The sequence below is a fragment of the Paraburkholderia sp. RL17-368-BIF-A genome, assembly GCF_046054045.1.
Taxonomy (GTDB): domain Bacteria; phylum Pseudomonadota; class Gammaproteobacteria; order Burkholderiales; family Burkholderiaceae; genus Paraburkholderia; species Paraburkholderia graminis.
Genome location: NZ_JARESN010000001.1, coordinates 344156 through 401826, shown reverse-complemented (window position 1 = coordinate 401826; position 57671 = coordinate 344156). Strand labels below are relative to the sequence as shown.

The 57671-nt window shown below is 62.6% G+C and carries 48 protein-coding genes, 4 tRNA genes and 1 pseudogene (2 of these 53 running past the window's edge); 30 read left to right on the top strand and 23 right to left on the bottom strand.

Annotated features, from left to right (window positions below):
- From P0D87_RS01765 to P0D87_RS01735, 7 genes are all read left to right on the top strand, one after another.
- Positions 1 to 734 carry the 3' portion of an IclR family transcriptional regulator gene (locus tag P0D87_RS01765; protein WP_006051016.1) on the top strand. 52 nt of this gene lie to the left of the window's left edge, so 734 of the gene's 786 nt are visible here — the last part of the coding sequence; its start codon lies beyond the left edge, outside the window; its stop codon occupies positions 732 to 734.
- 394 nt (positions 735 to 1128) lie between these two features.
- Positions 1129 to 3294, top strand: coding sequence for a two-partner secretion domain-containing protein (locus P0D87_RS01760; protein ID WP_053857972.1), 2166 nt, complete (start codon positions 1129 to 1131; stop codon positions 3292 to 3294).
- Between the two features lie 44 nt (positions 3295 to 3338).
- Positions 3339 to 5192 (top strand): ShlB/FhaC/HecB family hemolysin secretion/activation protein, encoded by a 1854-nt coding sequence (locus tag P0D87_RS01755; RefSeq protein WP_321175798.1) that lies wholly within the window; start codon positions 3339 to 3341, stop codon positions 5190 to 5192.
- Positions 5193 to 5202: 10 nt separating this feature from the next.
- Entirely contained in the window at positions 5203 to 6117 is a 915-nt protein-coding gene (locus P0D87_RS01750; protein WP_053857973.1) for a peptidylprolyl isomerase, read from the top strand.
- A gap of 125 nt (positions 6118 to 6242) precedes the next feature.
- Entirely contained in the window at positions 6243 to 17915 is an 11673-nt protein-coding gene (locus tag P0D87_RS01745; RefSeq protein ID WP_082366971.1) for a two-partner secretion domain-containing protein, read from the top strand.
- A 6-nt stretch (positions 17916 to 17921) separates the two neighbouring features.
- Positions 17922 to 18251 (top strand): colicin immunity protein, encoded by a 330-nt coding sequence (locus tag P0D87_RS01740; RefSeq protein ID WP_053857974.1) that lies wholly within the window; start codon positions 17922 to 17924, stop codon positions 18249 to 18251.
- A gap of 121 nt (positions 18252 to 18372) precedes the next feature.
- The gene (locus P0D87_RS01735; RefSeq protein ID WP_207909686.1) at positions 18373 to 18813 is read left to right on the top strand and encodes a hypothetical protein; all 441 of its coding nucleotides are present in this window, start codon (positions 18373 to 18375) and stop codon (positions 18811 to 18813) included.
- 477 nt (positions 18814 to 19290) lie between these two features.
- On the opposite strand, the pseudogene P0D87_RS01730 reads toward P0D87_RS01735, so the two are convergent.
- From P0D87_RS01730 to P0D87_RS01715, 4 genes and pseudogenes are all read right to left on the bottom strand, one after another.
- Positions 19291 to 19617: pseudogene (locus P0D87_RS01730) on the bottom strand (transposase); the annotation flags it as partial.
- 330 nt (positions 19618 to 19947) lie between these two features.
- Positions 19948 to 21180, bottom strand: coding sequence for a tyrosine-type recombinase/integrase (locus P0D87_RS01725; RefSeq protein WP_053857976.1), 1233 nt, complete (start codon positions 21178 to 21180; stop codon positions 19948 to 19950).
- A 153-nt stretch (positions 21181 to 21333) separates the two neighbouring features.
- Positions 21334 to 21420 (bottom strand) — tRNA-Leu (locus P0D87_RS01720).
- 152 nt (positions 21421 to 21572) lie between these two features.
- Positions 21573 to 21659 (bottom strand) — tRNA-Leu (locus tag P0D87_RS01715).
- A gap of 317 nt (positions 21660 to 21976) precedes the next feature.
- On the opposite strand from P0D87_RS01715, the gene rnr reads away from it, so the two are divergent.
- From rnr to P0D87_RS01690, 5 genes are all read left to right on the top strand, one after another.
- The gene (gene rnr / locus P0D87_RS01710) at positions 21977 to 24472 is read left to right on the top strand and encodes a ribonuclease R (RefSeq protein WP_006048760.1); all 2496 of its coding nucleotides are present in this window, start codon (positions 21977 to 21979) and stop codon (positions 24470 to 24472) included.
- Between the two features lie 243 nt (positions 24473 to 24715).
- Positions 24716 to 25459 (top strand): 23S rRNA (guanosine(2251)-2'-O)-methyltransferase RlmB, encoded by a 744-nt coding sequence (rlmB, locus tag P0D87_RS01705; protein ID WP_006048761.1) that lies wholly within the window; start codon positions 24716 to 24718, stop codon positions 25457 to 25459.
- A 64-nt stretch (positions 25460 to 25523) separates the two neighbouring features.
- Positions 25524 to 26219, top strand: a complete 696-nt coding sequence (gene rpiA / locus P0D87_RS01700) for a ribose-5-phosphate isomerase RpiA (RefSeq protein ID WP_053857977.1) — start codon at positions 25524 to 25526, stop codon at positions 26217 to 26219.
- A gap of 318 nt (positions 26220 to 26537) precedes the next feature.
- A complete protein-coding gene (locus tag P0D87_RS01695) occupies positions 26538 to 27752 on the top strand; it encodes a glycosyltransferase family 4 protein (protein WP_053857978.1) in 1215 nt (404 codons plus the stop codon).
- Positions 27753 to 28052: 300 nt separating this feature from the next.
- Positions 28053 to 28475 (top strand): helix-turn-helix domain-containing protein, encoded by a 423-nt coding sequence (locus P0D87_RS01690; RefSeq protein ID WP_006048764.1) that lies wholly within the window; start codon positions 28053 to 28055, stop codon positions 28473 to 28475.
- An 84-nt stretch (positions 28476 to 28559) separates the two neighbouring features.
- Here P0D87_RS01690 and P0D87_RS01685 read toward each other — a convergent pair whose 3' ends face one another.
- From P0D87_RS01685 to P0D87_RS01670, 4 genes are all read right to left on the bottom strand, one after another.
- The gene (locus P0D87_RS01685) at positions 28560 to 29519 is read right to left on the bottom strand and encodes a glycosyltransferase family 2 protein (RefSeq protein WP_006048765.1); all 960 of its coding nucleotides are present in this window, start codon (positions 29517 to 29519) and stop codon (positions 28560 to 28562) included.
- Between the two features lie 2 nt (positions 29520 to 29521).
- Positions 29522 to 30916: an undecaprenyl-phosphate glucose phosphotransferase gene (locus P0D87_RS01680; RefSeq protein WP_053857979.1), complete on the bottom strand. Its 1395-nt coding sequence runs from the start codon at positions 30914 to 30916 to the stop codon at positions 29522 to 29524.
- 35 nt (positions 30917 to 30951) lie between these two features.
- Positions 30952 to 31686: a Crp/Fnr family transcriptional regulator gene (locus tag P0D87_RS01675; RefSeq protein ID WP_006048767.1), complete on the bottom strand. Its 735-nt coding sequence runs from the start codon at positions 31684 to 31686 to the stop codon at positions 30952 to 30954.
- An 866-nt stretch (positions 31687 to 32552) separates the two neighbouring features.
- Positions 32553 to 32969, bottom strand: a complete 417-nt coding sequence (locus P0D87_RS01670) for a hypothetical protein (RefSeq protein ID WP_149029172.1) — start codon at positions 32967 to 32969, stop codon at positions 32553 to 32555.
- Between the two features lie 261 nt (positions 32970 to 33230).
- Between P0D87_RS01670 and P0D87_RS01665 the strand changes: the two genes are divergently transcribed.
- The 4 genes from P0D87_RS01665 to P0D87_RS01650 all read left to right on the top strand — a co-directional run bounded on the left by P0D87_RS01665 (position 33231) and on the right by P0D87_RS01650 (position 37025).
- Positions 33231 to 33764 carry a GNAT family N-acetyltransferase gene (locus tag P0D87_RS01665; RefSeq protein WP_006048768.1) on the top strand — a complete coding sequence of 178 codons (534 nt, stop codon included), beginning with the start codon at positions 33231 to 33233 and terminating at the stop codon, positions 33762 to 33764.
- A gap of 57 nt (positions 33765 to 33821) precedes the next feature.
- Complete coding sequence (locus tag P0D87_RS01660) at positions 33822 to 34691, top strand: class I SAM-dependent methyltransferase (RefSeq protein WP_053857981.1); 870 nt, start codon at positions 33822 to 33824, stop codon at positions 34689 to 34691.
- 384 nt (positions 34692 to 35075) lie between these two features.
- Positions 35076 to 35804 (top strand): FadR/GntR family transcriptional regulator, encoded by a 729-nt coding sequence (locus P0D87_RS01655; RefSeq protein ID WP_053857982.1) that lies wholly within the window; start codon positions 35076 to 35078, stop codon positions 35802 to 35804.
- A 162-nt stretch (positions 35805 to 35966) separates the two neighbouring features.
- Positions 35967 to 37025, top strand: coding sequence for a Gfo/Idh/MocA family protein (locus P0D87_RS01650; protein ID WP_053857983.1), 1059 nt, complete (start codon positions 35967 to 35969; stop codon positions 37023 to 37025).
- A 97-nt stretch (positions 37026 to 37122) separates the two neighbouring features.
- Here P0D87_RS01650 and P0D87_RS01645 read toward each other — a convergent pair whose 3' ends face one another.
- The 7 genes from P0D87_RS01645 to P0D87_RS01615 all read right to left on the bottom strand — a co-directional run bounded on the left by P0D87_RS01645 (position 37123) and on the right by P0D87_RS01615 (position 42640).
- Positions 37123 to 37782, bottom strand: a complete 660-nt coding sequence (locus P0D87_RS01645) for an amino acid ABC transporter permease (protein ID WP_006048772.1) — start codon at positions 37780 to 37782, stop codon at positions 37123 to 37125.
- A 125-nt stretch (positions 37783 to 37907) separates the two neighbouring features.
- A complete protein-coding gene (locus tag P0D87_RS01640) occupies positions 37908 to 38702 on the bottom strand; it encodes a cystine ABC transporter substrate-binding protein (RefSeq protein WP_053857984.1) in 795 nt (264 codons plus the stop codon).
- Between the two features lie 149 nt (positions 38703 to 38851).
- Positions 38852 to 39874 (bottom strand): quinone-dependent dihydroorotate dehydrogenase, encoded by a 1023-nt coding sequence (locus tag P0D87_RS01635; RefSeq protein WP_029971336.1) that lies wholly within the window; start codon positions 39872 to 39874, stop codon positions 38852 to 38854.
- Between the two features lie 156 nt (positions 39875 to 40030).
- On the bottom strand, positions 40031 to 40852 hold the full coding sequence (locus P0D87_RS01630) for an arginyltransferase (RefSeq protein ID WP_053859017.1): 822 nt from the start codon (positions 40850 to 40852) through the stop codon (positions 40031 to 40033).
- Between the two features lie 141 nt (positions 40853 to 40993).
- Positions 40994 to 41731 (bottom strand): leucyl/phenylalanyl-tRNA--protein transferase, encoded by a 738-nt coding sequence (aat, locus tag P0D87_RS01625; protein WP_006048776.1) that lies wholly within the window; start codon positions 41729 to 41731, stop codon positions 40994 to 40996.
- A gap of 9 nt (positions 41732 to 41740) precedes the next feature.
- The gene (locus tag P0D87_RS01620) at positions 41741 to 42286 is read right to left on the bottom strand and encodes an NUDIX hydrolase (RefSeq protein WP_006048777.1); all 546 of its coding nucleotides are present in this window, start codon (positions 42284 to 42286) and stop codon (positions 41741 to 41743) included.
- A 277-nt stretch (positions 42287 to 42563) separates the two neighbouring features.
- Positions 42564 to 42640 (bottom strand) — tRNA-Met (locus tag P0D87_RS01615).
- A gap of 372 nt (positions 42641 to 43012) precedes the next feature.
- Between P0D87_RS01615 and P0D87_RS01610 the strand changes: the two genes are divergently transcribed.
- Together P0D87_RS01610 and P0D87_RS01605 are read left to right on the top strand one after the other, a co-directional pair.
- Positions 43013 to 43510 (top strand): heme-degrading domain-containing protein, encoded by a 498-nt coding sequence (locus tag P0D87_RS01610; RefSeq protein ID WP_053857985.1) that lies wholly within the window; start codon positions 43013 to 43015, stop codon positions 43508 to 43510.
- 12 nt (positions 43511 to 43522) lie between these two features.
- Entirely contained in the window at positions 43523 to 43855 is a 333-nt protein-coding gene (locus P0D87_RS01605) for an SMR family transporter (protein ID WP_370882129.1), read from the top strand.
- A gap of 84 nt (positions 43856 to 43939) precedes the next feature.
- Here P0D87_RS01605 and P0D87_RS01600 read toward each other — a convergent pair whose 3' ends face one another.
- Positions 43940 to 44320, bottom strand: coding sequence for a hypothetical protein (locus tag P0D87_RS01600; RefSeq protein WP_053857986.1), 381 nt, complete (start codon positions 44318 to 44320; stop codon positions 43940 to 43942).
- A 45-nt stretch (positions 44321 to 44365) separates the two neighbouring features.
- The gene (locus P0D87_RS01595; protein WP_053857987.1) at positions 44366 to 44557 is read right to left on the bottom strand and encodes a hypothetical protein; all 192 of its coding nucleotides are present in this window, start codon (positions 44555 to 44557) and stop codon (positions 44366 to 44368) included.
- Positions 44558 to 44775: 218 nt separating this feature from the next.
- On the opposite strand from P0D87_RS01595, the gene P0D87_RS01590 reads away from it, so the two are divergent.
- From P0D87_RS01590 to P0D87_RS01580, 3 genes are all read left to right on the top strand, one after another.
- Positions 44776 to 45042 carry a hypothetical protein gene (locus P0D87_RS01590; RefSeq protein WP_006048782.1) on the top strand — a complete coding sequence of 89 codons (267 nt, stop codon included), beginning with the start codon at positions 44776 to 44778 and terminating at the stop codon, positions 45040 to 45042.
- A 305-nt stretch (positions 45043 to 45347) separates the two neighbouring features.
- On the top strand, positions 45348 to 45632 hold the full coding sequence (locus P0D87_RS01585) for a DUF1488 family protein (protein ID WP_029971341.1): 285 nt from the start codon (positions 45348 to 45350) through the stop codon (positions 45630 to 45632).
- 214 nt (positions 45633 to 45846) lie between these two features.
- Positions 45847 to 46983: an enoyl-CoA hydratase/isomerase family protein gene (locus tag P0D87_RS01580; protein ID WP_053857988.1), complete on the top strand. Its 1137-nt coding sequence runs from the start codon at positions 45847 to 45849 to the stop codon at positions 46981 to 46983.
- A 64-nt stretch (positions 46984 to 47047) separates the two neighbouring features.
- Here P0D87_RS01580 and P0D87_RS01575 read toward each other — a convergent pair whose 3' ends face one another.
- Positions 47048 to 47473, bottom strand: a complete 426-nt coding sequence (locus tag P0D87_RS01575; RefSeq protein ID WP_029971343.1) for a hypothetical protein — start codon at positions 47471 to 47473, stop codon at positions 47048 to 47050.
- A 372-nt stretch (positions 47474 to 47845) separates the two neighbouring features.
- On the opposite strand from P0D87_RS01575, the gene ssuD reads away from it, so the two are divergent.
- The 4 genes from ssuD to P0D87_RS01555 are packed head-to-tail and all read left to right on the top strand — an operon-like array spanning position 47846 to position 51241.
- The gene (ssuD, locus tag P0D87_RS01570; protein ID WP_006048786.1) at positions 47846 to 49006 is read left to right on the top strand and encodes an FMNH2-dependent alkanesulfonate monooxygenase; all 1161 of its coding nucleotides are present in this window, start codon (positions 47846 to 47848) and stop codon (positions 49004 to 49006) included.
- Positions 49007 to 49056: 50 nt separating this feature from the next.
- A complete protein-coding gene (ssuC, locus tag P0D87_RS01565) occupies positions 49057 to 49923 on the top strand; it encodes an aliphatic sulfonate ABC transporter permease SsuC (RefSeq protein WP_053857989.1) in 867 nt (288 codons plus the stop codon).
- Entirely contained in the window at positions 49920 to 50978 is a 1059-nt protein-coding gene (locus P0D87_RS01560) for an ATP-binding cassette domain-containing protein (protein WP_053857990.1), read from the top strand. The genes ssuC and P0D87_RS01560 overlap by 4 nt, the downstream gene beginning before the upstream one ends.
- A gap of 47 nt (positions 50979 to 51025) precedes the next feature.
- Entirely contained in the window at positions 51026 to 51241 is a 216-nt protein-coding gene (locus tag P0D87_RS01555) for a TOBE domain-containing protein (RefSeq protein ID WP_006048789.1), read from the top strand.
- A gap of 8 nt (positions 51242 to 51249) precedes the next feature.
- Here P0D87_RS01555 and P0D87_RS01550 read toward each other — a convergent pair whose 3' ends face one another.
- Positions 51250 to 51546: a hypothetical protein gene (locus P0D87_RS01550; protein ID WP_029971346.1), complete on the bottom strand. Its 297-nt coding sequence runs from the start codon at positions 51544 to 51546 to the stop codon at positions 51250 to 51252.
- 175 nt (positions 51547 to 51721) lie between these two features.
- On the opposite strand from P0D87_RS01550, the gene P0D87_RS01545 reads away from it, so the two are divergent.
- From P0D87_RS01545 to P0D87_RS01535, 3 genes are all read left to right on the top strand, one after another.
- Complete coding sequence (locus P0D87_RS01545) at positions 51722 to 51919, top strand: hypothetical protein (protein ID WP_029971347.1); 198 nt, start codon at positions 51722 to 51724, stop codon at positions 51917 to 51919.
- Positions 51920 to 52069: 150 nt separating this feature from the next.
- A complete protein-coding gene (locus tag P0D87_RS01540) occupies positions 52070 to 52312 on the top strand; it encodes a DUF6566 family protein (protein ID WP_053857991.1) in 243 nt (80 codons plus the stop codon).
- Between the two features lie 117 nt (positions 52313 to 52429).
- Positions 52430 to 52804 carry a glyoxalase superfamily protein gene (locus P0D87_RS01535; RefSeq protein WP_029971349.1) on the top strand — a complete coding sequence of 125 codons (375 nt, stop codon included), beginning with the start codon at positions 52430 to 52432 and terminating at the stop codon, positions 52802 to 52804.
- A gap of 122 nt (positions 52805 to 52926) precedes the next feature.
- Here the strand turns inward: P0D87_RS01535 and P0D87_RS01530 are convergent, their stop codons facing one another.
- Positions 52927 to 53193, bottom strand: coding sequence for a hypothetical protein (locus P0D87_RS01530; RefSeq protein WP_029971350.1), 267 nt, complete (start codon positions 53191 to 53193; stop codon positions 52927 to 52929).
- Positions 53194 to 53526: 333 nt separating this feature from the next.
- On the opposite strand from P0D87_RS01530, the gene dusA reads away from it, so the two are divergent.
- Together dusA and P0D87_RS01520 are read left to right on the top strand one after the other, a co-directional pair.
- Positions 53527 to 54528 carry a tRNA dihydrouridine(20/20a) synthase DusA gene (dusA, locus tag P0D87_RS01525; RefSeq protein ID WP_053857992.1) on the top strand — a complete coding sequence of 334 codons (1002 nt, stop codon included), beginning with the start codon at positions 53527 to 53529 and terminating at the stop codon, positions 54526 to 54528.
- Positions 54529 to 54627: 99 nt separating this feature from the next.
- Positions 54628 to 54703, top strand: a tRNA-His gene (locus P0D87_RS01520).
- 407 nt (positions 54704 to 55110) lie between these two features.
- Here P0D87_RS01520 and P0D87_RS01515 read toward each other — a convergent pair.
- The 3 genes from P0D87_RS01515 to P0D87_RS01505 all read right to left on the bottom strand — a co-directional run.
- Positions 55111 to 56184, bottom strand: a complete 1074-nt coding sequence (locus tag P0D87_RS01515; RefSeq protein WP_053857993.1) for an acyltransferase family protein — start codon at positions 56182 to 56184, stop codon at positions 55111 to 55113.
- 15 nt (positions 56185 to 56199) lie between these two features.
- The gene (locus P0D87_RS01510; protein ID WP_258196111.1) at positions 56200 to 56976 is read right to left on the bottom strand and encodes an SGNH/GDSL hydrolase family protein; all 777 of its coding nucleotides are present in this window, start codon (positions 56974 to 56976) and stop codon (positions 56200 to 56202) included.
- A 313-nt stretch (positions 56977 to 57289) separates the two neighbouring features.
- Positions 57290 to 57671 carry the end of an acyltransferase family protein gene (locus tag P0D87_RS01505; protein ID WP_035570657.1) on the bottom strand. Its footprint extends 857 nt past the window's final position, so the window shows 382 of its 1239 coding nt (coding positions 858-1239); its start codon lies beyond the right edge, outside the window; it ends in the stop codon at positions 57290 to 57292.

The window sequence follows — 57671 nt, the reverse complement described above, 5'->3', positions numbered from 1 at the left end:
AGGGCGCAGGCCTCGTGGCGATTGCCGACGCCTTGTCCCTGCCGCGCAGCACGTGCCACCGTCTGCTCACGGACCTCGTCGAAGGCGGGTATGTGCGGCAGCTCGTCGATCACAGCCGCTATATCCTGACCATGCGGATGACGTCGAACGGACTCGAGTTTCTGAGCCTCACCGGCATTGCCGATATCGCCCAGCCGATTATCGAGCGCGTCGCCGCAAAGACCGGCGAACTGGCGCGGCTGTCGCTCGTCGACGGCGACGCCATTATCTGGGTCGGCAAGGCGGACGGGCAGCGTGTCGGCTTTCGCTACGATCCCGACATGGGCCACGCGGCGCGGCTGTCATGCACGTCGACCGGTCACGCGTGGCTCATGACGATGACCGACGAGCAGGCGGTGGCACTGGTTATCAAGCAGGGCTTCGGTCAGCCGAACGAGTTCGGGCCGAATGCGCCGACCACGATCAAGGCACTGCTCGGTTTCCTGCACGCTGCGCGAGTGCGCGGCTACGCGATGATCGACGAGGTGTTTGCGCCGCGCATGTCGGCGGTGGCGGTGCCCGTGGTGAGCGGCTCGCGCTGCGTGGGCGTGATCAGTCTGGCGGGGCCGCGGGTGCGGCTGACCGCCGAGAAGATTCACGAGTACTCGGTGCCGCTGCGCGAGGCTGCGAACGAACTTGCGCAGTTGAGTAACATGGCCGGGTTTCCTGGTCGGCCGCCGCTTGGGAAGGGGTGAGGAGGGGCGGAGTTGCGCCCTTGGGCCGTCAGAGCCGAGATACTTTCGCGACTCACCGAAGCTGGAATGTCGTGATCGGGTGGCGGCTGAATATCGGCTATGAGAAGCAGGTTGTTTACCGTGCTGGTGCTGCGCGATTCGTTTAATCCAGCCGTCCGAACTGCGGCGCTCTGAATGACGATCCAGTTGTGAGCGTATGCGAGTCAGATAATCTTAAATGGCTCGCAAATCCAAAGTCTTCATGCTGTTGATGTAATGAAAAAGTAAGAAAAATATCCCAGAAACTTACTAAAGTTTTCTCCGCTCGGGCCGACATTCGTAGTGCGAGCGCATGGGTCAACAGAACCCGCGCTCAGACAAAAAACAAACGAGAGAGTCAGTCCGACGGGGTTTCATGGAAGGCCGGTATTATCAACGACTCCCGCAATGTGGGAGCCGGCGCGCGATTGCTCGCGTCGCCTGTTTTATTACCTTGCTGATTGCTGCTGCGCCAATGTCGGCCAGTGCGGCAGGCATTGTCATTGACGGCGCGACTGCAACCACGGTTTCTACTGCCACAAATGGCCACCAAACCGTTAATATCGCCCCAGCATTCGCCGGTGTTTCCAGTAACACCTATACGAGTTTCAATGTCGATGCGGCAGGCGCTTCGCTGAACAACGTCGGTATTAATGCCCGAACGATTGTCAATCAGGTCACCAGCACTAATCCCAGCATTATCAGTGGCCGTATCGACGTACTCGGCTCTCGCGCCAATGTGATATTGGCCAATCCGAACGGCATTACGGTGAATGGCGGATCGTTCGTCAATACCGGCCGCGTGGCGTTGACAACCGGGCATGTCAGCTTCAAGGACACAGTGCCGGTAGCCGGACTTCCCGAACGTGACATCGTGCTCGACACGAGCACAGGCACCATCGTCGTCGGCCCACAAGGATTGACGGGCGCACTGATCGGTCTCGACCTGATCGCGAAGAACCTGCTGATCAACGGCCCTCTGACTAACACATTCACGTCGCAAACCGCCGCGATACGCGCGATCGCGGGCAACAGCAACGTCACGCTGAACACAGCAGTCTCGCCGACGGACAACGGCAACGACTGGCTGACACTGAGCCCCTCGACAACGCTCGCCACCGCAAACTCATTCGCCATCGACATCACCGCAGCAGGCAGCCTGACAAGCGGCCGCGTGCAGTTGATCGTCACCGACAAGGGCCCCGGTGTGCGCAGCGCGGGGCCGATGAACGCAACGCTTGGCGACTTCACGCTGTCCTCCAACGGTTCGGTGCAGTTCTCCAACACCACGCTTACTGCGCAGAACAATCTCGACTTGCAGGTGCAGGACAGCATCGCACTGACCGACACGAAGCTCACCACGAACAACGGCTCGGCTACCGTCGCCGCAATCGGCGCGGTTACGGTGACGGGCAGCAGTCTGCTCGTCGCAACGGGCATCAATATCAGCGGTGCGGGCATCGCGCTGACGCAGGACGCCACGGCGCAGTCGGTGGTGGCCTCGGCCAACAGCGGCGTAGTGCTGACGAGCATCGGCGACATCACCAACTTCGGCTCGCTCGTCCAGGGCCAGCAAAGCAACGCACTCGACACCACATCGCTCGGCGCAGTGACGTTGAACGCGACAGGCAACGTGCTGAACCACTCCACCGCGGATAGCGCGCTCGCGGTTCTTTTCGGCGTCGCGGGCGACGTATCGATTACCGCCGGCGGTTCGGTGACCAACCAGAACGCGCGCATGCTGTCGAACAAGGCGCTGACGATCACTGCCGGCGGCGATGTGAACAACATCGTCGATCATTCGGCGGGGACGAACGGCGGAGCACCGGTCGGCTATTCGGATCGTAGCTGGCGACTCGTCTTCGTCGAGCATCGCGAAAGCGGTTTCAACGTGGATTACGGCGCCATCGCCGATCCGTCGAAGCTCTCCTACATCACGGCCGACGACGGCAAGCTCTCTATCTCCGGCGCAAACGTGGCGAACGTGGGCGGGTCGATTCTCGCCAACGGCGGCTCGATTGCGATCACTGCGCGCAATCAGTTGCTGACGCAAGGTGTGTTCACGGGCCAGGCTTCGTATCGGCAGACGTGCTTCTTTTTCTGCAGTTCGTCTTCATCGAGCAACGTGCAGGCGTTTGGCGGCGTGATCGAAGCGTCGCAGGACATCACGCTGAAAGCCGGCGCGCAGATTACCAACACGGGCGGCACGGTGCTCGCGCTCAACGCGCTGAAACTGGACGCGCCGAAGACGCTCGCTCAGGCCGTGCTCGGTTACAGCGCAATCAACCGCGCGCACGACCTGAAGGCGTGGTTCGGCAATTCGTGGTCGGCGATTTTCGCGGCGGATACCGGCGGCGTTTTCACCGGCGATACAGGCCAGGTAGAGCTGACGGGCGAAGCCGACATCGACGGCGGGGCGTTCAATGCGCCTGGCGGTATCAAGGCCGCAGGCGGTGTGAACACGATTCGCGCGCCGTACCGCGCGCCGGTGACGATCGGCAATCACAATCACCTCGGGCTCGTGTCATGGTTCGGGCTTTGAAGCTCGTCGTGAGGCGGGTCGCGAAGCGGGCCATGAAGCGAGCCATGAAGCGCGCTGGAAAGCACGCGACCAGGCATCGCATGCAGTGCCTGGCCCGCTGCACGCTCGCGGTACTTGCCGGCACCGCATCAGCCAGAGCTTTCGCGCAAACGCTGCCGCCGGGCTTGCCGAACATCCCGGCACTCGGGGGCGCTCCCGGCGCTTCATTCGGCGTGCCGATGCGCGCGGAACAGGACCCGGCGCAACGGCTGCTTCAGGAGCAGCGCGACCGTCAGCGGCGCGACGAAATCCAGCAGGCGCCCGCGCAGATCGAGGTGCCGCAGCCGACCGTGGTCAATCTCCCCGAAGGTGCGGATGTCGACACGCTGCCGGACGTGGCGCCGTTGTTCAAAATCGATCACATCGAACTCATCGGCGACACGGTGCTCGGGCAGCGCGAACTCGACACGATCGCCGCGCCGTTCATCGGCAAAGAGCTTGGCCGCAACCGCATCAACCTGCTGCTGCGCCGTGTCACCGAAGCGTTCATCGCGCGCGGCTACATCACGACGCGCGCCTATCTCGGCGCGCAGAACCTCGCGTCGGGCACGCTGAAGATCAATATCGTCGACGGCAAGGTTTCGGCGTTCACGCTCAATGGCCACCCGCTGCGTCCGCGCGATCGCGACGAGCCCTGGTACCGAACACACGGCGGCGGCCTCATCACCGACGCAGGCACTGCGTGGGCGTTCGGCGACAGCGTAGGCGACGTGCTGCGCCTGCCCGATCTCGAGCAGGGAGTGGACCAGATCAACCGGTTGCGCCGCAACCAGGCTGAGATCCAGATCATGCCCGGCGAGACACCTGGCGATTCGGTGGTGGCGATCACGAATCACTATGGCGACCGCGTCTTCTACGACCTCGGCATCGACAACTATGGCAGCTCGCAAACCGGCACGCTGCGCTATCGCGCCGGTGTGCAGGCGAACAACCTGATCGGCTTGCAGGAGCTGCTGTCGTTCAACTTCGTCGGCACGCAGGACAGCAATGCGGTCGTGTTTTCCGCTGCCGCGCCATACGGCTATCAGACGTTCAGCTATACGACATCGCTCTCGGAATATCAGCAGGCCATCGGCGATATCGCTTTGCTGCAGGGCCGCACCTTCAGCCAGATTCTGGGCTGGAACGACGTGCTGAGCCGTTCGCGCGCCGGACGCACCAGCGTCGACGTCACGCTCACGAAGATGCGCACCGAGCGCACGCTGAACGGCATCGAGCTGACGCCGCAGGACCTTACCGTATTGCGTGTCGGCCTCAACGGTTTGCGTCGCTTTGTCGCGAACGATCAGGGCGCGGCCGCGACATGGGACGTCGGCGTGTCGCGAGGCTTGCCGTGGCTTTCCGCGAGCCACGACAGTCCCGGCATCGACGAGGTCGAGGCTCACAGTCAGTTCACGCGGCTCGACGCGACCGCCACGCTGCAGGTTGCGCTCGGCACGCTCGCGGGCACGCAATGGACGTATCGGGGAACCTTGCGCGGCCAGTACAGCCGCGTTGCGCTGTTCGGCAACGAGCAGATCTTCCTCGGCGGCATGGACTCCGTGCGCGGCTTCACCGAAGGCGGCATTGCCGGCGACAGCGGCTTTTATCTGCGCAACGAGGCCGCCTGGCAGAACGTGCCCGCCTGGCACGATGCGCGTGTCGAACCGTATGTGTTTCTCGACGGCGGCAAATCGCATCTCGTCGCGCAGGGTGGCTGGCCGACGCTGATCGGCACGGGCGTCGGCGCACGCGCGCAATGGCGCTACAAAACCCAAACCGTCACCAGCGAGGTGCTGCTCGGGCAGGCCTTGCTTCAACCGGCCGCACTCGGCAAGAAGGCTACCGTGCTGCTCGCCACGCTCAACTGGTCACTCTGAAGAGGTTCAAATGAAACATCGCCCGATCGCTGTCACGCTTCGCCACGCCGCGCTGCTCGTCATGCTTGCCACAGCGGGGCTGGCGGGCGGCATGTCGCTCGCGCATGCGGCCAACAAGCCTTCGTCAAAGCCGTCGGCGGAAAAGAGCGTGGAAGCGGCAACGGGTCCGCTACCCGCGAATGCCGTCGCGCGCGTGAACAATGTTGTGATTACACAGGCTCAACTCGACGACGCTGTGCGCGCGTCGAATGCACCGGACACGCCGGTGCTGCGCACGTCGATAAAAAACCAGCTGATCGCACGCGAACTGTTCCGCCAGGCCGCGGAGAAACAGCACTACGAATCGCGTCCGCAGGTGGTGGCCGCAGTGGAACAGGCGAAGACCGTCGCGATGGCCGCCGCGTATCTGCGCGACCAGGTGAAGCCCGCGCCGGTGACCGACGCAGACGTCAAAGCGAAGTACGACGCGATCGTCGCGACGCTCGGCGAGTTCGAATACAAGCCGAGCGCAATCGCCGCGAAAGATGCGGACACCGCGCAAACGGTGCTCACGCAATTGAAGAAGGGTACTGATTTCGCGCAACTCGCGAAGCAGTACAGCCAGGGTCCAGGCGCCGCGCAAGGCGGCGCGCTGAACTGGATTTCGTTCAAGACGCCGATTCAGCCGGGCAACACGCAGAACTGGCCGCAGCCGCTCGCCGAAGCACTGGTGAAGCTGCCGCAAGGCGGTGTATCGAGCGCGCCGGTGCAGGTCGGCGACGCGTTCTGGATTCTGCGCGTCGACGAAAAGCGCGCGACGCAGATTCCGCAATACGACCAGATCAAGGACGCGCTGCGCAAGCAGCTCGAACAGGTCGCGCTGCAAAAAGCGACCGCGCAGGTGGTTGTGGATCTGATGAAGAACGCACGCATTCAGCAGCAGTAAAAGCCTTGCTTTCCAAAGGTGGCAGCGGACGGGGGTTCGACCGCTGCCACGCCGTTCCGGGCTTGAACGCCCGGGCCGGAGAAGAAGTGCCTGAAGTGCCAAAACCAGAAAAAGACGAGAGCATCATGAACGCGTCAACGCGCCACGCTTTACGACAACTCGAACAGAACCGTCAGATCCATGACGAGCGGCACGAACGCGGCATGCAAACCGCGCGCGAACGCTGGTCAATGCCGACGCCTGCGCGCGTGCATCACCTCTGGCAGCGCGCCGTCTCGGCGCTCGTCGCGTTGACGCTTTTCGCGGGACCTCTGTCGATCACATTCGAGCAAAGCCGCGACGCGGCGGGCGTGCTTGCTGCGGGCAGTCAGCGTCTCGATGACGAAGCGTGGCAGCAGATCCAGGACCTCGCCGGCTTGCGCGTTCACTTCATGATGCGAGAGGCGCAGGCCGCGCCTATCGTCGACCCGACTGCACCCATTTCGTTCCAGCCGAAGATCACGCAGACGACGGGTGCGAACGGCGGTGTGCCTGTGGTCAACATCACCGCGCCGAACGCGGCCGGCATTTCGCTGAATCAGTATCAGAGCTTCAACATCGATCCGGTCGGGCTGATCCTGAACAACAGCCTGATGTCCGGTACATCGCTCACCGGCGGCGACGTGCGCGCCAATCCGAATCTGTCTGGCCGCACGGCAAGCGTGATCGTCAACCAGGTCACGTCGACGGGCGCGGCATTCGCGAGCCTGCTCAACGGTCCGCTCGAAGTGTTCGGCGCGCCGGCCACGGTCATCATCGCGAATCCGAATGGCATCACGACGAACGGTACGGGCTTCACGAATACGATCGGCGTCACGTTATCGACCGGCACGCCGCAATTCCTGAGCGATCTCAAAGGCACCGTCACCGACTTCAGCAACGCACAGGCAATCGGCTATAGCGTCACCGGCGGTCATATCCAGATCGAAGGCAACGCGGGCGTGAACGGTCCCGGCGCGGGCATCGAAGGCACGGTCGGCACGATCGATCTGATCGGCGAAACCATCGGCATCAATGCGCCGCTGTATGCGGGCCAGCGTATCAATGCGATCGCGGGCCGCCAGTTCGTGCTGCCCACGGCCGTGACGGGCAGCGGCACCACGTATGCGACGTCGGCCAATGGCGCGAACAACACGGCGAGCGCGATCAACAGCGCAAATGGCCGCGCCAACAACGGCCTTGCAATCGACGCCACCGCCTTTGGCGCGATGACCGCGGGCCAGATCCAGGTGATCGGCACAGCGGCCGGCATGGGCGTGCGCACCGATGCGCAAATGGCGGCGAATACCGGCGACCTGCTGCTGTCGTCGAACGGCGACCTGACAGTGAACGGCTCGGCCGCTCAGCAGCAGGCGACGTTGCAGGCAAGCGGCAATCTGTCGATGACCGGCGCTCACGTGGGCGTCGTCGGTTACACGATCAATGCAAACGGCGACGTGACGTCGAGCGGCACGATTCAGACCGGCGGCAAGCTTGCCGTGACCGCGGGCGGCAACGTGAATGTCGCGAACGCGCAGTCGAACGGCGACACGACGGTCAGGGGCGGCGCGAACGTCACGCTCGGCGACGTGCAAACAGGTGGCGGACTTTCAGTCGCCGCCCAAGATAACGACGGAGCGGGCGACGTCAACCTGAACGGCACGTCGGTCGTGAGCGGCGCGACCAGCCTGCAGGCCGCGCGCGACATCAACGTCAACGGGCAAACCAACGGCAGCACGCTGCAAGCGACTGCACAACGCGACGTCAATGTGAACGCGGCGTTGCAGACATCGGGCGATCTTGCGCTGAACGCCACGCAGGGCAGCGTGAACGCGGGCGGCACGGTAAAGAGCGGCAACAATCTTGCGCTGGCCTCCGGCAAGAATACGAACGTGACCGGGCAGGCCACTGCGCAGAATGCAGTCACTGTCGCAGCGGGCCAGGATCTCGCTGTAAGCGGATCGCTCGCGAGCGGCACGACGCTCGCGGCGAACGTTGCGCGCGACGTGTCCGTGGCAGGGTCACTCCTCGTCGGCACCAATGCGCAGATGAACGCAGGCCGCAATGTCGATGTGCCCGGCGTCGTCATCGTGCAGCAGAACGGCGTGGTCAACGCGCAGAACAATCTGACGGGCAGCGGGTCGGTTGCGTTTGGGCAGAACGGCGCGCTGACGACGGGTCAGGACGTGGCGTTCACCGGCAAGCTGCTGGCTAACGGTCTGAACGTGACGGCGGGCAATAACGCGAGCGTCGCCGATGTGCAGGCAGGCGGTGCGTTCAGCATCGCGGCCAACGGTTCCGGCACCAACGCGGCCGGCGGCGGTGACGTGAGCTTCAATGGCAATGCGGCGGTGGTTGGCGCGACTAACGTGCAGGCCGCGCGCGATGTCGTCGTGAACGGCACGCTCGCGGGCGGATCGCAGGTTGCGCTAACGGCGCAGCGCAACGTGACGGTGGCAACCAGCGGCACAGTGCAGGCGGTCGGCGATCTGTCAGTCGCTGCGGTGAACGGCAGCGTGAATTCGAGCGGTACGCTGAACGGCGCGGCGAACCTGTCGGCCAGCGGCGCGCAGGACGTCGCGTTGACCGGCGCGACGAGCGTGACCGGCGATACGACGCTCACGGCCGGCCACGACGTTGTGATCGGCGGCACATTCGCGGGCCAGGGCGCGGCGACGCTCAATGCCGGCCACGACGTGATTGCGGGCGGCAGCAGCGGCTTCGCGAAGGACACGAGCGTCACGGCGGCGAACGATCTTTCGGTGACGGGCGCACTGCAAAGCGCCGCGGTTTCGCTGACGGCGGGCCGTTCGGTGACGCTGAACAATGTGCAGGCCAACAACGCGCTGCAGGTGACGGCGACGGGCGGCACGCTTGCGGTGAACGGGCTCGTGGCTTCGCTCTCCACTGCGTCGTTGAGTTCGGGTGGCGACACGTCGATTAACGGCGCGTTGCAGAGCGCCAATGCGTTGAGCGTGACGAGCGGCGGAAATACGTCGATTGCGGGCAGCGTTGCGTCGAACGGGAATGTCACGCTGACAAATGCGAACGGTTCGCTGGTCAGTACGGGCAATATTCAGTCGGGCGACAACCTGCTGATCGACGCGGCTAAGTCGGTCGATCTCGGCACGCAGGGCACGTCCGCACTTGGGGACCTCGCAGTCAACGCCGGCCAGAATCTGACGATGAATGGTTCTGTCGTCGCGCAGGGCAACGGCACGCTGACCGCGGGCGGTGCAATCGCCGGCGCTGCGGCCAGCGCCTTCGGTCTCGCGGCGAACGTCGCTTCCGGCGGCGATACGAACCTTACCGGCTCGCTGCGCGGAGGCTCCGTTCAAACCACTGCGGGCGGCTCCGCATCGCTGCATGACGTGCAGGCGGCGTCGAGCCTTTCGCTTGCGGCGACTCAGGATCTGAACATTACCGGCGCTGTGACGGGTGGCGCGGCGGTTGCGCTTAGCGCCGGCCAGAACATCGGCATCAGCGGTTCGATTCAGTCGGCTAACGACACCACGCTGACTGCGCAGAACGGCAACGTCAGTTCGACGGGCACCATCGCCAGCAATGGTGCCTTCAACGCGCAGTCAGGCTCGGATATCAATCTCGGCGGCACGACGACCGCCGCGCTCGACACCACGCTCAGCGCAACGCGCGACGTCAACGTGACGGGCATGCTGGCCGGGCAAGGGCAGGGCAGCGTGACAGCGGGCCGTGACATCGGCGGCGCGGGCACGATGACCTTCGCGCAGGCGGCTACGCTCAGTGCTGGTCGCGATGTTTTGCAAGGCGGGCTGATCCAGGGCCGGTCCGTGCAGGTCAACGCTGCGGGCAATGTCGGCGTGAACAACGTCGAGTCGGCGAGCACCGTTGCGTTGAATGCCAATGGCACCAACACGGCTAACGGTCCGGGCAATGTGGCGGTGACCGGTTCTGTCGCCGCGGCGGGCGCGGTGACGGCGACGGCGCGCAATGACGTATCCGTCGCATCGACCGGGAAGATCGCAAGCGGCACGACAGTCGCGATCGATGCGCAGCACGACATCAACATCGGTGGCGCCGTCGAGTCGGTTGCCGATGCGGCGCTCACTGCGCAGCAAGGCAGCCTGAATGCGACCGGCGGCATCAACAGCGGCGGCAAGCTCAACATCGCGACGGGGCTCGACCTTTCGCTTGGAGCGAGCACGAGTGCGGTTGGCGATGCGACGTTGAACGCAGGCCGCGACGCGCTGCTGAATGGCCTGCTGATAGGCGAGGCGAACGGCTCTGTGACGGCGGGCCGCGATATAGGCGGCGCGGGTACGCAGGCCTTCACGCAAGCTGCGACTTACACGGCGCAGCGCGATATTGCGTTGACCGGCGGGGTTCAGGCCAATGTCATCACGGCAACGGGCGGCAACAACGCCGCGCTTCACGACGTGAACTCGGCGAGCACGCTGACGCTGGCCGCGAACGGCAACGCCGGCGGTGGCGATGCGGCGATCACGGGCACGGTCACGGCGCCAGGCGTGGTGACGGTGAGCGGCGCACGCGATGTGCTGGTCAGCGGATCGATGACCACCGGCGACGCGCTCACACTCACAGCGCTTCGCAATGTATCGGCGAGCGGCACGCTGCAAACCACAGCCGGCGATCTGAGCGCCACGGCGGCGACCGGCAGTATCGCGCTGGCCGGAAGCACGACGACATCCGGCGCGTTGAATCTGAGTTCGGCGCTTGACACGCAACTCGGTGGCCAGATCAACGCGGCGAAGGATGTCACTGTGCAGGCGGGCCGCGACATTACGTTGAGTGGCGCACTTGCCGGGCAGCTTGGCGGCACGCTGAACGCATCGAACGATATTGCCGGAGCGGGCACGGCTGCGTTCGCTCAGGCTGCGACGCTCAACGCTTCGCATGACCTGGCATTGACTGGCGCATTGCAGGGCGCAAACGTCACGGTGACGGGCGGCAACAATGCCGGACTCGGAAGCGTGCAGGCAGTGACCGGCAATGTGGACGTGACGGCCAACGGCAATGCAGGTGGTGGCGATGTGACGATCGGCGGTGCAGCGACCGCGCTCGGCGCGCTGGCTGTGCAGGCGGCGCGCGATGTCAGTGTGAGCGGCGCGATCAACACCGGCGGTACGACGACAATCGACGCAACTCACAACATCGCGCTTGCCGATGTGAATTCGGCTGGCGACCTTGCGCTCACCGCGACGAACGGCAACGCGAGCGCGGCGAACCTCACCACGCAAGGCAACCTGACCGGACGCTCCGGGCAGACGCTGAGTATCTCGGGCGCGACGACCGTGGGCGGCAATGCGCAGTTCGCGTCGGGTGGCGACATGACGCTGACGGGCGGCATCGGTGCGCAGAACGCGGGCACGTTGACGGCAGGCGGTTCGATCAGCGCAGCATCGGTCGCATTCGGTCAGCAGGCCACGTTGAATGCGGGCGGCAGCATCGGCGTGACTGGTGCTGTGGCGACCAATGGCGCGTTGAATGCGACCGCAGGCAACGATCTGTCGATGGGTTCCGCGCAGGCGGGCGGCGCGCTTCTATTGCAGGCGCAAGGCCATAACGGTGCCGGCGACGTGAAGGTGAACGGCGCACTGGCGTCCGGTGACGCCATGGCGGTCAATGCCGTGCGCGATGCAACGATCGGCGGCAATGCAAGCAGTAGCGGCGCGCTCGCCGTGAGCGCGGGGCGCAATGTCACCGCGAGCGGAACCGTCGGTGCAAACGGCGATGTGACGTTGACGGCGACGGGCGGCAACCTGGCGGTCGGCGGTGCGGTCACGAGTCAGGGCAACTTCAACGCGACTTCCGGCGGCGCGCTTGCGTTGAACGGCGAACTCGTCAACGGTAATACGACATTGAGCGCGGGCGGCACCGCGACGCTGAGCGGCGCGTTCCTCGGCCTCGGTCTCGCGGCGATCAACGCGGGCGGCTCGGTGAACGGCGGTGGCTCACTGACGTTCGGCAAGGACATCACTGTGAGCGCGGGTGGTGGCGTGGCGCTCGGCGCGATCCAGGGCGCAGGTCAGTTCTCGGCGACCTCGGTCGGCGATATGTCGCTCGGTGCGACGACGGCCGTGGGCAATGTGAGTGCGAAGTCGACGGACGGCAGCGTGAGTGTCGGCGGCGATCTGCAGTCAGGCGGCAATGTAACGATCCTGGCTTCGAAGAGTGCGACGGTGGTGGGCGCTGTGTCGTCGATGGGCACTGTGAACGTCACCGGCACGCAAGGCAATGTGAGCGTCGCCGGTGTGTCGTCCAACGGCGATACGACGATGAGCGCCGGACAGACGCTCACCCTGAGCGGCACCAGCACCGTGGCAGGACAGTTCACGCTGAGCGGCGGCAACGTCACGTTGAGCGGCTCGCAAGGCGGCTCCAAGAATGTCAGCGTGACCGCGCAAGGGACGCTCGATGCGAGCCGCGCGTCGATGGTGTCGACGCAGAACATGCAGTTCAGCGGCACGAACGTGACGCTGGGCACGACGATTGTCGGCGGCGCGCTGACGGCCACAGCGTCGAACCAGTTGTCGCTCGTGGGAGCTGCTGTGGATGCGGTCGGCGCAGCGACGCTGACGGCGGGCAACGGCTTCTATAACGCGAGCCAGGTGCTCGCGGGTGGCGCGCTGTATGTGTCGGCACCGAATGTGACGAATGCGGCGAATGCGTCGCTGGCGTCGACCGCCACGACCACGGTCAACGCGACGAATTTCACCAACGCGGGGCTCGTGAACGGCTCGACCACCAATGTGACGGTGGCGGGCGGGCTGAACAACAGCGGCGGCTCGTTGATGGCGGTCAATAGCCTCAACATCAACACGGGGACGCTCAACAACCAGAACGGGATTATTTTTGCGGGCAATCCGAGCACGCCGAATGGACCCACGACCGGCGACGTGTCACTGACGATTAATGGCGGTGACGGTTCGTTCTATAACGGCGGTGGCCAGTTGCTCGCGCAGCGCAATATGGGCGTGAGCGCGGTGAATATGGCGTTCGATCCGTCGCAAGGGACCATCAGCCAGGGCGGGCAGCTTTCGATTACCGCGGCGTCGATCAGTAATAGCGGTACGTGGAATTACGGTGGCCAGGGTGTGACGCTGACAGGCGTCTACGGCATCAATAACTACGGGACGATGACGGGGACCGCGCCGCTGACGCTTTCTACCAATGGCACGTTTACGAATTTTGGGCCGGTGAGCGGTGGCAACGTTACGTTCAATGGGACGTTGAGTAATGTTGCTGGGGCGGTGATGCATGCGGCAGATTCGCTGACGCTCAACGGCAACGTGACCAACCGGGGGACAATTGAAAGTGCAGGAAACCTGGCGTTCAACGGGGGTGGCAACTACGACAATCAGTACGGATTGACCCAGGCTAACGGCAACATCACACTGAACACCGGCGGAACGGTGTACAACACGGTCGGGACGATTACAGCGGGCGGCAATATCGGCATTACCGCCGGCGCCGTGATCAACGATGCTCTCCAGGGACCGACTCAAACGTATACGCAGCAGGTCAGCGCTTCTGCGGACCCTGATCTTCTAAACGGCATCGTAGTGGGTACGGTAACGGGTTGGGGCTGCACGCTCAGTCAAGGCGACTGCTATCTGGGTTCGCATACGGCGTCGGCCACAATCGCTACGCTCAAGCCAGATCTCACGAATGGATATGTCGACGTGCGCAGCGGCGGCAGCACGTGCTATGGGGATGACAGCGCGTGTCAATACGTAGAGGTCGGGAACAGCCTCGCAGGAGACCATCAGTATGTTTCCTTGCCCGGTATCGATAGGACTGTCACTGCCCCGGGGGCAGTATCTCCCGGTGTGATAGCGGCGGGTGGAAGTGTCAATATTTCCGCGGGCACGCTGTCGAATGCGGGCAGCACGATTTCGGCAGGGCTTGATGTTAACCTCAACCTGCAATCGCTCAACAATGCGCCTGTCGGCAATGCAACGGCGACGATCGTCGATACCGTCAATAAGGCGCAGCTTGATGCCTTCATGGCGCAAATGTATGCGATCGGACTCGTCGGCATTTACGGCACGGTTCATGTCGCCATATCCGGCACGGTGGTTCCTGAGTCCACCGTGACGTTCGATTCCTCAGCGAGCGTGCCTCCGAGTTCGGTCAGTACGAACACGGCGTTTGGCTCGCAAGGCCAGATTGTCGCTGGCCGAAACATGACTTTGTCGGGCGGGAATCTGGTCAACGGCGGCTTGCTCTATGCCGGCAATAATTTCAACGCCAGCGCGGCGCAGTCCTTTTCCAACCAGGGACAATATAATTCGGTCACGACGACGCAGCCTGGCAGTTCCATGCGCGGGGGCAACCCGAGCTCGACGACATTCTCGTATGCGCAGCAAAGCGCCACAGTGTTTGCGGGCAACGACCTGGTTATCGCCGCGGGCCAGATCAGCAATACGTATGGCAGCCTGCTGGCGGGCCACAACATCGTCATTGGCGGCGTGGGAACCACAGCGACTTCCACGACGCCGGCGCAAAGCCTGAATAATACGTCGGGCAACATTGTCGCCGGCAATAACATCGCACTGAACGTAGCGGGCGCCATCACCAATACGCTACCGCCGCCTGTGACCCTCCACGAGAACTACGGCGCGACGGAGCAGTACAACGGCTGCATGACAGCCGGTGGATACAAGGAAAGCTACTGCGAAGCTTATGTCGACCAGCAATCGGGCAACTCGTCGGTGATCAGTGCGGGCAACAACCTGCAGATCAACGCGGGTAGTTTGACTAATATCGGCAGCCTGATCGCAGCAGGTACCAGCGCTACCATCAATGTTGCTGGCCCAGTCGTGAATGAGGCTCAGACGCTAAATGCATACTGGCATTCGCACTGGGTGCAGGAGACAGGAGACTTCAGCTCCGATAAGCGTCACGACGTATGGGCCTGCGGGTCAGTTGCCGAATGTACGGCGCTGTATGGGAGCGCCTATACGAGTGCTGGTGGCACGATCGATCCGCCGACTCCGGTGGGCAACATCGCCGCGACGATCCAGGCGCCGAATCTGTCCATCACGTCGACTGGAGAGATTCAAAACGTTGGCAACGTGATCGGCACGTATGTTTCTTTGACAGGGCAAAAGCTGATCAACGGCATCACCACGGCGAATACCTATACGCCGCGAGTGAATGCTCCGTCGCAAGTCATATCGTTAAGCCTCGTGAATCTTCCCGGGTTGAATCTGTCGACGCCGCGCTCGGTAGGCGGAGCCTTGCCCACGCCCGTGACGGGTAAGGCGTCGTATCTTTCCGGATCGCTGGCTGGTTCGATGCTCGGTGCCCTCGGCCCACAAACGTTGCTGGACAATCTGCCGGCTAGCTTGCAGCCATCCTCGACGCTGTTTTACTACAGTCCACAGGCGGAAGACCTGACACTGCAACAGGCGGCGCTACAGCAGACCGGCCAGGCCAGTTTTGTGAACGGCCTTTCTTACGACAGCAAGACCGGTATGTCGGTCACCGAACAGGAAAAGGCGATCCTGTATCAGAACGCCATCGACTACGCGAAGCAGAACAATCTTCAGCTCGGCAATGCGTTGTCGCAAGCGCAGATCAATGCGCTTTCCGAACCGATGTTGTGGTATGTCCAGCAGTCTGTGCCCGATCCAAGTTGCCTCTCGACCGGCGTGGTCGCTTGCCCGACTGTTAGCGCGCTCATGCCCCAGGTCTACCTGCCGCCGAACTGGAGTGCGATGTCTGCCGGCGGCAACATCACCGGCCAGAACGTCTCACTTGATTTCAATCAGGGTGGGCAGGGAAGCATTCTCAACACAGGCAACATTGCTGCGTCGAATACGCTGACGGTCAATACCGGCACGCTGACCAACCAGGCGAATCAGGTAAACGTAGGGGATGTCTGGCAGTACATCGCAGCCACCGGCTACCTGAAGACGAGCGGTACTGAGGTCCAGCCTGGCGGGTTCATGAGCGCGGCTGACATGAATCTGAACGTGCAGACGCTCAACCAGATTGGTGGAGCATTGCAACTGCTGGGTAGCGACACAACGGTCGATCAGGCCGGTACTGAGCAGTTGCTAGCCAGTCTGCAGCAACAGCTCGGGACCAACTTTACGCAGACGACGGTTACCGACCACCTCGATACGAGCTTTACCGCAATTGGCGGGTTTGGAGCGGCGGATATCGTCGGAATGGCCTTCGCTGTCGTCGTGTCGATCATGACGGCCGGCGCTGCGAGTGCGGCCATCGGGGCGACCCTTGGCACGACGGCCGGTAGCACGTTTGCAGCAGGCACGGCGGCAACCACTGCAACGGCGACCTCGGCGGCTACAGTAGCGACGACAGCAGGGCTGGGCAACATGGCGCTGTCGGCGGCTTTTGCCGGGTTCACGTCGAGCATCGCCTCGCAACTGACGATGACCGGAAGTCTGGATTGGGGCAGCGCATTCGAAGCGGCTGGCGTTGCAGGTATCACGGCGGGGCTGACGAATGGCATTACTTACAATTCGGACACCGGATTCGATTTCACGACGGCACCCTTAACTGTCGGAGGTCCGACTAGCTCCCTTGCCAGCCTCGCCGGTGTTAATCCGTCGATTGGCACCACTGTGAATCAGGCGACTGCATCAACCGCCTCTACCTTGGAAACCCGAGCTCTGGCAATGCTGGCCGAGGCCGGGATTTCGGCTGGCGTAGGTACAGCGATTGAGGGAGGCAGCCTGCTTGGCGCATTCCAGAACGCGCTGATTCAGGAAACGGCGGCATCTGGCGCGTATGCCATCGGCGATGGCACAGCCCCTCTTTCGATCGAAAACATACTGGGACATGCGGTGCTGGGGTGCGCTGCCAGCTCGCTAAGTGGCACCGGATGCACGGGCGGAGCTATTGGAGCGGCCACAAGTGCGATGTTGTCGCCGCTTGCAATCATCGCGATGGATCCGACCGGGGCACCGCTTACTGAGGGCCAGGCCGCAGTCGTGACGGCTCTGTCCGTCTTGACGGGTGGCGTCGCCGCAGGCCTTGCAGGCGGCGATGCGCAAGCCGGAGCAACTTGGGCCGAAAACGAAGCGACTAACAACTCCGAGAAACATACCGCTGACATCCTCAAGGCTTGTCTGCAGAGTTCTTTTTGTAGCGCAATGTTGCCCGCGCCGGCGAAGATCGCTGCAATCGGTTATGTCGCGAGTGCAATGGGCAGTTCAAAGGACGATTCCGGGAACAACCTGCCGCAGTTGCCAGATCACCCAGGCAACAACGATGACGACCTAAGCGGTGGCTCGCAGGGACAACACGCCAGCGGCTTTACCCTGGCCGGAACGCCTATTCCGGTCTGCGTACCATACGGTGGCTGTACGTTTGTAATCGTGCCGGTACCCACGCCGTTTTCCTTGCCCAGCATTGGCGCCATCTTTTCTACCGGTAATGGAAGCGATAGTGGGAACAGCGGCGATTCAACCAAAAGTGCGAACAATGACACCACGAAAGGAGGCGTGAATAGCGCCACAAACAAAGGCGGGATTATTATCGACGGAAAGATTGGCGGCCAACTTGGAGCTCGCGGATGGACGCAGCAAGAAGTTCAAGCGGTCGTCGATGAGGGACCTGTCGGAACGACGATGGATAATCGATCCGCGGGGAAGACTCCAGACGGGTTGCCGAGAAATGATTCCGCATCCGTGTATGGCTCGAAGAGCGGTTACGTGGTGGTCAACGACCGGACCGGCGAAGTTGTTCAGGTGAGCGGCAAGAACGATCCCGGCTGGATTCCCGACAGTCGAATTAAATGGAAGTGAGTCGAGATGAAAATTGATCTTCAACGACGCTACGATTCTTCGGACGACTTCTTCTCAATAGGTGGGAGCATTGTGATGAAGTTGTCCGCCGATGCGGCAATTGCGGTTTGTGAGCGGGCGGGGCAACACGGTTTGATTATCGCTAGGATCGAGGGAGGAATTTGGCATTTCCCCGGTTTCGAAGCGAGGCTTGATTGCATTTGGGATGGCGTCGATCCGCCCGTTGATGATGGTGTCGCGGAACAAAACAATCTAGCCGCGGCCGAGTTCATTCGCTCAGAGAGCGAAGTTCACGATGTCTTTGTTGTAACGGCCCCGCAGATGACAGGCTGGTGAACTGGACGAAGAGCATCCTAACCAACGTCGGCGCAGGTGATTTGTTGTCACAAACAATAGCCTGCCTAACAATGCATCCTAGCTGTCTCACATCTTCCGTGACGACGCCGGGATCAGACCGATGCTCCTGAAAATCGGCAAGCGTTGGTTAATCTGGTCAACAATGCCGGCAATAGCTTCGGTACCGACCAGTTTGGTAATCAATGGTTTGCTCATACGCAGCCAAACGGAACTCAGCTTTGGGGAAGTGTCCGAAACGGGGTTATCAAAATGGCGGATTGAATACGACGCCCCGGAGCTTCAGCCCAGCTACCGGATTGTCGAAAGGGAAATAGCAATGAACGCTGAAAATTTGACACCTGAACTCGCGTATCTAGCGATGTATGAGTTCCTAGCGGAGCTGTACCAGCGAACGAAGTCGGACGAGTTAGGTTCGTTGTTGGGCAGCATGAGTTATCTAGCCGATGGCGAAACAGCTGATCCCGCAGTCTGGACGGATTGGATGCGCTGCGTGACCAAAGTCTTGGTTGGAGAAGGCGATGCAAAACTCAAATTGCGATGAGTTGCTGCCACAAACAGAAAAGCATCCTTGCTACTTCCCTGCACGCGTCCTCGTTGGAGTGCATTTGCTTCGAAGTATGCATCGCGCTCTGAATTTAATCGGTGGCCGCGTCGGGGTTGTGCCCCGGTGCGCGGCGGTGGCGATGCCGCGCAAATGCGCGAATCGCCGTGGGACGCCGGGCCGTCACCGGCCGGGGTAATCGCGAATGTTCGTGGTAGGGATGCGGACTGGATCTTGGACTTCTTGGGGGTAGCTCATGTATTCATACGAAGACCTCATCCGCGCGGTCAAGCCGTACATCAAACTGGGGCAGCTAGTAGCGGCGGCCATCCGATAGCTTGGTTACTCAACCAAGAATGCTCCTAAAGGCTGGCAGCGGGAACTCGAACGGCGTCTTGATCTACCTGCAAGCTAGCTGCCGAACTCGATCGAAGCTAACGTCAAGAGTGGTGTATGGGCGGCTTAATAGCGTCCGACTCAAGCGGCGAGTTTCTGCAGAACCGGCTGGTCGCCTTCCACCGGTTCGCCGTCCCTAAAGGCGATGCGCTCTAGTAACAGCTTGATCCGTTCGGGGTCGTTGATGCGGCGCTAGGTTTTCTCAGCTTCCATGACTAGCTTGAATGCCAAGCCGAGGAACGTAGGTCGGGACAGGCAGGTGCGCGTACGAGTCGTCCGGTGTCGCACGATTGCGAACGTCGACTCAACCGCATTCGCCATGCGCAAATGCTGCCAGTGTTCGGCCGGAAAGTCGTAAAAGGCCAACAGGCTCTCCCGGTCCTTCTTCAGCGTTTCGGTCGCCTTTGGACATATCGCACGAGCTTCGCGCTTTGGAGGTGTGCGAAGGGAGCACGTGATCTTGAACATCGCGGCATCTGTTGGCTTTAAGCGGCTGCGTCGGAAGGAGCCTGGCGGTATTTGTGACGGTATTACCTTTGTGCAATGTCTTTCGGTACTCTTTCTCCGCGGGAGTTGTGAGGGAAAGGGGCGCTGTCCTCCATTGCAATCGACCGGAAGCCGAGAAGTGCTGGTGGGATTTGTCGGCATCGTTGTCGGTATCGCTGTCGTGTCAAACTGCGGAAGTGCCGTCTACGCAAGGCTCCAGCCCAATGATTGACAATCGAGTGGGTATGGTGCTCAGGGCCGCCTGCTTGATCCTGCGACCGTCGTTGAGGTACTTAGCCGATCAATATAGTCGGCCCACTCCTGCATGACCCTGCGACGGTCATCGTCGAACGTTGTTCTATCGTAGGCCTTTTGCACATCGCCACGCTTGGCATGTGCCAGTTGCGCTTCCAGTACATCGATATCCATACCGAGTCGTTCTCGTCCGACCGTGCGAAGCATGCCCCGGAAACCATGCGTCGCGTGTTTTCCTTGAAATCCCATCTCCCGTAGTGCTTTGCTCAATGCGTCTCGATGCAAATGAGGAGTCTTCTGGCGGGCAGGGGACGGAAAGACATAGTGCCCCTTGCCGGTAAGTGACTGCAACTCTTTCAGGACCGCGATCGCCTGTTTTGGCAATGGCACGATGTGATCGTGCCGCATTTTCATCCGCTCGGCTGCAACATGCCATTCAGCTGTCTCGAGGTTCACCTCGGTCCACGGCACCGCTGCAACCACGCCGGGGCGAAGGCCGGTCAGCATGGTGAGCTTGAGGGCGGCGCGGGTAATGGGTGACTTGTAGGCATCGATAGCAAGAACGAGCGGCGCTATGTCCGCAGGCTTGGTGATCGCTGGTATATGGCCTTTCCTGTGGCGAGGAACAACGCCGCGCAGTGTCAAGGCGGCGCCATCTTCCCGCAGTCCGTTCTGGACCGCGTACGTCACGATGCCACCGACATACTGCCGTGCCTTGGTCGCGAGGTTAGGCGCATGAGAGGCAATCGCTTCGAGTACGGGCTTGACCTCTGGCGTGGCAAGCGTCGAAATGGGCTTGTTGCGAAGTGCGGGAGTCAGGTATTCGCGCACGACAAACTCTGCCTTCCGGTAGGTTTCGTCCGCCCATTCCTTACGTTTGAAGTCGAGCCAGCGCTGGGCCACGAGATGGAAGGCGCCTTCGGCCATGCGTTTGCGGGCGATGGACTCGGCCTGGCGATATGCAACCGGATCGATGCCTTCGCGTACGAGATTGCGTGCGGTAGTGGCCGACCGTCGTGCATCAGTGAGCGTGATATCGGGGTAGGGGCCGAGGCTGTGGAAGTTTTCCCTGCCCGTGCTCGGTCGTCGATAGCGGAACAGCCAGGTTTTGGTGCCGTTGGGCTGGACCCTCAGCGCGAGTCCGTTTCCATCCGCGAGTAGGTAGGAACGGGCGCCCGCTTTGGCGGCACGGAACACTAACTCTGACTTCGGTTTGACGCGTTTGGGCATGGGTTTGCCCCCCAATCTGGTATACGCAACAGTATACGCAAAAATCGTCGATGTCAGTGAAACGCAAGGGATCTTTGGAGAACAAAAAAACCCCGTAAGACGTTGATCTTACGGGGTTTCTCGGACTACTGCGGCTCACGCCGGAACAACTGTTGGTGCCCAGGAGAGGACTCGAACCTCCACGGTGTTGCCACCGCTAGGACCTGAACCTAGTGCGTCTACCAATTCCGCCACCTGGGCACGTCTTGAAGCTAGACCGCTATTTTAGCGGGATGATGCAGCGTGTCAATCCCCGCCGCCAACCCACGCCTTGAACCGAAACAAACAACATTACCGCTCTACATAAAAATTGAAGCCGCCCGATGAACCGAGGCGGCTTCAATTTTGAATCCTGGTGCCCAAGAGAGGACTCGAACCTCCACAGTGTTGCCACCGCTAGGACCTGAACCTAGTGCGTCTACCAATTTCGCCACCTGGGCAGGTGATGAACAGCAAAGACCGACATTATAGCGACAGCATCGAGGCTGTCAAGCGTTTCTCAAAAGCTGCTTAAACACGCCGCAAACGACCCCGCGCGGGCTTGCCGGCGACGCTTCCTGGCGACTATTGACGGCCCGCGTGGCGTGCGAGACGGGTGTTAGAATGCCTCGCAGTAGTTCGTTGGCACGGTACACAAGCCCGTCGGACTCAGCCTTGAACAAGCCGGACCCGAGAGAGTCTTTTAGTGCAGCAGCAAGTGCCATTCAGGCGCCACGCAAACGCTTCTTAAGCCGAGCCAGATCGCCGACCGACGTCCATGCAACGAGAAAAAATCATCGACAAGCCCTTGAGCAAATTTCCGTATCCGATTCCGAGCCGCGAGGAAATCCTCGGCGTCCTGCGTACGAGCGAAACGCCGCTCGCCGCCAACGAGATCGCCGAAGCCCTGTCCATCAAGCGCCAGGAGCGCGAAGGATTTTTCAAGCGCCTCGGCGCCATGGAGCGCGACGGCCAGATCCGGCTCGATCAGCGCAATCTCTATCAGCTGACTCATCCGTCGAACTTCGTCGCAGGCCGCGTTCAGGGTCATCGCGACGGTTACGGCTTCCTGATTCGCGACGACGGTCAGGACGATCTGTTCCTGCCCACCGCCGAAATGCAGAAGGTCATGCACAACGACCGCGTGCTTGCACGCATCGTCGGCTATGACCGGCGCGGCCGGCCGGAAGGGCACATCGTCGAGGTCACGGACCGCGCGAACAAGCGCGTGATCGGGCGTCTGCTGAACGAGAACGGCGCGCTGATCGTCGCGCCCGAAGACAAGCGCATCGGCCACGACATCCTCATCACGCAGAACACCAAGAAGGCCAAGGTCGGCCAGGTGGTGGTGGTCGAGCTGACCGATTTTCCGAGCCGTCATTCGCAGCCGCTGGGCCGCGTCGCGGAAGTGCTGGGCGATATCGACGACCCCGGCATGGAAATCGAAATCGCGGTGCGCAAATACGGCGTGCCGCATGAGTTCAGCCCCGACGCGCTTGCCGAAGCCGCGAAACTTCCCGACGAAGTTCGTCCCACTGACGTGCGTCATCGCATCGATCTGCGCGACGTGCCGCTCGTCACGATCGACGGCGAAGACGCGCGCGATTTCGACGACGCCGTGTATTGCGAGCCGATCAAGGTCGGCCGCGGCGACGGCTTCCGTCTGATCGTCGCGATTGCCGACGTCTCGCACTACGTGCATCCGAAGAGCGCGATCGACGCCGACGCGATCGAGCGCAGCACGTCGGTCTATTTCCCGCGCCGCGTGATTCCGATGCTGCCGGAGAAACTGTCGAACGGTTTGTGCTCGCTCAATCCGAACGTCGACCGTTGCGTGCTCGTGTGCGACATGATCGTCACCGCGCGCGGCGAAGTTAAGGCGTATCAGTTCTATCCTGGTGTGATGCATTCGGCTGCGCGTCTGACGTACACGGAAGTCGCGGCGGTGCTGAAAAACACCAAGGGTCCGGAAGCCGCGCGCCGCGCCGCGCTGCTGCCGCAATTGCAGAACCTCTACGGCGTGTACAAGGCGCTGTTCGCCGCGCGGCAGAAGCGCGGCGCGATCGACTTCGATACGACCGAGACGTACATCGTCTGCAACGCGCAGGGCAAGATTGAGCAGATCGTGCCGCGCACCCGCAACGAGGCGCACAAGCTGATCGAGGAATGCATGCTGGCCGCGAACGTGTGCGCCGCCGACCTCCTCAAGCGCAACAAGCATCCGGGCCTGTTCCGCGTGCATGCCGGCCCGACCGCGGAGAAGCTCGAGAATCTGCGCACGTTCCTGCGCGGCATGGGTCTCACGCTCGGCGGCAACGACAAGCCGCACGCCAGCGACTACGCCGCGCTGATGGCGCAAATCCGCGACCGGCCCGACGCGCAGATGCTGCAAACCATGCTGCTGCGCTCGATGCAGCAGGCGGTTTATAGCCCGGACAACATCGGCCACTTCGGTCTCGCGTATGAGGCGTATGCGCACTTCACGAGTCCGATCCGCCGTTATCCCGACCTGCTCACGCACCGCGCCATCTACGCGATTCTGCAAGGCCGCAAGTATCAGCCGGAGCCGCCGGCAGGCGTCGTGTTGAACACGGCGCTGTCGCCGCGCGCTCGCGCCATGCAGCAGGCCGACGACGAAAAAACCGGCCGCACGCGCGGCACCAACGTCGCGATCTGGGAAGAGCTCGGCCTGCATTGCTCGGCTAACGAGCGCCGCGCCGACGAAGCATCGCGCGACGTCGAAGCCTGGCTCAAGTGCTACTTCATGCGCGACAAGCTCGGCGAGGAATATGGCGGCATGGTCAACGGCGTCACGTCATTCGGCATCTTCGTGCAGCTCGATTCGCTCTTTATCGAAGGCCTCGTGCACGTCACCGAACTCGGCTCGGACTACTTCCAGTACGACGAAATCAAGAACGAACTGCGCGGCGAACGCACGGGCATTCGCTACCGGCTCTCGGATCGCGTGCGCGTGCAGGTGAGCCGCGTGGATCTGGACGCGCGCAAGATCGACTTCCGCCTCGTGCGCGATACGCCGATCAAGCCGCATCCGGCTCGCAGCGTGTCGGCAGACAAATCGTCCGCGGACAACGGCGGCCCGCGCGTGCGCGAGTTGTCGTCGCCCGAAGGCGGCGCGGCAGCGCCGGGCGCGCGCCGCAAGCGGGCCGCGCCGGTGCAAAGCGCGGCCGTCAAGGAAGCGCGCGGCGCCGCGAAGAAGCAGGGCGGCGCGTCGGCCAAGGCGGCGTCCAGGCAGACCGCGCGCAAGAAGCGCTAACGCCCCGCGTCGGCGCTCGAACCGCGCGCAGCGGGTACGTGAAGACGTGCCGGTTGCGCGCGGTGTTCGTTTAGTCCGCGCTTGATTCGAGTTTGATCGGCGCTTGATCGGCGCTTCATACTGCCTCGGCACGCTTCATCAGGCAGTCATTGAGTAACGCGCCGGCCCGATCGCGGACAGGCACACGTATTCATCACAGCAGCGCGGCGTTTCCGCTGCGCTCAATCAAAGGTTGTATCAGTCATGGCACGTCACAAGGTTCTATACGGTTTTCATGCAGTCACCGCGCGCATCCGGCACGACGCGTCGACCGTCGAAGATGTTTATTACGACGCCACGCGCAAGGACCGCCGCATGACGGAGTTTCTGCACACGGCGAAGGAAGCGGGCGTGCGCCTGATCGCCGCCGACGAAACGCGTCTGTGGGGGCTCGCGCACACCGAGCGTCACCAGGGCGTGGTCGCGCGCGCGGGCGACATGCCGCTCGCGCAGAATCTCGCGGAACTGCTCGACGGCATCAACGGCTCGCCGCTGCTTCTGGTGCTCGACGGCGTGACCGATCCGCACAATCTCGGCGCCTGTCTGCGTGTCGCCGATGCCGCCGGCGCACACGCGGTGATCGCGCCGCGCGACCGCGCGGTCGGCCTGAACGCGACCGCCGCGAAAGTCGCGAGCGGCGCGGCCGACACCGTGCCGTACATCACCGTGACGAACCTCGCGCGCGCGCTGCGCGAACTGAAGGAGGCCGGCGTGTGGATCGTCGGCACGGCGGGCGAGGCCAAGAAGAGCCTCTACGAGACGGAACTCGACGGCCCCGTTGCGATCGTGATGGGCGCCGAAGGCGAGGGCATGCGCCGCCTCACGCACGACACCTGCGACATCGTCATGCAGATTCCGATGGCGGGCACGGTCGAGAGCCTGAACGTCTCCGTAGCTTCCGGCGTGTGCCTGTTCGAGGCCGTCAGGCAGCGGGCGGTGAAGAAGTAATTTCGCCCGGTTTCCAGTGCTTACTCCGGTAAACTAGCGTCTTTTACAGCTCGCCCGCATTCTCATGACTCAAGACGAACTCAAGCAACTGGTCGGTCAGGCCGCCGCCGACTATGTCCACGCGAACGTGCCGGAAGGTTCGGTGATCGGCGTCGGCACCGGCTCCACCGCGAACTGTTTCATCGACGCGCTGGCCGCCAACAAGGCGCGCTATCGCGGCGCGGTGTCGAGTTCGCTCGCCACCACCGCGCGCCTGCAATCGCACGGCTTCAAGATGCTCGATCTGAACGAGATCGACTCGCTGCCGGTTTATGTCGACGGCGCCGACGAGATCGATCACAGCGGTGCGATGATCAAGGGCGGCGGCGGTGCGCTCACGCGCGAGAAAATCGTCGCGTCGGTGTCGGACGTATTCGTCTGTATCGCGGACGCCAGCAAGCTCGTCGACACGCTCGGCAACTTCCCGCTGCCGATCGAAGTCGTGCCGATGGCGCGCACCGCGATCGGCCGCCGTGTGACCGCGCTCGGCGGTGTGCCGGTCGTGCGTGTCACGAAAGAGGGCACGCCGTTCATCACCGATAACGGCAACGAAATCATCGACGTCAAAGGTCTGCGCATTAGCGATCCGCGCACGCTCGAGACGCATATCAATGCGTGGCCGGGCGTCGTGACAGTGGGACTTTTCGCGGGCCGTGGCGCGAACCTGTGCCTGCTCGGCACGGACACCGGCGTACAGACCATCGAGTACCGCAAGGTCTGAGCAATAACCCAGGCGCCCCGCATCGCGCGGGCACCTGCGGCCCTTCCTTTTCCGCTCACTCAAATCACGCTTCAGCGGCCCGTCCGGGCATTAGCTCGCCGGCAGGCCGCTGCATTGCCGTGCTGAGCGAAACATCGAACGCGTGGCGCATAGGAAAGCGAATTAATTTGTTCCGTGCATTCGCAAGAAGCGAATGGCGGCGAATGAATTATTCCCGTGCTGTCGTGCGTCGAATGTGGTCACGCGCACGCACAGTAAAGCACGCGCCACCTACACTCGTCGCTATGCCCAGGAGGCGTTAACGAGGATAGGGAGATCATGAGAGTTGCGATCGTGCACGACTGGCTGGTCGCACCGGGCGGCGCCGAGAAGGTACTCGAGCAGATTATCGAATGCTTTCCCGACGCGGATCTTTTCAGCCTCGTGGATTTTCTCGAAGACCGTCGACCGTTGCACGGCAAACCCGTCACCACTTCCTTCATTCAACGCCTGCCGTTCGCGCGCCGTCGCTATGACGCCTATCTGCCGTTGATGCCGCTCGCGGTGCAGCAGTTCGATCTCGCGGACTACGATCTGATCATCACGAGTTCGCATACGGTCGCAAAAGGCGTGCTCGTCGGCCCCGATCAAACGCACATAAGTTATGTGCATTCTCCGATGCGCCAGGCGTGGGACCAACAGCATGAGTATCTGCGCGAAGCCCGTCTGACGCGCGGGCCGAAGTCCTGGCTCATGCGTGCGCTGCTGCATTATCTGCGCGGCTGGGATTCGCATTCGGCGAATGGCGTCGACCGCCTGATCGCGAATTCGCAATTCGTCGCGCGGCGCATGATGAAAACCTATCGGCGCGACGCCGCCGTGATTCCGCCTCCGGTCAATGTCGACGAATTCGAATTGTGCACGCATAAAGAAGAGTTCTATCTGACAGCCTCGCGAATGGTGCCGTACAAGCGCATCGATCTGATTGTCGAGACGTTCAGCGCGACGCCGCATCGCAAGCTGATCGTGATCGGCGATGGACCGGAGATGGCTGCGATTCGCGCGAAGGCCGGGCCGAATGTGACGATACTCGGCTATCAGCCGATCGGCGTGCTCAAGAGCTACTTGCAGCGTGCGCGAGCTTTCGTATTCGCCGCCGAAGAGGATTTCGGCATCGTCACGCTCGAAGCGCAGGCGTGCGGCACGCCGGTGATCGCATTCGGCAAGGGCGGGTCGCTCGAGACCGTGGTGCCCGTCGGCGACGCGCATCCCACCGGCATTTATTTCGGATCACAAACTGTTGTGTCGATGCTCGACGCAATCGACCGGTTCGAACGGCAGCATGAACAGATCACGCCGGCCGCGTGCCGCGCGAACGCCGAGCGGTTTTCGGCGGCCGTGTTTCGTCGCGCGTTCATGGCCGAGGTCACGCGCACGATCGCTTCCGAGCATTTACGCGGCGAGTCCGCAACCGTGCAGCGGATCGACGCTGAGCGCCTCGCCGAACCGGCCGGATGGCCGGTCGAGCCGGCGGCGCAGAGCAGTTGCGGATGATTAGCCGAGGCGTTCGCCGGCTTCGCGGCTCGGCGATCCTCTCGTGTTTCAGCAGGGCAGCACCATCAACAAGCCGTTCGGGCGATGCCACCGGAGCGGCTATCGGGGGCAGGCGGCAGCGTGGATCATAAGCCGCCTCAATACGCGATATTCGACGCAGGCGACGAATCGTAACCGCCGTGGTAACGCAAACAATCACGGATCGTCGCTGCGATTTACTAAAACAGGCAGTCGTTAATCCGTACGTCACGCGATGACGCATGCGATGCGCGACCTTTGGACGAGGAAGACTCTACACTCATGAATGCCGATCGCCTTCCGGGCTCTTTTCCCGACATCGCTCGAAGCTGGGCCGCGCTACAGGCCCAATTGCCCATTACTCCCATTCGCAACGAACAAGACTATCAGACGATGGTCGAACTCTCCAGTGCCCTTGCCGATCATCTGAACGGCAAGGAGAACGAGCCGCTCACCGATCTTCACGCGATCGTGTCGGACCTGGTTCGCAGCTGGAAGGCGCAGAACGTGACGCTGCCCAAAGCGGAGCCGCGCGAGGTGTTGCGGCATTTGCTCGAAACGCACGGGCTGCGGCAAAAAGATCTGATGGGCATCGCATCGCCGACGGTGGTGAGCGATATCCTCGCGGGCCGCCGGGCGATCAGCAAGAAGGTCGCGAAGGCGCTGGCGCAGCGCTTTCAGACGGACGTCAGCGCGTTTTTGTAGTGGCGTAAAAAAGGCTGCGCCTTCATGCGGCGCAGCCCTTGACCGGCTATCTATTGCAACGCAAATTACTTCGGCTTGCGGGCGTTAGCGCGCCGCTTCCTGCCACGCTCCGCGCATTGCGCGTAAGCCCACTCGCCATTTGCGAAACGCAAGCGCCATTCCGCCGCGCTCGAACGCCAACGACAACGACAACGCGCGCAGGAACCCCGGGTCCGCGCGATCGCCGATCAGCGTCGAGTAAACGACGAACGCCCATCGGCCTGGCGGCGTCAGGTGTTCGCACATGATGAGTCGAAGATTGAACGACGCGTTATAGAACGCCGTATCGTTGAAGACGAAGCGCGGGTCCTCGTCGCGGCGTTGAGCGGGAAAGTGCTCGACGAGCAGCGCAGGATCGTAGACAAGCGTCCAGCCGCGGCGGCGCACGTCGAGGCTGAAGGCCATTTCGCAATGAACCTGCGCGCCGCTGCCGAGCAGCCGCGCGTCGAAACGCAGCGCGCCGATCGCCTCGCGGCGAAACGCCATGTTCACTCCGTTGAGTACGTGCACCTCACGTGCCTCGCCATGACCGATGTGATGGTTGCCGATCGTGCGGCCATACCATCGCACGATGCCGACGCACGGTTTCCGCCCCTGCGGAATACCGTTGCGTTCATGCACGATGTCGCGGCCGCCGAGACCGCCGAGGCATGCATCGCCCCCAAATGCGCGGGCGATTCGCGCGACCCAGTCAGGATGCGGAGCGGCGTCGTCGTCGGTGAAGCAGAGCACGTCGCCGCATGCGCTGTCGATGCCGAGGTTGTAAGCGGCCACGACGCCCGGCTTATGCACGAGCACGACGCAGCGGCGCGGATCGGGCCGCGTGGTTTCGCGTGTACGCAGCCAGTCGAGCGTCGCGTGATCGTCGTGACGCGCGACCACGATTACCTCGTCGGCGCGGCGCTCCTGTGCGTCGAGTGCCGCGAGGCACCGCGCGAGATCGGCGGTGCGCCGGTACGTCGGGACGATCACGGAGACTTTCAGGAGCGGCGTCCGTAGCGGCATGATCAGAACGCGTTGCGGCTGATAAAGCCCTTGAAAATCGTGATGAAGACGATCTTCATGTCGAACCAGAACGACCAGTTGTGGATATAGAAGAGGTCGAACTTCACGCGCGCTTCCATCTTCTCGACTTTGGCGGTCGCGCCGCGATAGCCGTTCACCTGAGCCCATCCGGTGATGCCGGGTTTGATGCGGTAGCGGTGCATGTAGCCGTACACCTGATCCTTGTAGAGATCGTCGTGTTCGAGCGCATGCGGACGCGGGCCCACCACCGACATCTGTCCGAGCAGCACATTGAGAAACTGCGGCAGCTCGTCGAGGCTCGTGCGGCGCATGAACGCGCCGAGCTTCGTCACGCGCGCGTCGTGACGCGTGGCCTGCGTGACCTGACCCTGCGCTTCATGATGCACGGTCATCGAACGGAATTTGTAGATCGAGAACGGCTCGCCGTCGGCGCCCTTGCGCGTCTGGCGAAAGAACACGGGCCCCGGCGACGTGAGCTTGATCGCCGTCGCGAGCACGATGAACACCGGCGCGAGCGCGACGAGCGCACCTGCGGCGAAGAGCCGGTCGAAGATCAGCTTCGGCCACATCTGCGGCGGCGAGAGCGACGGCGCGCCGAGACTGAGCGTGGGCAAACCGACCACATCGACGAGCGAGTGGTTGAAAAGCGAGAGGCTGCGTACGTCAGGAATAAAACGCAGGTTCACGAAGTCATGCCTGAACATGCGCTGAAAGCGATAGATCGTGCGTTCTTCAGAGAGCGGCAACGCGAGCCAGACTTCGTTCACACGCTCGTCGCGCACTTTGGCGGCGAATGCAGTCAGGTCGGTCAGCACCGGCAGGCGATTAAGCCGCGCGCCATAGGCTACCCGTTCAACGCTGCTGTCCACGCTCGTGTCGAACACGCAGACCGGTTTGAAGCCCGCTTGCGGCGCATGTTCGAGATGCGCGAGCAGCGTGCGCGCAAAGCCGGGCGCGCCGACAATCGCGACCGTGCGGAAATTCATGCCGCGCCGGCGAACGCTGCGCAACGCCACATGCACCGCACACTTCGTCGCGACGATCAACGCGCCGGAGATCAGCGTCGAATACACGAACCACAGCCGCGACACCGCATCCATGCGATGCAGCGTGAAGGCGAGCAGCAACGCGGCCGCGACGACCGCGAGCCACGCCGCGGCCACGCGTGCGAGCATCGCCGTCAACGGCTTGCCGCGCCACGTTTCATACACGCCGAAGCCGGGAAACAGCAACAGCACCAGCACGCAGTTGAAGGCGATCAGCAGGCGTTCGGTGTCCGGCAAAGCGGCGAGCGTGGCAAAGCGCATCCAGTGGGCGAGCAGGCCTCCCGCAATCACGAGGAATGCGTCGAGGCATCGCGCAGTATTCCTGAACATTATCGACTCTGCGAGGACGGCAATCGCGCCGCGTGTTATTCGACGGTTTCGGCCTGGCGCAGGCGCGGCAGCAGGCGATCGAATTCGCGCTTGACGAGGCCGTAGCATTCGCACGCGCGCGCTTCGAGCCCCTTGCGGTCGAGCACCTTGATGTGTCCGCGGCTGTGGTGAATCAGGCCTTCGTCGTGCAGCTTGCCGGCTGCCTCGGTGATGCCCTCGCGGCGCACGCCGAGCATGTCGGCGATCAATTGCTGCGTCACCGTCAGATCGTTCGACGCGACACGGTCGACTTCGATCAGAAGCCACCGGCACAGTTGCTTGTTCAGTGCGTGATGGCGGTTGCATGCGGCGGTCTGCGCGACTTGCGTGAGAAGCGCGTGCATGTAGAGCAGCATCAGACGGCGCAGAAAATCGGAGCGGGCGAATTGCTGCTTGAGGGCCTGAGCGCTCATGCGATACGCGAAGCCCGCACATTGCACCTGCACGCGGTTCGGCATGGTTTCGCCGCCCGTGAGCACGGGCACGCCGGTCATGCCTTCGCGTCCGACCGCGGCGATTTCGACGGAGCTGCCGTCTTCCATCGTCGACAGCATCGAAATGATCGCGGTCGTCGGGAAGTACACGTGATGAATGCGTTGGCCGGAATCGCAGAGCAACTGTTCCGTGCGCAGATGAACCAGTTCGAGGTGCGGAGCAAGCGCTTGCCATTCGTGAGACGGCAATGCGCCAAGCAAATGGTTACCGTGCAGATCTGATTGAAGTGTCAACATGATCGGTCCTCGCGTGAAGCCGCGGGTCTCGCGTCTTCCTGTTTTTGATCCGATTCCTGCACCCTTTGATAACGCGCGCTCTGCATTGCAGTCAGCGCAGGGTGAACAGAGTCGGCCCCGTATTGGTTGGTGCGCCGCCGCCGTTGTGGTCGTCCTCACGGCGCCGCGGTGTTGCGTCCTTGTATTAGCGAGGACTGTGCCAACCATAGGGGAAAGCGTGACTGGTGCGGCGCAGCGACGACGGGCGGGCGAAATAAACCCCCGGTGCGCGCCTTTTTGTTTCAATTCTGTACATCCGACGTTTGCGTCGAGCCTGCGCGCGATGGTCTTTTTATACGGGCCAAGTGCTTGATCCAATTGAGTTCGCTGCGCGTGGCGGCGGTTTTGCGATTGGAGCGCCAGGGTTGTTCCGCGCTTTGTGAGCGCCTTTTGGCGCGGTGTCCGCGATGTGCCGGAATTGATTCAGATGTGTTCAACCGCTTGCGTCGGTTGCCGCACGGTTCATCATTTATGGCTGTCAGGAGTCGCAAAAAAAACGACAGTGATGGGCGCAGCCCGACCAATGGGTTCGCGCAGCGCGAGGTTTTACGCGCTTCGCGAAGACATCGCGGGCAAATGGCGGGTAGATGGTACGGCTATCCGTAGAAGTGGCGGATGCGGCATCGAGCGCGCGGACTTCGGCGGCCGGTGCCGCAAGTGTTGCATCCGCTTTAAACCTGAATGATGGATGCGCACGCAACGGCCCGCGCTTTGTGATGTGGGTGCGAAAGTGGGATCGCGTCGGGCATGGCGCCACGCCGCGGTGGTGAGTGATGCCCTTATTAGTTGAAAATGGCCAGACGTCTGTAGTGGGCGCGCGGGCCGCGTCATTCGCATAGTCGAAATTCGCCAATGCGACGTGTGGCCAGATGAGCACGGCCGTGCTCGTCGGCTAGCGCATAGAACGTGTCCGATTCGTACGCCATTGTCCTGCTCACGCGCAGCATGTTCATGCGTGCGTCGCGGGCCGGCTCGAAGGGGTGTTGTGGTTGCACTTCGCTGCTTCTCAGGCTGACGGGATCGGCATTCGTCCGACAGGTGCCGTGGCAGAACACGGGCACGTCGGTGATACGCGGCGCGAAGTCCGGTGCCGTGCGCGCCGCGTTCGACTCCGATCTCGCGAGAGCCGAACGAGCCTCGCGGCCATGTCTATGCGCCGTTGTCGCGGCACCGTGCAAATCAGCGAAATGTAGCGTCAGCGAAACAACGCCGTTGTCGCCGTCTATTTTGCTTGCGATGTCCACGTTTCCGATCGCGTGGCGCGCATCACTCAGCAACTCTAAAGCCGTCACGATCTGGTGTGCAGCGTCTCCGTTCGCGCCGCGTTATCGGTGCCTCGTATGAAGATTCGGCAACCTCCAGCGTGAGTGCGATGGCGAACGGAAACAGCCGGATGGCGGCCGTACCGTGTAGGCGTCAAAACCGGCCCGCCAATCGTGCGAGGCCCGCGAGGGCAACCTGTGCGCTCGCCGCACCGAACATTAAAGAATCCGCTGGGGAACGTGATGAACTGGAAAACGCTGGAATTCGAGCAGCTTTCTGCACGCGAGCTGTACCTGATCTTGCGGGCGCGCAGCGCAGTGTTCGTCGTCGAGCAATCGCATGTGTGCCTCGATGCCGATGGACGCGACGAAACTTCGCTGCACGTGTTCGCCGTCGAAGACATGGCGCGGCCGATGCCGATTCTTGCGTACGCCCGTGTGCAGCCCGGCGATGCGGAAGATCCCGACATCATGATCGACAAGGTGCTGACGAGTCCGCTGCGACGCGGCGACGGCACCGCGGAAATGCTAATGGAGCGCGTATTGCAGGCCATTGCCGAGCGTTGGCCGGGACACGCCGCACGCGTGAGCGCGCCGCTCAGTTTGCGCGAGTTCTACGAGCAGTTCGGCTTTCGCAAGACGGAAGGTCCGTATCTCGAGCATGGCGTGCCGTTCATCGGTCTCACGCGGCAAGTGCGCGCCTCGCAACCGCTCACCGCATTGCGGCGCCGCGAGCGCGATCGTGCCGCGCTCGTCAACACGTTTGAGATGCTGTGAGGAAGCCGCTGCTGATCGCGCTGTCGCCGCGCTCTTGCATCGCACTGGAGACGTGTCGTGAATAGTCAATCGGAGCTGGACCGCATCAATCGCCTCGCCTGGAATTCGCGCGACGCGGCCCGCGTTTTCACGACCGGCAAGAGCTTCTCCGACGCGGGCGAAGAGGCCGCCTTCAGATGGCTCGCGCCGCGTTGTTCGGGCACGCCGTTGCTCGATATCGGCATCGGCACCGGGCGCACCGTTGCACTGATGCTTAGTATCTCGAACGAATACACCGGCGTCGACTACGCGCCGAACCTGCTGGAGACAGCGAGACTGCGCTATCCCGGCTGCGATTTGCGGCATATGGATGCACGCGATATGTCCGAACTGCCGTCCGATCATTACGGGCTCGCTGCATTTAGCTGGAACGGTATCGACTGCGTCGACTACAACGATCGCGTGAAGATCCTTCAGGAAATGTATCGCGTGGTGCGGCCAGGCGGCTATGTGCTGTTCTCGTCGCACAATCGCGGCGGCCCCGGTTACCGCGAGGGCATCTGGCATCTGCTGCCGCGTTTCACGCTCAATCCGCTGACGCTCGGCTGGCGTACGCTGCGCTCGATGCGCCGCTTCCAGCTCGGCACGCTCAACTATATACACAACGTCAAGCTGAATCGCGACTATGGCGGCTACGCGGTCAAGACAGCGGCGGCTCACAACTTCGGCATTGTGATCGTCTACACGACGCTTGCCGAACAGCGCCGGCAACTTGCGCAGATTGGCTTGCAATGCGATGCGGTGTTTGATAGTTGCGCGGGCAACCGTATTTCCGACGGCGTCGAGAACAGCGGCGCGTGCTGGTTCCACTTCATCGCGCACAAGCCGCTTGCGGCGCATCGCCTTGATGACGAGCGAGGCCATGCATGCTCACGTGTGTCGAATTGAAGAGCGGCGAGCGTACTGAAGACTCACGGGCAGTCGCACCAGCAACCACACAGGCACCAGGTCCGCCGCTTGCGGCAACCCATGATCGATTGCACGCCGCCTCCGTTCAGACAATTTGCCGTCCTACGTGCGTCTTCGCACGATGCAAAGTCGGCGTGAAAGGCATGCTTGAGACGCAAGCTTATGGTCCTTCGGGGCCGATCGCGTTACACAGAAGAAACAATTCTTCAGAGGGATAACCCTGTCAGGAAGTGTCCCAACTGGCGTAACCGTTGTGAAGCTAGCAACGTATCGTGGATGAGTAACCACGCGACGATAAAACACACAAAAGGGCGGTTTATCAACAGGCTACGCGGGGGCGAACACCGCTTCGGGGAGAGGGTCATGGAACAGGCAAACAAGGATCGATCGCTGGTGAGCAAGGTCATGGATGGGCTCGTCACAGGGATCGTCGAGGAGAAATACGGCGCGATACTGCCGCCGCAGGACGTGCTGTCGAAAGAGTTCGACGTGAGCCGCACGGTGATGCGCGAAGCGCTCTCGATGCTGCTCGCGCGCGACATGCTCGACGTGCGCCCGAAGATCGGCACGCGCATCCGGCCGATGAGCGACTGGCGCATGATCGACGAGGACGTCGTGAACTGGCGTTTTCGCGCGAAGCCCGATCCGGTGTTCCTGCGCGACGTCATCGAGTTTCGTATTCTGATCGAACCGCGTGCGTCGGCACAGGCCGCGTCGCGCGGCAGCGCGGCCGACATCGCGGCGGTGCGCGACGCGTTCGAGGCGTTCAAGGTGATCCGTCCGGGCGAGCCCGGTTATCAGGAAGCCGACGAACTGTTCCATACGCGCATCGTCGTCGCGAGCGGCAATCAGTTCTTCAAGCAGATGGCGGCGATCATTCGCGGCGCGCTGTCGACCGGCAATCCCATCGTCACCGCTCGCGAAGGCGCGTGGGAAACGGCGGTGAACTCGCATCGGCGCGTGGTCGAGGCGATCGAACGGCGCGACCCGAAAGAGGCCGAACTCGCGGCAATGGCGATGATCGATCACACGACCGAGGAAATCGCCGGCACCTTCGCTGGCGCGCCGCCGGTGCCGCCCTCACGCGGCTGACACGCTGGGCAAGACGCAGGGCAACACGGGGCGGCGCATCGGTTGCGCGCTGCTGCTGCGCGCGTTCGCGCAGCGGCGCGCGAGTCTTCCGCTCATGGTTCGTTCTTCGATAGAGACACACACGCAGGGCGTTCGCCGGCGACGGCACACGTGCGGGGCCGCATGCGCGACAATAGCGGCTCTCTTTATCCGCATGGACGCCAGCCGATCGTGACGAACGCCAACCCAACCGCAACCCACGCCACTGCTTCGGACCGCGAGATCCGTTGGGGCATTGTCGGCACCGGCCGTATCGCGCGCCGGTTCGCTCAAGGCCTCGCCTATGTGCCGCACGCGCGTCTCGCCGCACTGTGGTCACGGCGGCCCGAGCCCGCTCAGACTTTCGCCGACGAGTTCGGCGGCGAGGCTTGCGCGAGCTTCGACGCGTTGCTCGCGAGCGGCATCGACGCGCTCTACATCGCCACGGTTCAGGACAGCCACGCCGACTACGCCGTCGCCGCGCTGCAAGCGGGCGTGCATGTGCTGTGCGAAAAGCCCGCGACGATCAACAGGCCGCAACTCGAGCGCGTGGTCGATGCCGCGCGCGGCGCACAACGGCTCTTCATGGAAGCGATGAAGCCGCCGTTTTATCCGCTCTACAGAAAGTTGCGCGCGCATCTAAACGACGATCCGATCGGCGACATGGGACTTGTGCGGGCCGGCTGCTCGGTGCCGGGCGTACCCGACGATCATCCGTCGCTGTCGTTCGAGCACGCGGGCGGCGCGCTGCTCGACATCGGCATCTATGAAATATTTCTTGCCGTCGACTGGCTCGGCGCGCCGCTGGAAGTGCAAACGCTCGGCCGGCTCGGCTCGACCGGCGTCGATACGTTTGCGAGCCTGAATAGCCGGCACGAGCGCGGCATCGCGCAACTGTTTTGTGGGCTCGATCTGCACGGCAAGGGCGACGCGCTGCTGATGGCGAAGGGCGGGCACGTGACGATTCACGAGCCGTGGTGGAACCCGTCGCGCGCGACGATCCGCTACACCGACGGTCGCGTGGTCGAGCTCGACGAGCCGTTCGAAGGCGGCGGCCTCAACTACGAGACCGCGCATTTCTGCGACCTGATCCGCGCGGGACAGCTCGAAAGTCCGCTGATGCCGCACAGCAAATCGTTGCAGATGATCGAGATGGCCGACGCGGCGCGCGCGGCGCTAGGGCTGAAGTTTGCGGGAGAGTGAAGGGGGCCGCGAGTCACGACTCATGGTTCACACGCATGACGTTTCACCCGGCACGCAATGAAAGCGTAGCCGACCACGCGTTCATCGCGTGCCGCGCTCAATGCCGCGAAGGCAACGCAAGACGCCGTTCATACCAGCGCTGCAACAGTTCCAGTATCTGACACAACACCCAGTAAACAGCCGCTGCGGCGAGATAAAGCGGCAAGGGCTGATACGTCGACGCGATGACTTCCTGCGCGCTGCGCAGCAGTTCCGTGACGGTGATCACCGACACGAGCGAGGTGTCCTTGATCAGGCTGATGAGGCTGTTCGACAGGCTCGGCACGGCGATGCGCAACGCCTGCGGCGCGATCACATAACGCAGCGTCTGGCGCCGCGAGAGTCCGAGGCTGTACGCGGCGAGCCATTGTCCCTGATGAATGCCGAGGATCGCGCCGCGCATGCTCTCCGACAGATACGCGGCCACGTTCGCCGACAACGCGATCACGCCGGCCGGCGTCGGATCGAGCGAAATATTGAAGCTCGGCAAGCCGTAGTAAATCACGAAGATCTGCACGAGCAGCGGCGTGCCGCGCATCACGCTCACGTAGACGCGCGCGAGGCGGTTCAGCGTGCGGCTGTGGCTCACGCCCATCAGCGCGAGCACGGCGCCGGCGATCAGGCCGAAGAACATCGACAGAACGGCGAACTTGACCGTCAGGACGGCGCCCTGCGCGAGCGCAGGAAGCGATTCGACGAGCAGGGAAGTGGTGGACATGAGCAGTGCTCGGGTTGGCGCGCAAGGCGCATATCGTCAATGGGAGCGCGTGCCGCACAAGTGCGAAGGGCGGCATACCGAGCATGCCGCCCTTCGTTTCATCGCGAGCCGCTTATTTCAGCCGCTTATTTGATCGGCTTGCTCACGTCGATGCCGAACCACTTGTCGGAGATCTTCGCAAACGTGCCGTCGGCTTCGAGTTGCGTCATTGCGTCGTCGATTGCCTTGGCGAACTTCGGGTTGTTCTTTTTGAACGGAATGCCCGACGGGTTGCCCGCGCCGACGTTCGCGCCGGTGCGCAGCGGCAACTGCGAGTTCTTCAGCAGATACGCGAGCATCAGGCGGTCGTTGAGCGCCGCGTCGAGACGGCCCGCCGCGAGATCGCGCAGATATTCGGGCGCGCCCGGATACGTCTTCACGTCGATGCCCGGCACCGACTTCGCCATGTCCATGTAGTTGGTGCCGAGGCCGACGCCGAGCTTCTTGCCCTTCAGATCGTCGAGCGACTTGAACTGGCGCGTGTCGTCCTTACGCTGAATCAGTTGCGCGGCCGAATACGTGTACGCAGGCGAAAAGTCGAGCGACTGCTTGCGCGCGTCGGTAATGCCGACCTGATTGACGATCACGTCGAACTTGCCGGCCTGCAGGCCCGCAATGATGCCGCTCCATTCGGTCGTGATGAACTCCGGCTTCACGCCGAGCTTCGCCGCGACAGCCTTCGCGATGTCGACGTCATAGCCGACCAGTTCGCCCGACGGCGCTTTGGAATTGAACGGAGGGAAGGTGCCTTCGAGGCCGACGCGCAGCGTGCCGCGCTGCTTGACCTGGTCCAGCAGATCGTCCGCATGGGCCGGGATCGCGGTGAACGAAGCGCCGATCATCGCGGCGACGAAAAGTTTTTTCAACAGGCGAAGTTGCATCGTGGTCCTTTTTTGTTCGTATGGCGTTATAGCGGACGAGAGCTTAACAAAGCAGAGTGCCCGTCGCTAAATACCCATTGCTCATGTCTGTATTACGAGGCGGGCGTGTGCATGAGCGAGGCGTAAGAGTACGCACGCTCGCCGCATAGTTAACGCAACGCCTGCACGCATTCGCCGATGAGCGCCGGGCCGCGATAAATGAAACCCGTATAAAGCTGAACGAGCGACGCGCCCGCGGCAAGTTTGGCGCGCGCGTCGTCGCCGGAAAAAATCCCGCCGACGCCGATGATCGGCACCGTCTCGCCGACTTCGGCGCGCAGCTTGCGGATCACTTCATTGGACGCGTCGAACACCGGCTTGCCCGACAGGCCGCCCGCTTCGTCGCCGTGCTGCATGCCCGCGACGGCCGTGCGCGCGAGCGTCGTGTTGGTCGCGATCACGCCTTCGAAGCGATGGCGCAGCAGCGTGCCGGCGATCGATTTGATCTGCTCGTCGTCGAGGTCGGGCGCGATCTTCAACGCGAGCGGCACGAGCTTGCCGTGCATGTCGGCCAGACGCTGCTGCTTGTCCTTGAGCGCGGCGAGCAGCGCGTCGAGTTCGTCCGCGCCTTGCAACTGGCGCAGGTTCTTCGTATTCGGCGACGAGATGTTGACCGTCACATAGCTCGCAAACGGATAGACGCGCTCGAGGCAGTAGAGATAATCGTCGGCGGCACGGTCGATCGGCGTGTCGGCGTTCTTGCCGATATTCAGCCCAAGAATGCCGCGGTAACGCGCGGCCTGCACGTTCTTCACGAACTGATCGACGCCCGCGTTGTTAAAGCCCATCCGGTTGATCACGGCCTGCGCTTGCGGCAGCCGGAACATGCGCGGACGCGGGTTGCCCGGCTGCGCGCGCGGTGTGACCGTGCCCACTTCGATGAAGCCGAAGCCGAGTGCCGCGAGCCCGTCGATCGCGGCGCCGTCCTTGTCGAGTCCCGCGGCGAGTCCTACCGGATTGCGGAACGTCAGTCCCATCACCGTGCGCGGCGCATCGGGCACGCGGGCGGCGAGCGCGCCCGCGAGCCCAGTGCGGCCCGCGGCGCCGAGCGCGCGCAAGGTCAGGTGATGAGCGTCTTCCGCGTCCATGCGAAAGAGTTGGGCGCGTACGAGCGGATAGAGGGAACTGAACACAGGACGAAGCCGGGCGGCCGGAAAATGGGAACCCGCTATTTTACCGGCTTTGCGCTGTCGATGAGATAAGGCGGAAGGCGAGGGCGGTGCGTTGCCGCGGGCGCGGGTCGAGCGTGGTGTTCTTCGGGCCACGCTCGGGCCACCCTCAGCCCACACTCAAGGCCGCAGCGGCCCGCGCCGGCCCTGCATTCCCGCGCCGGTCGGCTGGAGATCGACGCCGGCGGGATCGAGCACGCGCCACATGCCGTCGATCAATCCTTCGAGCGGCCGGAAATTGGCCTTGTACGCCATCTTCGGACTCTCGCGAATCCAGTAGCCGAGGTACACATACGGCAGCTTGAGACTGCGCGCCTGCTCGATCTGCCAGTAGATGTTGTACGTGCCGAAGCTCGTATGCGGCAGTCCCGGCTCGAAGAACGTGTACACGGACGAGAGCCCGTCGCCGAGAATATCGATCATGCTGATCATGCGCAGCAGGCCCGGCGAATCGGGCCGGTCCGGCAGCGGCTCGCGGAATTCGACGAGCCGCGAATTGATCCGGCTTTGCAGCAGGAACTGCTCGTATTGATCGCGGCTGTCGCGGTCCATGCCGCCGCCCGCATGCCGCGCCGACTGATAGCGCATGTAGAGCGCGTAGTGCTCTTCGTCGTAGTGAAGCGGCGCGACCGTGGCGATCATCTCGCCATGTTTTTTCCACACGCGGCGCTGCGTGCGGTTCGGCTCGAAGCGCTCGACCGGCACGCGCACCGGCACGCATGCGCGGCAACCGTCGCAATACGGCCGGTAGGTGAACACGCCGGAGCGCCGGAAGCCGGCCTTCACAAGGTCCGTGTAGACATCGGAGTTGATGAGGTGACTGGGCGTGGCGACTTGCGAGCGCGCGATGCGCCCGTCGAGATAACTACAGGGATAAGGCGCCGTTGCATAAAATTGCAGCGCCGAAAGCGGAGAAAGAGGCAGCTCGTTGGGATGAGTCACGTTGGCAGCTCTCGAAGCGTCTCTGGTGTCTCTGGTAATGCAAACCCGGCGCGCGTTGCGGCTAGCTTGTCGATCCGCGCGTTCGCTGGTGCGTTCGATCATGCGTTCGATCATGCGGACCCGGATTCGGCCTGATTCCTTCTACGCCGCTCGCGCGAGCACATCGAGCAACGCGGTCTTGTCGAAGCGCCACGGAATGCGCGGTGCGTCGACCGACGCGCGAACATGCGCGATGAACGCCTTGCGCGCTATCTCGCGACCGCCGAGCGACGCCAGATGCGACGTGTTCTGCTGGCAGTCTATCATTTCTATTTCGTGACGGCGCAAGTGCCCGACAAGCGCGGCCAGCGCCATTTTCGAGGCATCGGTGACGTCCGCGAACATCGATTCGCCGAAGAACATCTTGCCGAACGAGACGCCGTATAAGCCGCCCACGCGCTCGCCTTCGAACCATGTTTCGATGCTGTGCGCATCGCCCATCCGATGCAGCGACGTGTAGGCGTCGACGACGTCCGCGGTGATCCAGGTGCCGCGCTGTCCGCGCCTCGGCGCCTGCGCGCACGCGCGCATCACTGCGGCAAAATCATGATCCACGCGAATTTCCCATGCGTCGTCGCGCAGCACGCGCTTGAGCGTTTTACGCAGCGACGGCGACACCTTGAACTCGGCGGGACGCAGGATCATGCGAGGGTCGGGGCTCCACCACAGCACCGGCTGACCGTCGGAATACCACGGGAAGATGCCGTGACGATAAGCGTCGATGAGCCGCGACGGCAGCAGGTCGCCGCTCGCGGCGAGCAGGCCCGGCGCGCCACTGGCCGCGCCGAGCGCGCGCTCGACGGGCGGAAAGGGGTCGTCGGGGCCGAGCCAGGGGACCATGCGCGCCGCTCAGCCTTCGCGCAGCGAGCGGAAGATGTCGCCGGTATGCAGGCCGAAGCTGCCGGCCGCGCGGTCGGCGAAAAAGAAGCGCAGTGTTTGTCCGACGGTGGGAAACGCGATCTCGTCCCACGGAATGTCGCCTTCCTCGAAGAGCTTTACTTCGAGACTTTCCTCGCCCGCGGCAATGTCGAGATCGAGCAGGCGCGCCATATAGAACAGATGCACCTGATGCACGTGCGGCACGTTCAGCAGCGAGAACAGGCTCTGCACTTCGACACGCGCGCCGGCTTCCTCGAGCGTTTCGCGCGACGCGGCCTCGGCCGTAGTCTCGCCCATTTCCATGAAGCCCGCGGGCAGCGTCCAGTAGCCGTAGCGCGGTTCGATCGCGCGGCGGCATAGCAGCACCTTGTCGTCCCACACCGGAACGGTGCCCACGACGTTGCGCGGATTCTGATAGTGCACCGTGCCGCAACTGCCGCATACGAAGCGCTCGCGGTTGTCGCCCGGCGGAATGCTCAGGCTGACGCCGTGGCCGCAGACAGAACAGAATTTCATAGGAAGGGGACGAGAAAGGGTGCTAGGAGTTTATCACTGGGGCGGCGTGGTTTTGTGGCGCGAGCGAAGGGCGGTGGGAGAGGCGAAGTTGGCGGGGGTTGCGACGGCGATGCGCGCGCGCGTTTGCGAACAACTGGAACGCTGTGTGCGGAGCCGATGACCCGCGTGTCGAAGCTTGGAAGAGGAATAGCAAGCTCAAAACAAAAAAGGCCTGCCGATTTGGCAAGCCTTGAATGTTGTTTTCGACGCTTTGACCTGTTCGCTCGCATTGAGCACTTGGTTGCGGGGGTAGGATTTGAACCTACGACCTTCGGGTTATGAGCCCGACGAGCTGCCAGACTGCTCCACCCCGCGTCCGTCGAAGAAAAGATTATAGAACAGATGGGAAGCGCGTGCAATAGGCGTTTAAGAAAACGGCTTTTTGGGCGCGGGCCTTTTCCTCAGCGGAACGCTTTCTCCTCGCTCTTAGAAGCGCCGGCGCTAACTAACAGCACGTCGCGCGATGCGTGCCCCGCGTCGCATCGCGCAAGGCCCGCGCAACACGCTGCGCTAAAATCGCAATTCGACGCGCCGTCACGCATGTCGCGCCATCGCGAGGTAGTCGCGAGTAATCCCGATCTGTTCGCAAGGAACCGCGCGACTCGCCGCACGACAAAGCAGACAACCGCACAAACCGTCAGCACTGCACGACGACGCGCCCGCACTCCCATTCGCCCTCGGAATTTCATGGACATCGCTCACGATCTGCAGGTCATTGCCGCTCAGGAACACGCGCTCGTGTTTCCTCAATTCGACGCCGACCGCGCCTGGCAAATCGGCGCCTATCTGCACGAGGTCGCGAAGGCGCGCAGCATCGCGGCCGCCATCGACGTCCGCACGTTCGGTCAACCGCTGTTCTTCAGCCTGCTCGACGGCGCGACGCCGGACAACATCGATTGGGCACGCCGAAAGGGCAACACGGTCGCGCATTTCCGGCGCAGCTCGTACGCGATCGGTCTGAAAATGCAGCAGGCCGGCAGCACGCTCGCCGACAAACACGGTCTGCCCGCCACCGAATACGCGTCCCACGGCGGCGCGTTTCCGTTGACAGTCACGGGCGCGGGCGTAATCGGTTCGATCACGGTGTCCGGTCTGCCGCAGCGCGCCGATCATGAGTTCGTGGTCGAAGCGCTGTGCGCGCATCTCGGTCACGACTACAGCAAGCTCGCGCTTGCAAAGGCCTGAGCCGATATGCGGCTGCCGCCTTATGCATTGCTGGGCATCGCCATCGTGGCCGAAGTAATCGCGACATCGGCGATGCGCGCGTCGGAGGGCTTCTCGCGGTTCGTGCCGTCGGCGATTGTGGTGCTTGGCTACGCCGTCGCGTTTTATTGCCTGTCGCTGACGCTGCGCAGTATTCCGGTCGGCATCGTCTACGCGGTGTGGTCGGGCGCGGGCATCGTGCTGATCACGCTCGTCGCGCTGCTGCTGTACGGACAGGTGCCGGACGTGCCGGCCGTCATCGGCCTCGGGCTGATTATCGCGGGCGTCGCCGTGCTCAACATGTTCTCGAAGATGCAGGCGCATTGAAGCATGCTCCGGCGCCTGTGCCGCAACGGCGGGCGCCAACTGCGCTGCAACTGCAATTGCGACTGCAACTGAAGCTGAACGCGCTCACTTGCAGCGCACGATCATCGAACGGTTCTTGACGTTGGCCGACACGACGTTCGTCACGCTGCCGCCCGCGGTGCCGCCTTCGTCGTTGTCCTTCGACACGATGTCATAGCCCGTCGCGCCGCACGCCTTGCCCGCCTGCACGTAGCACGAGGCCCAGCTCGAATCGGCGCCCGCGCCGCTGCAATTCACCGCAAAGCCGGTCTGGCCGTTCGGCAGATTGATCAGCGACGTCGTATTCGACGACGCGCAGCCGGCTATGCCCACGCCGATCGCGAGCGCGGCCGGCAACGCGGCAAAAAGCGAAATGCGGCGCAGCAGAGCCCGCGCGAGGCCATGTCGAAGATGGCGGGTGCGCGGCAATTGCGTCATGAAATGCATCGTGATTGTTTCCTTTGATCATGCGAGCTTGCGACGCGCGCAAGCTCAGGGTGCGTCGATAGTGATGCCCGCCGCGCCGACCAGCTTGCGGCTTTTCGCGCCGCTTTCGGTGGCCGCGTCTTCCCAGATGCTGATGGCTCTCGCGATGTCGATGCCGTGACTTTCGGCGTACGCAAACCATCTGTTCGCCGCATCCGGCTCGGGCAATTCGTGGTCGTCCAGAAAATATTTTCCCATATTGCGCTCGCGGAACTGGAAAGGGCCCGACTGCCTGAGCATGGAATGTGCCGATGAAGCTCTTCGACCGGTGCGGAGCGCGAAGGTGCGGCATACGTGCGCAGCGCGCGCGAAGCAAGGGCCGAACGAGTGCGGAACAAGCGCGCAAAGCGCACGCTCGCAGAACTAATTGGCTTCCCCGGCGCCTTACCTCAATCATTGCATCGAGGAGAACGAACATGGCTGAGCGGGTCAGCGGCCCTTATCGCGGCTATTACATCAGCGCCGCCGCGCGCCTCGTGCCGGCAGGCGACGCGCCAGGCGCGGGCGGCCATTACGTCGGGTCGGTCAGCCTCGCCGAACTCGGCCCCGACGATTCGCACCGGATGGAAACCCTGGTCGATCTCGGCGGCGAGCAGCGCTTTGGCAGCGAGGACGAGGCGCTCGCATTCGTCGAACAGGCCGCGCGCGATTACATCGACCGGCTGCTCGGAGGCCGGCCATGACGGCGCGCGATCGTGGAGTGCGCAAGCACGCGCGCACCGAGGCGCGGAGTCACGCCCGTAGTCACCCCCAAAGTCACGGCAAGAGTCAAACCGAAACGCGCACCGGAAGCCACGCCCAAAGCCAGGCCAGGAGTCGAACCGAAAGCCACTCTGGCGCCGACGCCCATCCCCAACCAACCGCCCACACGCCAGCCGCAGCGCTCTGGACCGCGGTCCGGCCCCGCGAGTACCATATTCGGGTCGTCCGGGGCCGGCCGGTTTTTGCGGGCTCCGGTTGTGTGCCAGATACTTCCGATGAGGCGACCATGGAAATCAGGTTTCCCGCAGGCGCGCCAGCCTACCGCGATTCCAATCTGACCGTTGTGTTTTCCGCGCTCGTGGACGGCGAGCCCGTGCCCTGCGCGATCTCCGTCGAGGCGCTCGAAGATCACTTCGGCGCCCACTCCGAGGACGAAGAAGGCTGGATGCGCGCGTTCGACGCCGGCCGTCCGCGCATCGAAGCCGTTGCGCGCGAGCACTTGCAGATCAGCAACGGTACGCCGGTGCTGCTCAAGAGCGGCCACTTTCCGCCCGGCAACGCCGCGGGCTAAAGCTCAAGCTCAAGCTCAACGAACCCCATGCGGCGAGCCGCACCGCAAGACAGCGGCTCGCCGCGCCAACGCACAACGTGCAGCGCGCGCCCGCGCATAGCCGCCGGCAACCTGCCCGACGCCGCGCCGCCTTCCACCACAAACAGGTCCGACGCCGCAGCTACGTGATAACGTTGGGTTTCCCGTGACTCTGCGCCGTCGCGCGTCGTCTTCCATGTCTCTTTCCGCCTCGCCCGCAGCCAGCGACCAGCTCGCGACTTACGTAGCCAACCGCATTGGTTTCATCGAACTCGAAAGGCCGCAGGCGCTCAACGCGCTGTCGATCGGCATGATCCGCGCGATGCACGCCGCGCTCGACGCCTGGTCGGAAGATCCCAACGTGCTCGCGGTCGTGGTGCGCAGCCAGCATCCCCGGGCGTTCTGCGCGGGCGGCGACGTCCGCTTCCTGTACGAGTCCGTGCAGCGCGGCGACCACGAAGCTCGCGACGCGTTTTTTATCGAGGAATACCGGCTCAATCACGCGATTTTCACGTATCCGAAGCCCTATATCGCGCTGACGAACGGCGTGGTGATGGGCGGCGGCATGGGCATTTCGCAGGGCGCGCATCGCACGGGCGGGCTGCGGGTCGTCACGCAGTCCACGAAGATGGCGATGCCGGAAACGCGTATCGGACTCTTTCCCGATGTCGGCGCGAGCTGGTTTCTCGCGCGCACGCCGGGCGCGATCGGCCGCTATCTCGCGGTGACGGGCGAGACCATCGGCGCGGCCGACGCGCTGTACGCCGGTCTCGCCGATGTCTATATGGAAGACGCCGCGTTGCCCGCACTCATCGACACGTTGCGCAGCGAACTGTTCGAGCGCGGCGCGGACGTGGTGGCGTGCGTCGAGCGCGAATGCCGCGCGTATCAGGATCAGGTGACGCCGCCGCCGGACGAGTCGCCGCTCGCTCGCGCGCGAACGCTGATCGACCGGCATTTCGCGCTGCCGGACGTGCCGCGCATTCTGGCGTCGCTGCAGCAGAAGTGCGATCGCGACAGCGCCGAGTGGGCCGAGCAGGTGATCGCCGTGTTGCGCGAGCGCTCGCCGCTTTCGATGGCGGTATCGCTCGAGGTGGTGACGCGCGCGGAAGGCTCGATGGCCGAGGTGCTGCGCAGCGATCTCGATCTCACGCGCTCGAGCTTTGAACAAGGCGACGCCGTGGAGGGCGTGCGCGCGCGCATCATCGACAAGGACAATGCGCCGCGCTGGCGCTTTGCGCGCATTGAAGACGTCAGCGCCGCCGACGTCGAGAAGATGTTCGAAAGCCCGTGGCCGCCGAACGAGCATCCGCTGCGCGACCTGCGGAGCTAGCCGCTAGTCGCTCGCGGTTCGCCGCTCACGTGGACGAGCATCCGAGCGAACGCTCAGCGCGCGCTCAATCCGCATCCTCACCCGCCATGAACGCGCGCATGAAGACGAGCGCGCCCCAGCCCCACATCGCGTTCGCGGCAAAGCCCATCGCGAGGCGCGGCAGCATGTTGCCGCTCGGCCAGATGCCGCGAATCGGATCGACGACGAACACGCTGGCCGCCGTCAATACGATGCCGCCGAACACGAACGCCGGCAGCCACGGCGCGCGGCGCTCGGGCGCGACGCGCAACAGCCACGCCATCAGCACCGCCCAGAACGCGCTCCAGATCGCGTTGGCGATGAACTCGGGCAGGCCGAGCGGCATGAACGGGGCAGTGGAATAACCGCTTTGATCGACGACGCCTGCGGCATGCAGCAGCGCCAGCGTGGATTCATGAAAGAACAGCGATGCCAGAAAACCGGCGACAAACGGCAGGATGAGTTTTTGCATGCATTGCACCGCCAGGGTACAGGCGCGTGATTTGCATTGCCTGCACCGGATTATTGGAAACGTGCGCCATTATATCCAGCGCTCGCGGCTTTTCCGCGGGCCTCCGGGGTCGTGCCCGTATGCTGTAGCGTCGGGCTAATCACGGAAGTGGAAAACCTAAGCTCAAAAAAATCGTTCAAAAGGCGCGCCCCCGTCCATAGACTGTTTCTCCATGCAGACGGCGCCTCGCGCCGTTGCCTTTAGCGTCGATACCGCAACCTTTTTCCGTCCCTTCGCGATGCATCGTCCGGTTCATGTCCGATGACCGGCTGGATGCGTGCGTCCGGCGTTGTCTCGATCCACTCCAGTTTCCGAATACGCGGGGAGCAGCAAATGAATGTGTTCTGGTTCATTCCGACTCACGGTGACAGCCGTTATCTCGGCACGTCGCAAGGCGCGCGCGCGGCCGATTACGACTACTTTCAGCAGATCGCCGTCGCCGCCGATACGCTCGGCTACGAGGGCGTGCTGCTGCCCACGGGCCGCTCCTGCGAGGACGCATGGGTCGTCGCGTCGAGCCTGATCGCCGCGACGAAGCGCCTGAAATTTCTGGTCGCGATCCGGCCGGGCATTTCGTCGCCGGGTCTTGCCGCGCGCATGGCCGCCACGTTCGACCGTCTGTCGAACGGGCGCCTGTTGATCAACGTCGTGACGGGCGGCGATGCGGCCGAGCTCGAAGGCGACGGCGTGTTCGTCGATCACGACACGCGCTATGAAATCACCGACGAGTTCCTGCACATCTGGCGCAAGCTGCTCACGGCCGCGCATACGAACGATGCGATCGACTACGAAGGCAAGCACTTGCAGTCGAAGGGCGGCAAGGCCTTGTATCCGCCCGTGCAGAAGCCGCATCCGCCGCTGTGGTTCGGCGGTTCATCGCCGGCCGCGCATGACATGGCGGGCGAGCACATCGACACCTATCTGACGTGGGGCGAGCCGCCCGCGGCGGTCGCGAAAAAGATCGCCGACATTCGCGCACGCGCGGCCGCGAATGGCCGCACGATCCGCTTCGGCATTCGCCTGCACGTGATCGTGCGCGAGACGGAAGAAGAAGCGTGGGCCGCCGCCGACAAACTGATCAGCAAGCTCGACGACGAGACCATTGCGCGCGCGCAGGCGTCGTTCTCGAAGATGGACTCCGAAGGTCAGCGCCGCATGGCCGCGCTTCACGGCGGCAAGCGCGGCGGGCGCGCGGAGCTCGAGGTTTATCCGAACCTGTGGGCCGGCGTCGGTCTCGTGCGCGGCGGCGCGGGCACCGCGCTCGTCGGCAATCCGCAGCAGGTCGCGGCGCTCATGAAGGAATACGCGGAGCTCGGCATCGAGACGTTCATTCTGTCGGGCTATCCGCATCTCGAAGAGTCGTACCGCTTTGCCGAACTCGTGTTTCCGCTGCTGCCCGGCCGCCAGAGCAAGACCTCAAACGGGCCGCTTTCCGGGCCGTTCGGCGAGATCGTCGGCAACAACTATCTGCCGAAGGCGGCGAGTGCGAGCTGAGCGGCGTCCGTTCGGTTACGACACCTTCGACACGCAATGAGGGAAGTCACATGACTCAATCCACTGTGAGTGCGCAACGCGATGAAGGCGCGCGGGGCGGCGCGGCTTTCCGGCCCGCGCTGCGGTCCGCTTTCGGGTCGTTGCGGCAAGTCGGCGCGTCGCTTGCGCCGTGGGTCGCACCGCTTCTGATTCTGCTCGCCTGGGAAGCCGCCGCGCGCAGCGGCGTGCTGTCCACGCGCGTTTTGCCCGAGCCGCTCGCGGTCGTGAAGGCGGCGTGGTCGTTGATCCAGTCGGGCGAAATGTGGGCGGACGTGAAGGTCAGCACGTGGCGCGCGGTGTCCGGTTTTGCGATCGGCGGCGGAATCGGTCTCGTGCTCGGGCTCGCGACCGGTCTCTTCAAGCCGATCGAAATCGCGCTTGATTCGACCGTGCAGATGATCCGCAATATTCCCGCGCTGGCGATGATCCCGCTCGTGATTCTGTGGTTCGGCATCGAGGAGCAGGCCAAGGTGTTCCTTGTCGCGCTCGGCGTTTTTTTTCCGATCTACGTGAACACGTTCCACGGTATCCGTTCGGTCGATTCGAATCTGATCGAGATGGCGCGCAGCTACGGCGTGAAGGGCGTGGCGCTCTATCGGCATGTGATTTTGCCGGGCGCGCTGCCGTCGATTCTCGTCGGCGTGCGCTTCGCGTTCGGGCTGATGTGGGTGACGCTGATTGTCGCCGAGACGATTTCGGCGCAATCGGGAATCGGCTATATGACGATGAACGCGCGCGAATTCCTGCAAACCGATGTCGTCGTGGTCGGCATTCTGCTGTACGCGGCGCTCGGCAAGATCGCCGACGTGCTGGCGAAGAGCCTCGAGCGCGTGTCGCTGCGCTGGCATCCGGCCTATCAACGTGGAGGTAAGGCATGAGCGCAACGACACTGTCGACGTCGTTCGGCGGCATCGCGGGCCGTGATCTGGAGGTCGAGCTGGCGCAGGCGCGCGTCGCGGATCACAACGCGGATGTCGCCGCGGATCTCGATGAGCGTGAGCGTGCGCGCCGTCAGGTGCGCAATGAGCGACGGGCGGCGGAGCAGGCGGGCGCCGTGGCGCGCGAAGATGCAAGGGACGCGAACGGAAAAACCCGCACAACCCGCACAGCCGATTACTCGGTCGAGCTGCGCGGCGTCGGCAAGCAGTATGGCGAACGCAAGGTGCTGACGGACTTCGATCTGTCGATCGAGCGCGGCAGTTTTGTCGCGATTGTCGGCCGCAGCGGCTGCGGTAAATCGACGTTGCTGCGGCTCGTCGCCGGTCTCGAGAAGACGAGCGCCGGCGTGCTCGAAAAACGCGCCGAAGACGGCCGGCCGCTCGACACGCGGATCATGTTCCAGGACGCGCGTCTGTTGCCGTGGAAGAGCGTGCTGCAAAACGTGATGCTCGGCCTGCCGCGCGGCGCGCGCGACGACGCGCGCGCGGTGCTTGCCGAAGTCGGCTTGCTCGAGCGCGCCAACGACTGGCCCGCGCAGCTTTCCGGCGGTCAGCGTCAGCGCGTCGCGTTGGCCCGCGCGCTCGTGCATCGTCCGCAATTGCTGCTGCTCGACGAGCCGCTCGGCGCGCTCGACGCGTTGACGCGCATCGAAATGCATGCGCTCATTGAGCGCCTATGGCGCGAGCACAAGTTCACCGCGCTGCTCGTCACGCACGACGTGCACGAGGCCGTCGCGTTAGGCGATCGCATCCTGTTGATCGAAGAAGGGCGCATCGCGCTCGATCAGCCGGTGCCGCTCGAGCGTCCGCGGGCGCGTGCGTCCGCGGGTTTTGCCGCGCTCGAAGAGCATGTGCTGCAGCGCGTGCTGAAAAATGCGCCGAACGACGACGCGTTGCGCGAGGAGGCGCACGATTCGCGCGACGCACGTGGTGCAGGTAACGCTGGCAACGCAGGCCGTTTCACGCGGCCAACAGATGTCCGTTGGGCCATCTGACATCCTTGACTGACTGAATCTAATCGCTTTCCCTGGAGTCACTCGCAATGAGCATTTCCGCAATCAACGTACGCAATCAGTTCAAAGGCAAGGTCAAGGAAATCATCCGCGGACCGGTCGTGTCCGAAGTCGATGTCGACACACCGTTCGGCATCGTGACCTCCGTGATCACGACGCGCTCCATCGACGAACTCGAGCTGCAGGTCGGCTCGGAAGTCGTCGCGCTCGTCAAGTCGACGGAGGTCTCGATCGCGCGCCTGTAAGCGCCGCGCTATTTCGCGTTCGCGCCGCTCGCGGGCGGCTCGTGCATCATTTTGTCGTTGGTGGGCTTGCGCGGACGCTTGATCGGCATGTTGTCCGGATTGCTCGAGCCGGTCGCGCCTGATGCCGACTCGGGCGGCTTTACCATCGACGATGCGGCGTCGGCCGGTTGCGCTGCTTGCGTGGGCGGCGTGGTCGAGCCTGCCGCGTTGGTCGTCGTTGGCGTCGCCGATGCCGCCGTTCCGCTCGCGCCCAGCGCCAGCAGCGCGGCGGCTGCGCTTAGCGCGGCCAGAGTGCTTCGCTTCATCGCCTTCTCCTTTTGCGTTCCTCGCGTCTGCTCGGGTTGCATGGGTTTTCCGGTAGACCGGCGTCGCCCGCGAAAATTCACGCGCGAGCCATTCGCTCGTGACGATGCGCCAATGCGCCTCCATTCGCTCTCGAAACTTGCTAGGATAAATTCAGTCACGTCGACGGAGACCGCCATGTCGAAGTCATTGAGTCCCGAAGCAATCGAAGCGTTGCGGCGCCTGAACGAAGTGGGCGTCGGCCAGCCGGCGCCGAAATTCCCGCAGTCCGTCACCGCGCAGTTGCTGGCGTGCGGACTCGTCGCCGAATCGAGCGGCGACGAAGTCGAAATCACCTGCAACGGCAGGCAGTACCTTTCCGGCGATTGCGACTGAGCGAACCGACGGCGAGGTTTGCGCGACCTTGTTCAAACGAGCCGCAGCGGGTTCACCGGGGCAGGTTGCAGCGCACCGCGCTGCCGCCGGTGCCGGCGCGTTCGCGCGCGATGAACGGCGATTGGAACCGCAGCGAAGGGGGAAGTGAAGATGGAGCCGACGGGCCTCGACATGGGCGATTACAAGGAGCGCTATCAGGACTACGACATCGAAGTCGCGGTCGAACAGGTGCTCACCGGCGTCAAGGCGCATTTCCGCGTGCTGCGTGAGAACGCGGTGGTGGTCGACTGGCGGCTCGTGCATATCGACAGTCTTTGGCCCACCGAGCACGCCGCCGCCGAGGCCGGCTTTCGCGCGGCGCGCGACGTGATCGACGCGGGGCTCGCGGCTTAAGTGAGGCTTAAGTGAGGCTTGATTGCGGCTTGATTGCGGCTTGATTGCGGCGGCGCGTGAAATCGGCAACGTATTCGACTATGCTCGGCGGCTCATTCCGACTCGCTGAGCCTCGTCATGCATCTTGCGCCTGCTGTGCCGATCATCCGCATCTTCTCCGAGGACAAAGCCCGCGAGTTCTACGTGGATTTCCTGGGCTTTAGCGTCGATTGGGAACACCGTTTCGGCGACAACTTCCCGTTGTATGCGCAAGTGCGGCGCTCCGATCTCGTTTTGCACCTCAGCGAACATCACGGCGACGCGACGCCCGGCTCGACGATTTTCGTGCCGGTACGGGAGATTGACGCGCTGCATTCCGAGCTCGATGCGAAGGACTATAAGTACGCGAAGCCGGGTGTCGACGCGCTGCCGTGGGGCAAAGTGCTGGAAGTCGCCGATCCGTTTGGCAATCGCATCCGCTTTTGTGAGGCGCCGGAAGAAGGGGCGGCGTAACGCGCGGTGGGTGGCGATTCATTCCCGTAAACGAAACTGGGCGCCGCACCGGAATCCGATGCAGCGCCCAGTTCGCATGCTGCCACCTGGGCAGCAGGGGCAGCAGGGTCGACGGCGACTGCTTAGTGGCCGAAGAACACCGATTGCGGACCGGAAACCGGTTCGCGGGTGCCCGATTGCGACGACACGTTGTTCACGCCGCCGTAAGCGGTCGAGCCGGCGTTAGCACGTTCGGCCGCGACGGTTTGCGCGTTCTGGCCTTGTTGCGAAGCCGGTGCGCCGACGGACGGGCGATAGAACGGTGCCGGGCCGTAGCCGCTTGCGAAAGCCGGTGCAGCGACGGAAGCGGAAACAGCGACGAGCAAGGCAGCGATAAATTTGGTCTTCATGATGTACCTCCAGGATTTCGATTTTCAGGATGGCGTGGCAGGAAGCCGTGGGCTGTGTCTGCTACGTCGATGGAATGCAGTGTATACCCCTACTATCGAAAATTTGTACCGATAATCTGAAATTACTATTCTCGCTGCTGAAATAATCCGTCAGAGCCGCGCCGCATATGGCTTAGCAGTGGTTCGACCCTGCTTTCCGCGGCTTTCCAGTGCGTTGGCCGGAGTGCAAATACCTGATCTTGCAAGGGTTTATCGGGCAGTCGAGGGGCACCGACGCCGGCCGCTTCCCGCGTTGCGGTAAAATTGCGGTTTCGATTCAAGTCGTTACCGCCCATGTCTTCAGCTCGTCCCGCCAGTCCGCGCCGCGTCAGCGTCGCGCCCATGATGGACTGGACCGATCGCCACTGCCGGTCGCTTCATCGCATGATTTCGCGCCATACGTGGCTGTACACGGAAATGGTGACGACCGGCGCGCTGCTGCACGGCGATGTGCCGCGCCATCTCGCGTTTACGCCCGACGAAGCGCCCGTCGCGTTGCAACTCGGCGGCAGCGAGCCGGACGATCTCGCGCGCTCGGCGAAGCTCGGCGAGCAGTGGGGCTACGACGAAATCAACCTGAATTGCGGCTGCCCGTCGGAGCGCGTGCAGCGCGGCGCATTCGGCGCGTGTCTGATGAACGAGCCGCAACTCGTGGCGGACTGTGTGAAGGCGATGCGCGACGTGGTGTCGGTGCCGGTCACGGTCAAGCACCGGATCGGCGTGGATGCCGTCGAGGAATACGGCTTCGTGCGCGACTTTGTCGGCACGATTGCAGAGGCCGGCTGCGATGTTTTCATCGTGCATGCGCGCAACGCGATTCTCAAAGGTCTGAGCCCGAAAGAGAATCGCGAAATTCCGCCACTCAAGTACGACTATGCCTATCAGTTGAAGCGCGACTTCCCGCACCTGGAGATCATCATCAACGGCGGAATCCGGACGCTCGACGAAGTGGAGACGCATCTTCAACACGTCGATGGCGTGATGCTCGGGCGCGAGGCCTATCACAACCCGTATCTGCTGGCTGACGTCGACGCGCGCTTCTATGGTTCGACGCAGGCGCCGCTCACGCGCGAGCAGGTGGAAGCGCAATTGATCGAGTATTGCGCGGCCGAGATGGCGCGCGGCACGTATCTCGGCGCGATCACGCGTCATGCGCTCGGCCTCTATCGCGGCGAGGCGGGGGCGCGCGGCTGGCGGCGCGTTCTGTCGGACAGCAAACGGCTCGCGGCACGTGACCTCGCGATCTTCGACGAGGCGAGACAGCATCTGCGTGAGCCGGTCGAGATTTTTGAATAAAGGGCTAGGCAAACGCCGTTTGTGTTCGTATAATCTCGTTTCTTCGTTGGTGACCCGGGTTTTTTAGTTGTTTCCGGCGAGTCAAAGCAGATGTCAGTGGTGGCTGTAGCTCAGTTGGTAGAGTCCAGGATTGTGATTCCTGTTGTCGTGGGTTCGAGCCCCATCAGCCACCCCAAAGAATTCAGCGGTATCAAGCAGTTGGAAGTTTCGGAATTAAGCCCGCACACCGTTGCGGGCTTTTTTTCGTTCTGCGCACTTACGCAGTCGACATAAGCCGGCTAGAGAGACCGGGGAATAAAACGATTTCGACGTTAGGGATGCAGCCGCTCGTTAATTTGGTCGAGTACTACAACTATTGGATTGGCGAGGGCAACGGGGGCCCAAGGAAAACCTCGCGTTTGACGCCAACTGCAAGATGTCGCCAGACCGAAGAACGAGACCGAATGCAATCTTGTCGGCACGGCAGATCTCGGCGATGTGAGCCATCAGCGGATTGATGTGCTCGTCGTAGGCCATGATCTGCGCATTGCATCAATGACGCCGACCTGCGGTTGGTAAAAAGCGGCGGTGATGTAACACTCTTCATCCTGAAAACCAGCGGGTCGGCACCATCGGTCGGATTGCTTGAAGAACGTCCGGAAGGCGGTGCCCGACTTTGACGAAAGGCTTCTCGAGAAAATGCCATGAAGCAGCGCCGACAGCGATAGCCACAGCAATTGAGAAAAGCTGATTTTGCTGCAGGCTAATGTCAGGAAATAAAGCAGTGATCGTTTGCTGTATCGGCCATCCATAAACGTAAACTCCGTATGAATAGTCTCCGGGAAGTTTAAGCGCTTTGATGGGCCTTAGTGTCATCAGCCATAGCGGCGTCAGCAGGAAGGCAGCATAGAACGCGTATTCAAACACTGGTCCGTCTCGAAGCAGCCATGCAAGGAGATAGGTACCGAGCACCACTCGCGCGTCGATGCGGATTTTTTCCCTGAAGAGTGCCAGCAAGACGCCAAATGAAAAGAACGCCGGTAGGCGTCCAGCATCATTGTTGTTGGGCAAGCCAAAGATTGAGATGCTGTCTGGTCGATACAAAAACCAAACGATCACTGCACCGCAACCAAATGCCGCAACGACCTTCAATCGCAATAAACCACACATGGCAAGCGCGAGTAACGCTGCATACATGAGGAGCTCATAGCAGATTGTCCAAAGCGAGCCATTCGCATCCTGGTATGCATTATTCTGGAACACGCCCGGCATTACGTAACCCATATAGGGTTGCTTGAAAATGTGGATGTACATCCAGGTGTTCCCGAAATATTGGCCTAAAGGTAGCGAGGTCAACATGGGGCCGATGACGAGCATGCAAATGGAGCCGCTCACGATGAGCGCCGGGAAAATGCGGAATACTCGGGCGACGGCGAACTTCACCGGTGACGGCTGGCGAAGCCAGCTAGACGTGACGAGAATCCCACTGAGGAAGAAGAAAAACTTGACCGCAAGCGAGCCGGAGTAGTCGAAACTCAAAAGCGCTCCGATTGGCTCATGCTCGCCCTCGCGAGGAGACAGCGCGAAAGCGTGCCCCCATATCACCGCCAGGGCGGCGATCAAACGAAACAGATCCGCGTTGTTATTTTCACGCCGAAGAGCATCATCGAGTGTCATTGATAAGTGCTCCTGTCACTTGCTCGCCGACAACGTCGCGTGCATATTGTTGAGCCCGGACTGGAGCCGGTATGCGACAAGCTGAGCGATGATCTGATGGCCAAGGTCATTAGGATGGATCGGGTCCGCTGTGCGCTCCATGGGATCGAATTTCCCGGCCTTCTCCAAAGGCATGATGGCCTCTCGCAGGGCGATCATTGGCACGCCGAGTTCCCGACCGATTGGGATCTGATTGTCTTCCGCGCTTGACCACTTACGATCCATCGTGAAAAGCATCAGTACGGCTGGATGATTGGGCGCAGCCAGGATGCGCTGCACGACTCGCTTGTAGCTCGCTCTCATCTCTGGAGTGATGGCATCGTTATTTGCCCACTCGGTAATTACGAAGTCTGGCTTGTATCTCAGTAGGTCTTTCTGCAGGCGCTTGTCGCCGTATTCGGAATTCGTCTGGCCGATCCCGGCATTGACAAGCCTCATCCTGCTTTTCGGAAAGGTCGCTCGCCACCAGCCGAACACGCGGCCCACATAGTTTTTTTCCTGACTCGTCGCCCATGCACCTTGCGTGATTGAGCCGCCGATCGCGGCAATGGTTATCGGTTTACCCGCCCGGGCTTTCTCGAAAACTTTCCAAAGGCGCGAATCGTCTCCGTATTGGATAACCGACCGGTTCAGTGCGGCTGGGTCGACGACGCAGGATTGAGGCAGCTTCGGATCTGTGATGTAACACTCGGGTCCCGCTGCATGGGCGCAGGTGCACGCGAGAAAGCATGCAACAGAAATTATTTTTATCACGTTGTAAGAAAGTGTAATAACCCGGACCGGGATAGTACACTTATTAGCCGACGCACGCCTAATGCATCGCCGACTGTAGTCACTACGCGACCAATTCGGCCAACACTTGATGCCCGGGTCGTTGCATGGCGAGGACCGGATGCCTTCTTCATACAGGGTGCTTCGCGCATGCTTTGAGACCCACAGCCGAGGTCGAACACAAACGGGCAATCCCTTCCGCCATCGCACATCGCCAGCAGCCGTTGCGCTGCCTGACGGCGCTAATGCGCGGGCAAGTAGACACCGGGCCGCATTTATCCGAAAGGAGAAAGAACTAGCGTTTGTATTTCTGGTTCTTGTTCATCATCGAGCCGACGCTTTGCGGCGATTGCGTCGGCTCGATTTTGACTGCATCGCGCTTGCCGATGCGAGTTAGCGATTTTCCAAGTTCGATAAAGGGCCGTTCGATTGCCGCAAATGTGATCGATGCAGCGACACACAAAACTGCAGCGCAGATCAGTAGCGCTGTCCAATAATGCGTCGGCGAGAAAAGCGCCCAGGCTTTGAATGGCGCATGCCAGAAAAGAAGCGTCAGTGGGATGCCTTGCAACAGGTAGATTCCATAGCTGATGTGCCCCATGCGCTGCGCGGGCCGCAGCAAAAGCAGGCCGAACAGGTCGGCGCCGCTGCAAATCAGGTAAAAGGCAATCCCAATC

Bases quoted from the DNA above. Each gene is read 5' to 3' on its own strand.
- P0D87_RS01585 (WP_029971341.1), top strand. From the start codon at position 45,348: ATGGAAATCAGGTTTCCCGCAGGCGCGCCAGCCTACCGCGATTCCAAT.
- P0D87_RS01735 (WP_207909686.1), top strand. From the start codon at position 18,373: ATGCTCCTGAAAATCGGCAAGCGTTGGTTAATCTGGTCAACAATGCCG.
- P0D87_RS01760 (WP_053857972.1), top strand. From the start codon at position 1,129: ATGGAAGGCCGGTATTATCAACGACTCCCGCAATGTGGGAGCCGGCGC.
- P0D87_RS01610 (WP_053857985.1), top strand. From the start codon at position 43,013: ATGGACATCGCTCACGATCTGCAGGTCATTGCCGCTCAGGAACACGCG.
- P0D87_RS01755 (WP_321175798.1), top strand. From the start codon at position 3,339: ATGAAGCGCGCTGGAAAGCACGCGACCAGGCATCGCATGCAGTGCCTG.
- P0D87_RS01740 (WP_053857974.1), top strand. From the start codon at position 17,922: ATGAAAATTGATCTTCAACGACGCTACGATTCTTCGGACGACTTCTTC.
- P0D87_RS01695 (WP_053857978.1), top strand. From the start codon at position 26,538: ATGAGAGTTGCGATCGTGCACGACTGGCTGGTCGCACCGGGCGGCGCC.
- P0D87_RS01745 (WP_082366971.1), top strand. From the start codon at position 6,243: ATGAACGCGTCAACGCGCCACGCTTTACGACAACTCGAACAGAACCGT.
- dusA (WP_053857992.1), top strand. From the start codon at position 53,527: ATGTCTTCAGCTCGTCCCGCCAGTCCGCGCCGCGTCAGCGTCGCGCCC.
- P0D87_RS01560 (WP_053857990.1), top strand. From the start codon at position 49,920: ATGAGCGCAACGACACTGTCGACGTCGTTCGGCGGCATCGCGGGCCGT.
- P0D87_RS01680 (WP_053857979.1), bottom strand. From the start codon at position 30,916: ATGTTCAGGAATACTGCGCGATGCCTCGACGCATTCCTCGTGATTGCG.
- rnr (WP_006048760.1), top strand. From the start codon at position 21,977: ATGCAACGAGAAAAAATCATCGACAAGCCCTTGAGCAAATTTCCGTAT.
- P0D87_RS01725 (WP_053857976.1), bottom strand. From the start codon at position 21,180: ATGCCCAAACGCGTCAAACCGAAGTCAGAGTTAGTGTTCCGTGCCGCC.
- P0D87_RS01750 (WP_053857973.1), top strand. From the start codon at position 5,203: ATGAAACATCGCCCGATCGCTGTCACGCTTCGCCACGCCGCGCTGCTC.
- P0D87_RS01540 (WP_053857991.1), top strand. From the start codon at position 52,070: ATGGAGCCGACGGGCCTCGACATGGGCGATTACAAGGAGCGCTATCAG.
- aat (WP_006048776.1), bottom strand. From the start codon at position 41,731: ATGGTCCCCTGGCTCGGCCCCGACGACCCCTTTCCGCCCGTCGAGCGC.
- P0D87_RS01580 (WP_053857988.1), top strand. From the start codon at position 45,847: ATGTCTCTTTCCGCCTCGCCCGCAGCCAGCGACCAGCTCGCGACTTAC.
- P0D87_RS01600 (WP_053857986.1), bottom strand. From the start codon at position 44,320: ATGCATTTCATGACGCAATTGCCGCGCACCCGCCATCTTCGACATGGC.
- P0D87_RS01545 (WP_029971347.1), top strand. From the start codon at position 51,722: ATGTCGAAGTCATTGAGTCCCGAAGCAATCGAAGCGTTGCGGCGCCTG.
- P0D87_RS01555 (WP_006048789.1), top strand. From the start codon at position 51,026: ATGAGCATTTCCGCAATCAACGTACGCAATCAGTTCAAAGGCAAGGTC.
- P0D87_RS01575 (WP_029971343.1), bottom strand. From the start codon at position 47,473: ATGCAAAAACTCATCCTGCCGTTTGTCGCCGGTTTTCTGGCATCGCTG.
- P0D87_RS01620 (WP_006048777.1), bottom strand. From the start codon at position 42,286: ATGAAATTCTGTTCTGTCTGCGGCCACGGCGTCAGCCTGAGCATTCCG.
- P0D87_RS01535 (WP_029971349.1), top strand. From the start codon at position 52,430: ATGCATCTTGCGCCTGCTGTGCCGATCATCCGCATCTTCTCCGAGGAC.
- P0D87_RS01665 (WP_006048768.1), top strand. From the start codon at position 33,231: ATGAACTGGAAAACGCTGGAATTCGAGCAGCTTTCTGCACGCGAGCTG.
- P0D87_RS01515 (WP_053857993.1), bottom strand. From the start codon at position 56,184: ATGACACTCGATGATGCTCTTCGGCGTGAAAATAACAACGCGGATCTG.
- P0D87_RS01650 (WP_053857983.1), top strand. From the start codon at position 35,967: ATGCGCGACAATAGCGGCTCTCTTTATCCGCATGGACGCCAGCCGATC.
- P0D87_RS01685 (WP_006048765.1), bottom strand. From the start codon at position 29,519: ATGCCGCTACGGACGCCGCTCCTGAAAGTCTCCGTGATCGTCCCGACG.
- P0D87_RS01550 (WP_029971346.1), bottom strand. From the start codon at position 51,546: ATGAAGCGAAGCACTCTGGCCGCGCTAAGCGCAGCCGCCGCGCTGCTG.
- P0D87_RS01655 (WP_053857982.1), top strand. From the start codon at position 35,076: ATGGAACAGGCAAACAAGGATCGATCGCTGGTGAGCAAGGTCATGGAT.
- ssuD (WP_006048786.1), top strand. From the start codon at position 47,846: ATGAATGTGTTCTGGTTCATTCCGACTCACGGTGACAGCCGTTATCTC.
- P0D87_RS01595 (WP_053857987.1), bottom strand. From the start codon at position 44,557: ATGGGAAAATATTTTCTGGACGACCACGAATTGCCCGAGCCGGATGCG.
- rpiA (WP_053857977.1), top strand. From the start codon at position 25,524: ATGACTCAAGACGAACTCAAGCAACTGGTCGGTCAGGCCGCCGCCGAC.
- P0D87_RS01530 (WP_029971350.1), bottom strand. From the start codon at position 53,193: ATGAAGACCAAATTTATCGCTGCCTTGCTCGTCGCTGTTTCCGCTTCC.
- P0D87_RS01640 (WP_053857984.1), bottom strand. From the start codon at position 38,702: ATGCAACTTCGCCTGTTGAAAAAACTTTTCGTCGCCGCGATGATCGGC.
- P0D87_RS01590 (WP_006048782.1), top strand. From the start codon at position 44,776: ATGGCTGAGCGGGTCAGCGGCCCTTATCGCGGCTATTACATCAGCGCC.
- ssuC (WP_053857989.1), top strand. From the start codon at position 49,057: ATGACTCAATCCACTGTGAGTGCGCAACGCGATGAAGGCGCGCGGGGC.
- P0D87_RS01645 (WP_006048772.1), bottom strand. From the start codon at position 37,782: ATGTCCACCACTTCCCTGCTCGTCGAATCGCTTCCTGCGCTCGCGCAG.
- P0D87_RS01690 (WP_006048764.1), top strand. From the start codon at position 28,053: ATGAATGCCGATCGCCTTCCGGGCTCTTTTCCCGACATCGCTCGAAGC.
- rlmB (WP_006048761.1), top strand. From the start codon at position 24,716: ATGGCACGTCACAAGGTTCTATACGGTTTTCATGCAGTCACCGCGCGC.
- P0D87_RS01675 (WP_006048767.1), bottom strand. From the start codon at position 31,686: ATGTTGACACTTCAATCAGATCTGCACGGTAACCATTTGCTTGGCGCA.